35 protein-coding genes are annotated in these 57,671 nt (G+C 33.0%); 33 read left to right on the forward strand and 2 right to left on the reverse strand.

Annotation, left to right across the window (positions count from 1 at the left end):
• Nucleotides 1–106 precede the first annotated feature (106 nt).
• The 18 genes from ABJM36_RS02065 (at nucleotide 107) to ABJM36_RS02150 (ending at nucleotide 25,623) form a co-directional block, all read left to right on the forward strand.
• The gene (locus ABJM36_RS02065) at nucleotides 107–1,312 is read left to right on the forward strand and encodes a site-specific integrase (protein ID WP_348448660.1); all 1,206 of its coding nucleotides are present in this window, start codon (nucleotides 107–109) and stop codon (nucleotides 1,310–1,312) included.
• A gap of 132 nt (nucleotides 1,313–1,444) precedes the next feature.
• Entirely contained in the window at nucleotides 1,445–1,882 is a 438-nt protein-coding gene (locus tag ABJM36_RS02070) for a hypothetical protein (RefSeq protein WP_348448662.1), read from the forward strand.
• Between the two features lie 94 nt (nucleotides 1,883–1,976).
• Nucleotides 1,977–2,414 carry a hypothetical protein gene (locus ABJM36_RS02075; protein WP_348448664.1) on the forward strand — a complete coding sequence of 146 codons (438 nt, stop codon included), beginning with the start codon at nucleotides 1,977–1,979 and terminating at the stop codon, nucleotides 2,412–2,414.
• A gap of 280 nt (nucleotides 2,415–2,694) precedes the next feature.
• Nucleotides 2,695–3,063 (forward strand): hypothetical protein, encoded by a 369-nt coding sequence (locus ABJM36_RS02080; protein ID WP_348448666.1) that lies wholly within the window; start codon nucleotides 2,695–2,697, stop codon nucleotides 3,061–3,063.
• A gap of 88 nt (nucleotides 3,064–3,151) precedes the next feature.
• Nucleotides 3,152–4,060, forward strand: a complete 909-nt coding sequence (locus ABJM36_RS02085) for an AAA family ATPase (RefSeq protein ID WP_348448668.1) — start codon at nucleotides 3,152–3,154, stop codon at nucleotides 4,058–4,060.
• Nucleotides 4,038–5,015 (forward strand): DUF3871 family protein, encoded by a 978-nt coding sequence (locus ABJM36_RS02090; protein WP_348448670.1) that lies wholly within the window; start codon nucleotides 4,038–4,040, stop codon nucleotides 5,013–5,015. Before ABJM36_RS02085 ends, ABJM36_RS02090 begins: the two co-directional genes overlap by 23 nt.
• A 33-nt stretch (nucleotides 5,016–5,048) precedes the next feature.
• A complete protein-coding gene (locus tag ABJM36_RS02095; protein ID WP_348448672.1) occupies nucleotides 5,049–5,300 on the forward strand; it encodes a hypothetical protein in 252 nt (83 codons plus the stop codon).
• A gap of 293 nt (nucleotides 5,301–5,593) precedes the next feature.
• Entirely contained in the window at nucleotides 5,594–6,394 is an 801-nt protein-coding gene (locus ABJM36_RS02100) for a hypothetical protein (RefSeq protein WP_348448674.1), read from the forward strand.
• A gap of 173 nt (nucleotides 6,395–6,567) precedes the next feature.
• The gene (locus tag ABJM36_RS02105) at nucleotides 6,568–7,422 is read left to right on the forward strand and encodes a winged helix-turn-helix domain-containing protein (protein ID WP_348448676.1); all 855 of its coding nucleotides are present in this window, start codon (nucleotides 6,568–6,570) and stop codon (nucleotides 7,420–7,422) included.
• The gene (locus ABJM36_RS02110) at nucleotides 7,423–8,079 is read left to right on the forward strand and encodes a GIY-YIG nuclease family protein (RefSeq protein WP_348448678.1); all 657 of its coding nucleotides are present in this window, start codon (nucleotides 7,423–7,425) and stop codon (nucleotides 8,077–8,079) included. It abuts the gene before it with no gap.
• 106 nt (nucleotides 8,080–8,185) lie between these two features.
• The gene (locus ABJM36_RS02115; protein ID WP_348448680.1) at nucleotides 8,186–10,774 is read left to right on the forward strand and encodes an ATP-dependent helicase; all 2,589 of its coding nucleotides are present in this window, start codon (nucleotides 8,186–8,188) and stop codon (nucleotides 10,772–10,774) included.
• Nucleotides 10,771–11,661, forward strand: coding sequence for a PD-(D/E)XK nuclease family protein (locus ABJM36_RS02120; protein ID WP_348448682.1), 891 nt, complete (start codon nucleotides 10,771–10,773; stop codon nucleotides 11,659–11,661). Before ABJM36_RS02115 ends, ABJM36_RS02120 begins: the two co-directional genes overlap by 4 nt.
• 1 nt (nucleotide 11,662) lies before the next feature.
• Nucleotides 11,663–13,531: a DUF262 domain-containing protein gene (locus ABJM36_RS02125; protein ID WP_348448684.1), complete on the forward strand. Its 1,869-nt coding sequence runs from the start codon at nucleotides 11,663–11,665 to the stop codon at nucleotides 13,529–13,531.
• A gap of 4 nt (nucleotides 13,532–13,535) precedes the next feature.
• A complete protein-coding gene (locus ABJM36_RS02130; protein ID WP_348448686.1) occupies nucleotides 13,536–15,428 on the forward strand; it encodes a site-specific DNA-methyltransferase in 1,893 nt (630 codons plus the stop codon).
• Nucleotides 15,429–15,432: 4 nt separating this feature from the next.
• A complete protein-coding gene (locus tag ABJM36_RS02135) occupies nucleotides 15,433–18,453 on the forward strand; it encodes a DEAD/DEAH box helicase family protein (protein WP_348448688.1) in 3,021 nt (1,006 codons plus the stop codon).
• 14 nt (nucleotides 18,454–18,467) lie between these two features.
• The gene (locus tag ABJM36_RS02140) at nucleotides 18,468–19,391 is read left to right on the forward strand and encodes an RES domain-containing protein (RefSeq protein ID WP_348448690.1); all 924 of its coding nucleotides are present in this window, start codon (nucleotides 18,468–18,470) and stop codon (nucleotides 19,389–19,391) included.
• A 1,224-nt stretch (nucleotides 19,392–20,615) separates the two neighbouring features.
• On the forward strand, nucleotides 20,616–24,416 hold the full coding sequence (locus tag ABJM36_RS02145; RefSeq protein ID WP_348448692.1) for a M4 family metallopeptidase: 3,801 nt from the start codon (nucleotides 20,616–20,618) through the stop codon (nucleotides 24,414–24,416).
• A 730-nt stretch (nucleotides 24,417–25,146) separates the two neighbouring features.
• Nucleotides 25,147–25,623, forward strand: coding sequence for an Hsp20/alpha crystallin family protein (locus ABJM36_RS02150; protein WP_348448694.1), 477 nt, complete (start codon nucleotides 25,147–25,149; stop codon nucleotides 25,621–25,623).
• Nucleotides 25,624–25,717: 94 nt separating this feature from the next.
• On the opposite strand, the gene ABJM36_RS02155 is transcribed toward ABJM36_RS02150, so the two are convergent.
• Nucleotides 25,718–29,794, reverse strand: coding sequence for a two-component regulator propeller domain-containing protein (locus ABJM36_RS02155; protein ID WP_348448696.1), 4,077 nt, complete (start codon nucleotides 29,792–29,794; stop codon nucleotides 25,718–25,720).
• A gap of 229 nt (nucleotides 29,795–30,023) precedes the next feature.
• On the opposite strand from ABJM36_RS02155, the gene ABJM36_RS02160 reads away from it, so the two are divergent.
• The 15 genes from ABJM36_RS02160 to ABJM36_RS02230 all read left to right on the forward strand — a co-directional run bounded on the left by ABJM36_RS02160 (nucleotide 30,024) and on the right by ABJM36_RS02230 (nucleotide 56,497).
• Nucleotides 30,024–31,214, forward strand: coding sequence for a glycoside hydrolase family 88 protein (locus ABJM36_RS02160; protein WP_348448698.1), 1,191 nt, complete (start codon nucleotides 30,024–30,026; stop codon nucleotides 31,212–31,214).
• Between the two features lie 33 nt (nucleotides 31,215–31,247).
• Nucleotides 31,248–31,631: a hypothetical protein gene (locus tag ABJM36_RS02165; RefSeq protein ID WP_348448700.1), complete on the forward strand. Its 384-nt coding sequence runs from the start codon at nucleotides 31,248–31,250 to the stop codon at nucleotides 31,629–31,631.
• A 233-nt stretch (nucleotides 31,632–31,864) separates the two neighbouring features.
• Entirely contained in the window at nucleotides 31,865–34,309 is a 2,445-nt protein-coding gene (locus ABJM36_RS02170; RefSeq protein ID WP_348448702.1) for a DNRLRE domain-containing protein, read from the forward strand.
• A 579-nt stretch (nucleotides 34,310–34,888) separates the two neighbouring features.
• On the forward strand, nucleotides 34,889–37,831 hold the full coding sequence (locus ABJM36_RS02175; protein ID WP_348448704.1) for a TonB-dependent receptor: 2,943 nt from the start codon (nucleotides 34,889–34,891) through the stop codon (nucleotides 37,829–37,831).
• A gap of 22 nt (nucleotides 37,832–37,853) precedes the next feature.
• Nucleotides 37,854–39,494, forward strand: a complete 1,641-nt coding sequence (locus tag ABJM36_RS02180; RefSeq protein ID WP_348448706.1) for a RagB/SusD family nutrient uptake outer membrane protein — start codon at nucleotides 37,854–37,856, stop codon at nucleotides 39,492–39,494.
• Between the two features lie 88 nt (nucleotides 39,495–39,582).
• Nucleotides 39,583–41,007, forward strand: a complete 1,425-nt coding sequence (locus ABJM36_RS02185) for a sulfatase-like hydrolase/transferase (protein WP_348448708.1) — start codon at nucleotides 39,583–39,585, stop codon at nucleotides 41,005–41,007.
• 21 nt (nucleotides 41,008–41,028) lie between these two features.
• Nucleotides 41,029–42,474, forward strand: a complete 1,446-nt coding sequence (locus ABJM36_RS02190; RefSeq protein WP_348448710.1) for a hypothetical protein — start codon at nucleotides 41,029–41,031, stop codon at nucleotides 42,472–42,474.
• Entirely contained in the window at nucleotides 42,464–43,438 is a 975-nt protein-coding gene (locus tag ABJM36_RS02195; protein ID WP_348448712.1) for a hypothetical protein, read from the forward strand. Before ABJM36_RS02190 ends, ABJM36_RS02195 begins: the two co-directional genes overlap by 11 nt.
• Before the next feature lie 32 nt (nucleotides 43,439–43,470).
• A complete protein-coding gene (locus ABJM36_RS02200; RefSeq protein WP_348448714.1) occupies nucleotides 43,471–45,072 on the forward strand; it encodes a sulfatase in 1,602 nt (533 codons plus the stop codon).
• Between the two features lie 108 nt (nucleotides 45,073–45,180).
• Nucleotides 45,181–46,542 (forward strand): sulfatase, encoded by a 1,362-nt coding sequence (locus tag ABJM36_RS02205; RefSeq protein WP_348448716.1) that lies wholly within the window; start codon nucleotides 45,181–45,183, stop codon nucleotides 46,540–46,542.
• Between the two features lie 124 nt (nucleotides 46,543–46,666).
• Nucleotides 46,667–48,916 (forward strand): hypothetical protein, encoded by a 2,250-nt coding sequence (locus ABJM36_RS02210; RefSeq protein WP_348448718.1) that lies wholly within the window; start codon nucleotides 46,667–46,669, stop codon nucleotides 48,914–48,916.
• A gap of 51 nt (nucleotides 48,917–48,967) precedes the next feature.
• A complete protein-coding gene (locus tag ABJM36_RS02215; RefSeq protein WP_348448720.1) occupies nucleotides 48,968–49,744 on the forward strand; it encodes a sialate O-acetylesterase in 777 nt (258 codons plus the stop codon).
• A gap of 25 nt (nucleotides 49,745–49,769) precedes the next feature.
• Nucleotides 49,770–51,395, forward strand: coding sequence for a right-handed parallel beta-helix repeat-containing protein (locus ABJM36_RS02220; RefSeq protein WP_348448722.1), 1,626 nt, complete (start codon nucleotides 49,770–49,772; stop codon nucleotides 51,393–51,395).
• Nucleotides 51,396–51,416: 21 nt separating this feature from the next.
• Nucleotides 51,417–54,110: a glycoside hydrolase family 2 TIM barrel-domain containing protein gene (locus ABJM36_RS02225; RefSeq protein WP_348448724.1), complete on the forward strand. Its 2,694-nt coding sequence runs from the start codon at nucleotides 51,417–51,419 to the stop codon at nucleotides 54,108–54,110.
• A gap of 170 nt (nucleotides 54,111–54,280) precedes the next feature.
• Complete coding sequence (locus tag ABJM36_RS02230) at nucleotides 54,281–56,497, forward strand: FUSC family membrane protein (protein ID WP_348448726.1); 2,217 nt, start codon at nucleotides 54,281–54,283, stop codon at nucleotides 56,495–56,497.
• 33 nt (nucleotides 56,498–56,530) lie between these two features.
• Here the strand turns inward: ABJM36_RS02230 and ABJM36_RS02235 are convergent, their stop codons facing one another.
• Nucleotides 56,531–57,556, reverse strand: a complete 1,026-nt coding sequence (locus ABJM36_RS02235) for a LacI family DNA-binding transcriptional regulator (protein WP_348448728.1) — start codon at nucleotides 57,554–57,556, stop codon at nucleotides 56,531–56,533.
• Nucleotides 57,557–57,671 lie beyond the last annotated feature (115 nt).

Here is a 57,671-nt window from a genome sequence, read left to right on the forward strand (position 1 = left end):
TCTTCAAATTTCAAATTACTATAATCAACAATTTCAACTTAAAAAAGGTATCAAAAAAGACACCCTTTTATTAAAATCGACACCCATAATTTAAAAATGTAACACTATGAATATTAATAAAATAAGTGTTTTGTTCTATACTGATAAAGCAAAACTAAATAAGCAGAATAAGACGCCTATTAAATGTAGATTGACATTTTTGGGTAAGAGAAAAACATTTTCAACAGGTCTTTTTATTAATCTAGGCCATTGGCACAGTAAACAACAAAAAGCAAAACCACCAAACCCTGATAATAATTATATCAACACACAATTAAGCCTTATTAGTCAAAAGATTAATGAGGCTTTTTTGTTTCTGCAAGTGAGCAATAACATATTTGATGTTGAGGACATTTATTTTAAGTATAAAGGCGAGAACATAAAGACTCATAAAACCCTTTTAGAAGTATTTAAATTGCATAATGACCAAATGAATAAGTTAATAGGAATAGAGTATGCAAACTCTACTTACAGAAAGTTTCTAGAGGCTAGAAAGCATACAAGTAACTTTATAAATTTCCAGTTTGGAAAGAGTGATATATTACTTGAATCTATCAAAAGTAACTTTCTACAAGATTTTGACTTCTATTTAAAATCAGAGTTAGGTCATAAACAGATAACTATAAATAAGAGTATTCAAAGAGTACGTAAGATTATTAAACTTGCTTTGGCTGAGGGATATTTGCAAAAAGATCCATTTATTTTATTCAAGCCAAAAAGAGTAAGTAATGTAATTGTCTTCTTAAATTCAGAAGAGCTTTATGCGTTGGAAAACTATCAATTTGCACAAAAGAGATTAAGCTTTATTCAAGACTTATTTGTTTTTAGTTGCTACACAGGACTTCCATATAAAGAATTAATGAATTTGAAACATAACAATATCATTAAAGGGTTTGATGATAATCTTTGGATAAGAATGAAAAGAGAGAAGACTAATAAAAATCTATCAATTCCATTGCTTCCAAAGGCAAGGGGAATCATGAAAAAATATAAGAATGAAAATTATATTTTTCCTAAGATTAGTAATCAAAAATATAATTCCTATTTAAAAGAAATTGGAATTATTATCGGAATAGAAAAGAAGTTTACGACTCATACAGCTAGGAAAACTTTTGCGAGTACGGTATTGCTTTACAATGATGTACCTATGGAAATAGTAAGTGAATTACTTGGTCATAGTAATATGAAAATAACACAAGATAGTTATGGCAAAGTAGTGCAGAAAAAAATTAGCAATCAAATAAAAGAGCTTAAAAAAAAATTAAAAGACTAATAGTTTTTTTTGTGGTCTTATATTACTTTTTTAAGTTACATTTAATTTATAGTATTACGGCTACCCGTAATATTCTCTCCCTCATTATTTATAGCATTGTAAATGTATTTTCTAATTTAAAAAAAAAGACAAATGATTAAGCAAGTTATTACTCTATTTCTTTTAACTTTCACTTTGGTAAGTTACGCTTGTAGTTGCAAAAATTATATTGGAATGGCAGATCATATTTCTAACTCTGAAATTATTTTATCAGGCACTGTAACAAGTGCTCAAAACTGTCAGTTAGAGACTGAAGACAACAAGAATATAAAAAATGTTCAGTCATATAGATTTACAATATTAAATGCTTTTAAAGGTATTAATGGTAAGTCAATAGACATTATTACAGGTCGTGGCTTTGGTGATTGTGGAGACCATTTTACCATTGGAAAAGAGTATCTCATATTTGCTTATGATAATGGCTACACCAAAAAAAACGATGGATTATACGAGACTAGTATATGTAATTGGAATGGATTGGTTATAGAAAAAGAGGGGGTATATAGAAATGTTAACAAGAATGAAATCTGATGGGGCATTTAATTAGTGATTCAATATAATGCCATTTGAAAGTCTTAATCATTTTATAATAACACTAAATCAATATGACTAAAATTTATATAATATGAAAAAACTATTAATTGTTATTGCCTTAATACTTATATCTTCTAATATTTATTGTCAAAATCTTAAAGGCAGTTTGAAATATGGTGGAGAATATCAAAATGGAGAGCCTTTCAAGATAATTTACCAACGAGCATCCTCGGGCAAAGTTGATAGGGAATCTTATATTGCTGATAAAGAGAATTTTGGGGATTATATAGTTTTCTTTAATTATAATAATGAAAATGAAATACAAATTTTCTTTCCAGATGGACGTCATAATATTATTTACAATATAAATAACATAGAAAAACACGACTATGGGCAAGAAGCAGAAGGGGGTAATCAGGATGGTCCTCCATATAATAACATGACTATTACTTTAGACACCCTTAATGATAGACTTATTATTATTCATAATAAATCAAAAAAAATGCTGATGTTGGCTATGCCAAAATAATTTTTTAATTTTTTTTTAAAAGTCGTACACGAAATAATCTATAAAAGTGCCCCTCCCCAATTTTAATTTTGGTGTTTGGGGTACTTCTTTTTAGAGGAGAATCTTACCAGTTCAACTTTACTATGTTGAGTCCTTTCTAAAATCTCATTCAAACCCCAACTCAAATTTTCATCCTTAACTGTTACTGTTTGTAATCCCCTTCGGGAAATTAAACTTTAGTACCCTTTTTATATTCTGGGAGATAGGGTTGGCTTATCTCATAACTAAAACCATAGAAATTATGACTGAGTACAAGGAAATTATCAATGAGGAAACTGGAAACAGACAGTTTCTTTTTAATGCTAAACTTCTTAAAATAGGAGAAAAGACGTTGGAGAATTCTAACGGGAAAGAGTACAAAATAGTAACACTAAAATTTAACTTACCAACTGGTGAAGAAGTGGAGCGTTCAGCAATGTGTTATGCTTCAAACTATAATTATGGCATTGAAGAAGGAAGAGATTATTTATGTAATCTTAGCTTCACAGAAGAAGGAAATCCTCAAATTAACATGTCGCATTTAACCAATGCAGAACGGGCTAGTACAGATGATTTTGCAGGCTTAATTCAAGTGCAAAATCAACTGATAGAAGATGATTTAGTTATGTAACCTAAACAATATATTACTCGAATCAAGGACTTATACAATCTATGTATAGGTCCTTTTTTATTTACTAATATTTAAAACACGAATTATAATGAATTTACAAAAAGCTCAAAAACAACGAGTAAAATTAAGAATAGGAATATCAAGTCCAAGTGGATTTGGTAAAACATATAGTGCCCTTCTTATGGCATTTGGAATGACACAAGACTGGAGTAAAATAGCAGTCATTGATACTGAAAATGGATCAGCTAATCTTTACGCTGAATTGGGCCAATACAATACTCTAAATTTAGAAGCACCTTATACTCCGGAAAGATATATTGAGGCTCTTAAAACTTGTGAAAAAGCTTTGATGGAAGTGGTAATTATAGACTCCATAACCCATGAATGGAATGGTAAAGGAGGATGTCTTCAAATACATGAACAACTGGGAGGGAGGTTTCAGGACTGGTCTAAAGTCACACCTAGACATCAAGCATTTATAGATGCAATTTTAGCATCAGCTTGTCATGTTATCACTACTGTCAGAAAGAAAATAGACTACTCAATGGATAAAGATACTAATGGCAGAACTAAAGTTGTTAAGGTAGGCTTGAAGGATATTACTCGTGAAGGTTTAGATTTCGAGATGACAGCTTGTTTTGAAATAATTAATGATAACCACCTTGTAATTGCCTCAAAGGATAGAACCAACTTATTTTCAAATAAGCCTGAATTTAAGATTACAAGCGGAACAGGTAATCTACTTGTGAAATGGTGTAATAATGATAAGACAGAGCAGGAGGTGCTTGCAACCATTGCAAAAGAGATTATTGCATGTACGTCTGTTGAAGGGCTTAGACACATTTACGCTAAGTATCCCATATACCAAACTAAAATCAAGGATACTGTTCTTTTGAGGAAAACTGCTATTGAAAATGCAGACTCTCAAATCATACCAAATAACCAAATAATTCAACAATCTAAAAATCAAGAAAATGGAATTGATACAAATAAATAATACTATTGATAATCAGGTTATATCAGAAGATGATGTTACCATATCACAAGGAAATTTTATTGAAGCAAACACAGAAAAGGTGTCATTATCCCATTTAAAAAGGGAGTGCATAATTCCTGTATATTCTGATAATGAATCTACTATTTCTCATGCTCAATTTATTGATGCTACTAATGAAGTTGTTCAAGCCAATTTTACAGAAACTAAAATATTGCAACCAAATATTAGGGTGTCTCATGTTATTAAAGGCAGGATTCCTAGTGCCATTGGTAAACCTGTTAAAGAACTTAGACCAGAAGAGAAGACAATCTATTATCAACGAACAGCCTTTATGATTGAGGTACCAAGTTTGACAGAGAATGTGAATAATAATAAGTTGTCCCTTACAATTGGTGGCGTTCGAGCGTTGAATCAGGAGAATTTATATAGCAAAAGAAACTTGGAGAAATTCAAGGTGTTCATTGGATTTAAAAATTTAGTTTGCACGAACCTTTGTATAAGTACCGATGGACTAAATGCAGATATTAGAGTGAGTAGTGTTGCAGAACTTAAAGAAAAAATTAATGAGTTAATACAACAATTTGATAAAGAAAGATTTCTTGGTAATATGGAACGTATGAGTAAATTTCATTTAAATGAATTACAATTTGCACATACCATTGGTAAAATGCGAATGCACCAGCATCTTAATAAAGAGGAGAAAAAAGGCAAGTTCGCACTTGCTTTGAATGATAATCAAATAGGAACTGTTGTAAAAAACTACTATAAGGATACTAATTTCTCAAGAAGTAATAATAGAGATATTAATCTTTGGAGTTTTTACAATTTGTTGACTGAAGCAAACAAATCCTCTTACATAGATTCCAACCTAGAAAGAAATGCAAATGCCTTTGAGTTTGCTACTAGTTTGGCTAATTCTATGCAAAGTAAAACAGCCAACTGGTTCTTAAATTAATTATAGCTATTTCGTTAAACTTTAAACAATGAAATGGATAAAAATGAACTAGCTGAACAGCTTAAGTATAGTAGTTCAGAATGGCTTTATGTGGTAACGTGGAACAACTTGCTTAAACAACTTTTTTGCCCCTTTGAAGTAGCTGTATTGGATTCAGTGGGACCACTAAAAAAAGGTCAGATTGCACAGGTGCAACAAGTGAAAGTAACAATGGAATTAAAAACTGTATTTGTAATAGACGGCAGAGCTTACTATTATTATCATTTTCAAATTATAGTAGATTAGAAGTGCTGCCAGAGGAGTTATGCTGTATTTTGTATAATCAAACTTTTGAGACGGTTTCTCCTATATCAATAAAGCCCCTGAAAATGTATTCTGCAGATTGGAGAAGTAGAGAAAGAGTTAATTATTTATTTATTCAAAACTCTTTCTTCTACTAACCCGCGAACCCCTCTTTTTGACTAAAAATTGGAGTGTCAAACTTTTTTCACATAATTATAAAATAGCTAAAACGTTCTAATTATATTGCTAGCTGTAACAATAACTGCATTGTAATTAAATGATCAAGCCTAACTTTAATGGAAAATAGACGTTTATTAATAGAATTTAATCGTGGGATTCCTAAAATCCAAAAAGAATTAGATATTATAAAAAAGGACTTTCTTATAAATGATATAATGCATAAGGATTTTTTAAGAAATGGTGAATATCCTGATTTAGATTTCAATAAGACTAAAATTCAAACAGAAGTGAGTGTTGGCAAATCAGTAAGAATTGTTCAAGATAAATTTGGGTTTGAGGAAGAAGAAATAGATTTAGAGTTAGATGTAATCGAGATAGATTTTTATGAAGAATTTGAAAGAGCTTTAGTGGCTCTTTTTGACAATTATTGCACTAAGTTCCTTAATGAGTTAGATAGAAAAGGGGTTTATACATTTGAAGGTATAGAAGAATATAAGCTCGTTAAATTAAAAAAGCTAAATAACTTAATTTCAGAATTGGACAAATGCTGTGATCTTCAAGAAGATATTAAAACACTTATTAGTGAGTTTTATAATAAAGTATATGACTTCATTTCAAATTTTAAGTTAGAAAATTACCAAATTAGTGATAAACTGCAGTTTAAACTTAATAAGAACCAGGTTGTCTGGCTATTTCTATCAATGTATGATAAAGGAGTTGTTAGTGGAATCACAGATTTAGATTTATATAGCTTTTTAGACGCTCATTGCAAGTACTTCGACAAAGATGAATATAAAGACATGTCTAATTCTAGAACCCAAGGAAATAAATTTATTAATGGACACGCTTCTCCTTCAGAATCAATTAGAGTTCTAAAGGAAAAATTTGATGAAGACTTCTTCAGTTCATCAACATAATTGAAAACACATAAAAATTAATAAGGGGCATAAAGCCTCTTTTTTTTTGCAACATACTGAATTCATTGATTTTGATATGGATACGATTTTTTGTATCCAAGTTTCGTGAGTTTTTGCCCTTATTTCGTGCTAGAAAAATCATCAAAGTGATGGTTTAATTTAAATTTTTTAGCATGAATAACAAATTAATGGATTCATTTATTGCTTCTAATAAAGTAATAAGACATGAGTTGGGAAGTACTGCAGCAGACATTTTAGCTGAATTAAATTCCAAATACACTTTTTGGGACAATAAGAATCAGCTTCTAAACAGAGGTGGGGCACTTTATTTCTTCACAAGCTTAAACGACCTAAGGTCTGAAACTGGTTATAGTAAAAATGTAATTTCAAAACATATCAAAATTTTGAAAGAACATGGATTGGTAAAATCAATACAACAAGGATTAAACAAGCCAAATCTTTATTCAATCAATAAAAATGAAATCAATTGTTTTATTACAAAACATGAAAATTCATTTAAGGATTGGCAAAGAATAGTAAGAGAAGTTAAGCTGTATTCATTAAGTAACATTAATAAAGGTGTTAATGATATTTCAGGAATCACTAATAAAGAGATTCAGGAATCGTCAAATAAGTGTACAACTAATAACTTATATACTAATAATAAATCTACTAAAAACTTTATTACTAACCGAGCAAGCTCGGTAAATGAATTTTATCTATCAAATAAGCTAGAAGACATTATAGATAATATAAGGTCGTGTACTGAAAAACAGAAGGAAAAAGGAACAACATCTCTATTTGAATTCTTGTGTAGTATAGTTCCATATTTTGAAGGTTTTATAATGTCTGAGAAAGACAAAGCATTACTTGTAGCAATAGTAGATTCTGAAATTGAAGTGCATAAGTTCTCTTCCAGAATAATAAGTAATGCTATCAACATAAATGAAAGGCAAAAGAATGCAAGATTCGGAAATCTATTTGTAGGGGTAAAAGAAATGGTTACTAATTATAATAATCTGTTTTAGATGAAAAATAAAGGAATCATATATAAAGTAACTCACAAACCTAGTGGGAAATCATACATAGGAGCTACAACAAAAAGTATTAATGAGCGTCGTATGGATCATATACAAAGGGCTAATAGAGGTGAAACAGGAAGATTTCAAGAAGCCATTGCAACCTATGGTCCGGAAGCTTTCTCTTGGGCACAAATTGATTCGGCAAATTCAGTCAACGAATTGGCTGATAAGGAGAAAAATTATATTTTTAAATACGATACTTTTAATAATGGATTTAATTTAGACGCTGGCGGTGGCATAAAAAAAACATTATATCAGTACTCAATTAAAGACGGTAGTTTAGTTGGTTGTTACGATTGCCTAACAAGTGCAGCTTTAGCTGTTAATGCAACTAAACAAAATATAAGTATGGCGTGTCTTGGTACAAATAAAACTTGCAAAGGCTACTATTGGTCTTATTCTTCTCATACTTCTCCCATAAAGTTTAAAGATAAAAGAAGGAAAACCGTAATACAAATAGAATTATTTGGGCGTACTTTGAATAAATTCGAATCCGTTGTTGAAGCTTCTAAAGCTACGGGAGTAAATATTTCTAGTATTACTAAAGTATGCAGGAAAGAAAGGAAGCAAGCTGGTGGTTATAAATGGGAATATGTTTATTAGTTGTCGATATGAAAAAGGGAGTAATTTTATTCCCTTTTCTTTTCTTGTAAAATATAATATCATTAGATTTATAATCTCTCTTTGACGTTAAAATATAATCGAATAAATGAGTAGTAACTTCTCTTTGGAAACATTATGGAATGAAGTGAGATTCCAACCAAATAAATCCCAAGAAAGGGCTATCAAACATATTGATGGAGCACTTTATCTTACAGCTGGTCCAGGTTCTGGAAAAACCAGAGTTCTTTTGTGGAGAACACTTAATTTAATTGTTTTTCAGGGCATAAAACCAGATGAAATAATGCTTGCCACTTTTACAGAAAAGGCAGCTCATCAGTTAAAAGAAGGACTTCAATCACTTTTAGGTTTAGCCAGTAATCATACAGGCAAGCAATATGATTTGGCTAGCATGTATATTGGCACAGTTCATTCTTCGTGTAATAGATTAATTGGAGATAGAAGGTTTTATTCGGATAGAAAAAGAAACAAGCCAGTTAAAACAATTGACCAGCTAGAACAATACTTTTTTATAAAAAAGCACTCTATCTGGAATAGACTTTTAATAGCGGGTGAATTAGAAACAATTGATGTTAATGCTTACTTCCAAAAGAAAACTCCTTCTTATCCAAACAAGCATAAAGCCATAATGGACATTATTGCTTTATTCAATAGATTTTCTGAAGAAAGACTTGATGTAGAAGATGCCTTAAGTAAAACTGATGAGGATGATACGCTTTATGCAATTCTTAATATGTATAAAGAATATCGATACATCCTTACGGAAGATGAGACCTATGAAAAATGTGATTTGTCATTATTACAAAATAAAGCCTTGGAGGTAATAGAAGGATTTAAGGACGCATCAAATATTTTCAAGTATTTAATCATTGATGAGTATCAAGACACAAATAGTATTCAAGAGCAACTATATTTCACGCTGGCTGGTAATAAGAATATTTGTGTAGTAGGTGATGATGACCAAGCACTTTATAGGTTTAGAGGAAGTACAGTTGAGAATTTTGTTGAGTTTCCTGTTAGAGTTAAGAACTACTTGGGGATTGAAACAACTAAAATTCCATTATCTATTAATTACAGGTCAAGAAAAAAAATTGTTGACTTCTTTACGGAGTTTATTGATAAGGAAGACTGGACAAAAAATGGTGACCCAAACAGTCAATATAGAGTTCATGATAAAGCAATTGTTGCTCATTCAACAGACAATAACACATCTGTAATATCTGTTGAAGACAACTGGATTGATCAAACAGCTCAATTTTGTACAGAACTTATCCAGAATGAAGTTGTGAGTGATGCCAATCAAATAGCTTTCCTTTTCCCTTCGCTAACCAATAGAGATGCACAAGCTACTATTCAAACACTTAGAGATAATGGCCTAAATGTTTATGCACCCAGAGCAGGAGTGTTTTTAGAAGGACAAGAAGCCACTGAGTTATTTGGGATTTTTGCAAATGTTTTTGGTTTGCCGGATTCATCCGATTTTTCAGGATTTGAATTTAATAAGTACAAGGAATGGATAAACAATGCTGAAAGTATCGGAAATGAAATTATTGAAGGCGATGCAGATTTAAAAAAGTTCGTTGATAATAAAAGAGTCGAATTAGAAATAATTTCCAAGGACTATGAGAGCTTGTTAAGAGTAGTTGATAAAAATAACTGGGAATTAGAAGATGAGTTTGACCTAGATTCAATGAGAAGAAAACTGGCTGAGGCCAATAACTTATCTGAGGACGCCAAGAATGCTATTCTAAGCCCATACTTAGCAAGAATAGTGAATGAAAGGAAGAATGATGATACATTGAAACTTTTCAATATTTCACAGATAATCAACAGAGCAACATCTTTAGACTGGAGTATTCTAGACTTGTTTTATCAAGTAACAGGTTTCAACCATTTCAAAAATTATTTTGATTTAGCACAAAATGAAGGTAATGAGGCTCCTATCTGCAACCTTTCAAAAATAACTGAATATATAGCAAAATTCATGGAGCTTTATTCCTCCATATTATCTGCAAGCTTTTTAAGAGAAGAAGGTTTTGTTAGACTTTTCTTTTCTTCTTATCTCTACACAATATACAGACTTGGTGAATCAGAGTATGAAAATGATGATGACCCATTTCCAAAAGGAAATATTCAAGTTCTTACTATACACCAATCTAAAGGGCTAGAATTTCCAGTTGTTTTTATGTACCCAAAAAGGAGGGAGTTTTTAGAAGCAGATAAAAAAGAGGTCATTATCAGAAACTTAAAGGAAGTAGAGGGAGAGCCTTTAGATAAAATTGGAAGATTTGATTTAATGAGAATATTTTATGTTGGCTTATCAAGAGCTGAGAAGCTTCTCATCTTACCAAGATTAAAACCAGTAAAGTCAAAAAAAGGGAGGGATATAGTCTCTTATATCAATAATACACTTCTTGAAACAAACGCATTAGATATGCAAAGTTTTGACAGTAATTCCCTTAAGATTGATGAGGTAAAAGAGTCTGCATTGAGCAAACCCTATTCATACACTGCTGACTATTTAGCTTACGAGAGATGCCCAAGGCAGTACATGATATTTAGGAAGTATGGATTTATTCCTTCCAGAAGTCAAACGATGTTTTTTGGATCCTTAGTCCACAACACCATCGAAGATTTACATCAGTTTTTAATTTCAAAAAGAGAGCAAGAAGCATGAAAGAGGAACTAAACTTATTGAAAAAAGGGAAAGCAAAGTTGCAAGAGCTTCAATATCTCATTGAAATGGAAGAATGGATAGCCCAAGAATATGAGGCTAATTATGAAAGATTGAGGTTAGAAGGAGGTCATGCCTTATCACCAGAAGTAAAAAGACAAGGTTTACTTCAAATAATCATGTACTTCAGAAAAATGAGAGAAGTGGCTGAAACTGTAACAGAAACAGAAGTAAAGCTGACACTTCCAGAACAGTCCTCTCCAAAAGGGAATAGATTCACAATTGAAGGTGTGGTTGATATTATTAGAGAAAAAGACTCTACTACCATGTATGATGTAAAAACTCATGATGCAGACTACGTAAAGGCCAATAAAGAGGATTATATTGACCAATTGAATGTTTATACACACATTTGGCAGAATTTAAGAAATGAAAAACTAAGTGGTACGGCAATTATAGCAACACAATTCCCAAAGAGTCTTAAAAGAGCGATAGATTCTGATGAGGAAGAGAAACTTCAAAGAGAATTAGAAAAGTGGGATCCAGTTATACCTATTCCTTTTTCTCAGGAAAAGGTAGAAGACACCATTACGAAATTTGCGTGTGTAGTAGATAAAATTGAAGGTAGAGACTTTCAGCCTCCAAGTGTAGAACAACTACAAAATAGAATTAAAGGTACAAGACAAAGATTTGCAAACAGAGTTTGTAGAAACTGTGATGCAAGATTTTCCTGTGATGCATTTAGAATATATGCCCAAAAGTCAAGCTCATTTAGTGGTGGTTTTGCTGAATATATTTGTGATTTGGGTAATACTGATGAAGTGGAGAACTTTACCAATACTAACGCTTTTGAAACACCACCACCATTAGATATAAACGATTTAATTTAAAATGAGTAACCAACAAGTAATTACTAATAAAATAGACGCTAATGATAGGTCCATTAGTGATATTTTAGACAAGAAAAAATATACAATTGACTATTTTCAAAGAGAATATAAGTGGGAACAAAAACATGTTATAGAATTACTCTCAGATTTAGAAACTTCTTTTTTTAATAGCTATAAAGAAGAAGATGAAAGGTCAGAAGTAGAAAATTATAATTCATATTATTTAGGGCCAGTTGTATTTAGTGCACTAGGTAGTTCAAAATCTATAATTGATGGGCAACAAAGGATTACCTCACTTACATTACTTCTAATTTATTTAAATCATCTACAAAATGAATTAGAAACTGATGCAGTCGAAATTGCTTCATTGGTATATTCAGAAAAGTATGGCTCAAGAACATTTAATATGGTAGATGAAAAAAGGAAGGAATGTTTAGAGTCTTTGAGAGAGAGTGGACACTATATTCCAACTGAGGATGATGACGAGACAGTACTTAACCTAGTAAATAGATATGATGACATTAAGGAGTTTTTCCCTGAAGAATTAAAAGGCAGGCCATTACCGTTCTTTATTGACTGGCTTAAAGACAATGTGGTATTAGTTGAAATTATAGCTTATTCTGAAGACAATGCTTATACCATTTTTGAAACAATGAATGATAGAGGTTTAAGCCTATCAGCAACTGAAATGCTTAAAGGGTATATTCTCTCAAAAATTTCGAATGAGGAGCAGAGAATGGAAGTCAATGACTTGTGGAAAAAGCAAGTGCAAAAGCTAAATAATGAAATTGGAAAAGATGAAGACTTAAGGTTCTTCCAGTCATGGCTCAGAGGAAAATATGCAGAAACCATTAGGCAAGGTAAAGTAGGTTCAACCAATGAAGATTTTGAAAAAATAGGAACAAGATTTCATACTTGGGTAAAAGACTCTCAAAAGAAAATAGGAATCAGTACCTCAAAACAATTTTATGATTTTGTCAATGAAGATTTTAAGTTTTTTTCTAAGTTGTATTTAAAAATTTATAAGGCAAAAAATGACTTCAATGAGGATTTGCCTTATCTATATTATGTAAATAGGTATTCAATTGCCAATTCACTTTTTGACCCTTTATTGTTGGCACCAATAAAAAAGGAAGATTCTTGTGAGGTTATAAACCAAAAACTAAACATGGTGGCTAGATTCGTAGAGACATTTGTGGTTAGTAGATCTATCAATTTTAAAAAGTTCTCTCAAAGCAGTATCAGATATACTATGTACACCCTTGTGAAAGAGATAAGAGATAAGTCAATAAGTGAGCTTGGAGAAATTCTAAAATCAAAAATTGATGCTTTTGATTATACGTTAGCAGGTGGTATGCCCAATTTCAGACTTCATGGTATGAATTATAAATTCGTCAAATATTTGTTGTGCAGAATTACTGGGTATGTAGAACAGCAAGTTGGCCTCGATTCATCATTTAAAAAGTTTTTCCATCCAGAAGGCAAGAAGTTTGAGGTAGAACATATCTGGGCCGATAAGTTTGAGGAACACAAAGATGAATTTGACCAATTACATGAGTTTAATGAAATAAGAAATAGGCTTGGAGATTTAGTTTTATTGCCTAATGGAACTAATCAATCTTACAATGCAATGCCATATAAGGACAAATATGAGCACTATATTAAAGAAAACACACTAGTGCAAACATTGCATCCTAAATACTATGAGAATAATCCAAACTTCTTAAATAACCCAAAATTACAGGGTATGAACTTCAAGCCCTACACATCTTTTAAAAAAGAAGATATTGAAGAAAGACAAAACTTATATCTAGATATTTGCGAAGAAATTTGGAACACAGATTACTTTTTAACCCAACAAAACAGTTAAAACAATGCCAGAAGAATTTAAACCTTCATATACATTCACAGATGATAGGCTTAATGAGCTAAAACAACTCTTTCCTGAAGCTTTTGAAGATGGAGTGTTCAATGTAGATACATTAACAGAATTAATAGGAGAACACAGTACAAGCAACAGAGCAAAAGAACATTTTGGCCTAAATTGGGTTGGTAAGCAGGACGCAAGGAAAATTGCGACCAAGCCACCCACAGGTACTTTAAAACCTTGTGAAGGTGAAGGCGTAAATGAAGATACCACTGAAAATATTTTTATTGAAGGAGAGAATTTGGAGGTACTCAAAATTTTGAGAAAGTCTTATATGGGTAAAATCAAGATGATTTATATAGATCCACCTTATAATACAGGTGATGATTTTATTTATAGTGATTCTTTTGCAGATAGTACAGAAGATTATTTAAGAAAATCGGGGGTGAAAACAGACGAAGGGCTTTTAGTATCAAATCCAAATTCTTCAGGTAGATACCATGCAAATTGGCTCTCTTTTATGTATCCTAGGTTAAAATTAGCTAAGGATTTATTGAAAGAAGATGGAATAATTTTCATTTCAATAGCAGACCAAGAAATACATAATTTAAAAAGTCTCTGCAATGAAATTTTTGGAGAAGAAAACTTTATTGAAAAGTTAATTTGGAAAAATGGAAGAACAGCTGCATCTTACTTTGCAAGAGAGCATGAATATATACTCTGTTACGGTAAAGATATTAATAAATTAAAGCTTTTTAAATATTGGGGTGATGATAGAATTTCAGATAGGGCTATAAAAAGACCTTCTGAAAAAAACCCTACATCAATTATAAAATTCCCTAAGGGTATAGAGTTTAATTCTTCAGATAAAGTATTTCCTAATCAATTTGGGGAAGGAGAACCAGTTAAAGTAATTTCTGGAACTTTTGAATGCAAAAATAATGTATTAGTTAATGATGTTGAATTAGAAGCTGCTTGGACAATGAAAGACCAAATTGAAAATTGGATTTCAGGAAAAGAAGTTGTGGATCAAAAGGGACAAATTTTGGAAAAATTTTTTTTCAAGAGCAATGGTGTATTACAATATCAAAAAATAAAAGGCACTAATCATCCTAAAAGTATCATTACAGATATTTCAACAAAAAAGGGTTCAAATGAGATTCTTAAACTTTTTGGTTCAAGTGTATTTGACTTTCCTAAACCTTCAGAATTATTAAAGCATTTAATTGATGCAACTACTGAAGAGAATGATATGATATTAGATTTTTTTGCTGGCTCAGCAAGTACTTTTCAAGGTTTTATTTCATCAGAGAATTTAAGATCGATTAACAGAAAAATTATTATAATACAAATAGATGAAGAACTAAACCCCAAGAAAGAAACTGGTAAAAATGCTATTAAGTATTTATCTAAAAAGAATAAAAGGTTAGTTATATCCGAACTATCTAAAGAAAGATGCAGACTTGCTATACGAGAAGAATCTCCAGACATTGGCTTCAAAGTTTTTAAGCAAAACACGTCAACCATATACAAATGGCAAGAGTTTGTCCCAGACCAAGACGGAGCATTACCAGACTTATTTAATAATCTCGAATTAGCCTATAAAAACCCATTGCAACATGGCGTAACAACTCAAGATTTTATTACAGAAGTTATTCTACAAGAAGGATTTCCCTTAACAGCAAAGCAAGAAGAGGTTGTTAGTGGTTTTTTTAAAATAACTCATGAGTGGGTGCCTTACACTTTATATGCAACCATGTTATATAGTTTTAAAGACACAGACTTTAGTAAGTTGCAATTACAAGGGACAGACCACTTTGTGTGTTTAGACAAAGCCTTTGAAGGAAATGATGCTTTAAAGCAAGAATTAGATAATCAATGTAAAATCTTTACTATCTAAGCTTATGAAACTAAAGTTTAATGCAAATCAAGAGTTTCAGTTAAAGGCCATCAAAAATGTGGTGGACTTATTTGATGGCATTGGTGAATATCACACACAGTTCTCTCTTGGCAGTGAAATTTCTCCAAACCTTCCAGAAGGAGAAGATTTAGATGAAGATTTCCTAAAAGACAACTTGCAGTTCGTGCAAGAAGAGTTTGATATGGAAATGGATGCCAGAGATACGCCTACAATGAAAATTGGTGTAAGTAATTCTTTGGAGAAAGAAAGAGGCCAAATGCTTGAAGGTGTAAGCAATGATATTTATGAGTATCCCAGTTTTTCAATTGAAATGGAAACAGGTACAGGAAAAACCTATGTATATCTTAGAACCATTCACGAGCTCAACCAAAAGTATGGCTTTAACAAATATGTAATTGTAGTGCCTTCAATTGCCATTTTCCAAGGTGTCAAGAAGAGCTGGGAAATCACTCAAAACCATTTTAAAACCATTTATGGAAATGACTATTGTGCTTTAAGAGCTTATGATTCAGGTAGAATCCAAGAAGTCAAAACATTTGCAACGGCCAAAAACATTGAGATTTTATTAATCACAATGGCCGCATTTAATTCTGTTTCAAATAATCTTTATAAACCAACAGACAAGCTGCCTGGAGAGTTATTACCTTATGAGTACATTCAACAAACAAGACCAATTGTTATATTGGATGAACCACAAAACATGAGTTCTCAAAAGTCAAAAGATGCTTTAAGAACTTTAAAACCATTACTCTCTTTAAGATACTCTGCAACACACAAAGAAACGCCTAACCTTGTGTATAGGCTTACGCCAGTAGAGGCCTTTAGAAGGAACTTGGTTAAGCGTATTCAAGTAGTTGGAGTAGAGCAAAGAGAATTGGGGGGCAAAATCCCTATTTCACTTAAAAAAGTATCTGGCACGGGAAGAAGTGCAAAAGTGACTTTAGCAACCTATACCAGCAAAAATGGAATCCAAAAGATAGAAGAGGTAATTCTTAAAACAGGAGATGATCTTTTTTCAAAAACTCATCTTGAGGAACATAGAGGAATGACAGTTCATAATATAGGTTCTGCCAAAGGAGAGGAATTTGTTGAGTTTGAAAATGGGACAGTTTTAAATGCTTTTGGTGGAGATGGAATTTCTAAACCGGATATTTTTAGGTACCAAATAAGAGAAACCCTTTCACAGCACATAGCTCATCAAAAAAGGGTAGAAAGACATGGCGTAAAAGTATTATCGCTTTTCTTTATTGATAAAGTAAAGAATTTTGTCGGTACAGCAGAGGGAGAAGGAATTATCAAGAAAATTTTCATTGAAGAATTTAATGCAGTCAAAGATAAGTTAGATAAATTCAAGGATAAAGATCCTGAAGAAGTTCAAGCTTCATATTTTGCCAGTTACAGAAACAAGCCCAAAGGAGGTGAAGAAGAAACAGTTTATATTGACAAAGAAGCCACAAATGATAAACAAAGAAAAGCTGAAAAGAGACAGTTTGAGCTCATTATGAAGAAAAAGGAGGAGTTACTTTCTTTTGATAATGAAGTATGCTTCATCTTCGCTCATTCTGCCTTAAAAGAGGGTTGGGATAATCCAAATGTGTTTCAGATTTGTACGCTCAATCAAACAGTGTCTGCCACAAAAAAGAGGCAGGAAATTGGTAGAGGATTAAGATTGGCAGTCAACCAAAAAGGAGAAAGATTGCATGACGATCAAGTGAACATTTTAACTGTAATTGCAAATGAAAGTTATGAATCGTTTGCAAACACATTACAGCAAGAGTACATAGAACAAGAAGGCGAAGCACCACCAAAGCCAAAGCCAAAAAGAGCTGCTGCAAAAAGACAGGATAAATTCTATACAAGTGAAGATTTTAAAGACTTCTGGAGCAAACTTACTCTTAAATCTAACTATAAGATTAATGTAGATTCGGACATATTGTTGGCAGAGATAAAAGAAAAATTTAAGGATAAGAAAAACAATACCTTTCCTGTTCCAAAAGTAGTCATCAGCAAAGGAAATTTTGTCATTACTACATTTACTTATAGGATTAAATCCTTTGAAGAAGATAATACTGCTATTGTCAGTATAGTAAAAGAGGATACTAAAGGTAACAGAATCAATTTAGGTGGAGACCTGTTTGATGGTGGGATGAAAATTTCAGAAGGCGATGATTTAGAAAGACTTTTAAAAGAGCCTAAACTTAGAGGCTTCAAAGTGAACTCAATTGAACCAAACAAATCAAATCCAGATATTGAATTTAAAAACGGATTCAAGGTTTCAAAGTTCAAGCCAGAAACTTATAATGTAAGTGATAACAGAGATGTTCAATCAAAAGATTCAAAATCAGGTTTAACAAAATTTCCAGTCTTCAATGTGGTCAACAAACTTGAAAAAGCAACATCACTTACCAAAGAAACATGTTTTAAAATTCTCAAGGCAGTACCACATGATGAGCAACCTAAATTATTCAGAAACCCTGAAGGTTTTACAAACAAGTTAATTGAAATAACCAAAAATGCTCTGGCCATTCATGTAGCTGAAAATATTGAATTTGAGTTATCTCAAGATATGAAACAGGATGATTTAGAGGAGCTTTTTCCTAAAAAAGTAAACTATGTTCAGACAGAGATAGTTGATTCAACTGAACATGGTCTTTATGATGCCACACAAAAAGACTCGGATATAGAAGAAGTATTTGTGAGTAGTAAGTTGGAAACTGACAACAATGTTGAATTCTTTTTTAAATTCCCATCAAAGTATAAAATTGACTTTCCTAAAATTATTGGAAATTATAATCCAGATTGGGGTGTCATTAGAAAAGATAATAACGGAGTGAAGGTTCAGTTAGTGAGAGAGACAAAAGGTACAAGAGAAATTGAAAACTTAAGATTCGTTCACGAAATTAACAAAGTTAAAGTTGCAATGAAACACTTCAAAGCTCTAGGAATTGATTATGATGTGATAAAAGGTGACGAGCCAAAGTGGTACACAAATAAGCAGCATTAAGTTTAGTAAAAAAGATGAAACTCAATTCTGTTCAAATAGGATATCAATTATACAAATTTTTTGGTATCAACACTTTATTTCTTTTCTCCTACTTCTCCGATATTGAGACATTGAAAAAAATTGTGGGTAAAGTCATGCTTGACGCAGAATATGAGAGTTCATATTTCACAAATTTGAAGTTTGAAGGATTTTTTAGAGGAAGGAGTCATAATCATTTGTTAGGTAGTCTTAAAAATGGAGAGTTAAATGAGTTCACCAATGAAAAGGACTTTAAAAATGCACCAGCAGAAGCTGTAAAAAGAGGGAGGTGTAATGATAATGGAGAAAGTTTATTTTATGCTTCTACCATGTTAAGCACTGCAATTATGGAGTCTCGTCCAACAGTAGGTCAATATGTAACAATTGCCTCTTTTGTAGGTATATTTGACGGAAAACAATTTGAGCATCGAATCAGTCCAATTGGTTATAGATATCTTAAACAAATACCTGGACTGGCTAAATCCATGAGAAAAATGGATGTTGAAAAAAGAAAGAAAAAGTTTGAGAGAACAGATGATTTTTTAGACAACTTATTTCACATAAAAACAAGAAGATATAATTTTCATTATAAATTAAGCAATGCAATCGCTCAATGCTTTTTCACAGAAACCATTAACCAAAATGGAGATAGATTTAGTAAGCATGGACTTGTTTATTCGAGTATAATAAGAGACAAAAAATCTTATAATTTAGTATTAAACCCCATTTACTTAAACTATTACAAAATTGATTTTATTCAAACATTTAAAATTTTATATTTATCAAATAGTAATTTAAAACTACAATTATTGAGACAAGGGTTTTTAAATGGTGAAAAGACACATCCGACAGAAATCTTTGATATTAACTGGCAAGAAATAGAGAAAACTCCAGAGTCAATTAGAGAGTATAAATTATAATAAAAAGGCATACTATTAGACACCCTTTTTAAGAACAATATCATAACATATTGAAGATAAGACTTTAATTGTCACTGGTTCGAGTCCAGTTCCCGCTACTAAGATGAGTATTTAAAAAAAGGTTTAGTATCTACTAAACCTTTTTTTTATGCCTAAAGGTGAATTTTACAAGGCAATTAATTATTCCTTGCATGGTTTCCTTTTTATCAATTTCGTTTTGTCATTTCATCTGCCGTTATATAACCATCCTTGTATTGATCTCTATTTTTGAAATTCTGCTTTAATTTTCCTTTAGCTTCAGGTTGTGATATTTTTTCAACCTTATTTTAGTCCATGTTTTTAAGCATATTTACGAAACTTGGGGTGTGTCGGTGTTTTTTATTGGCTTTTGTTTTGGTTTATTTTGTCTTAGTCCTTTTTGGTTGCTTGCCCATCCAATTTTAAAATCGTTGCTTGGTGTTCCGATAGGATATCTGCTAGGTAGAAGGAACTTTCGTTTGAAATGACAATGTAATACGTGTCGTTCTAGGAATTCTGGTGTTACTCCTGTTCTTTATGCACACTAAATCTTAACTTAATTAACCTCGCTATTGGATCAATAATTAGATGCTGCTCTTGTCAAAACACTGTTTGCACAATATCTTTTATGATATGAATTAGGTTGTTTTTTTAGATCTTATAGGTCAGACTTTTGGCAAGGTTTTTTTTATCGGACAGTTTACTTGTTTAAACATAATAATTTCGAATTTTATATTGTCCTGTTTTAAGAAAAGACGACACTTTTAAAGAAACAAAAAAACCGTCTATAATTAAAGATGTTAACAGCTGGTTGCATTAACTAAATAGTTTTGCTCTACCTGTATAAAAGGTGGGTTGAATACTTCCAGGCAAAAGAAAGCCTTTATTAGTAGTTATATTCATTAGCCTTCAATACTGGAATAGTAACCTAAATGTATTATGCAATTCCACCAAAACCTTATAAAAATTATATCCATGCTCAATTAAGACATATGAGTCAAAAGGTTAATGAGTTTTTTAACAGGAAGAACTTATGCAATGGTTTATGGATAAGGGTATTTATGCCGTTTGTTGAAGTAAAAAGCCTAGAAGGAAACATTTTTTTAAAAAAAGGTAGGGTAAATAATTAGTGGGTTGTCTTATAGATGATTGCCATGAAAACTTTAAAAGAAATTAATTTTTACTAACCCTTAAATTTATTACATTATGAGTAAACCATTACCGAAAAAAATGATTCTTGGAGCTGCTTTATGCCTTCAGGGATTATTTATGTCTAATGCTCAAACGTCCGTTCAGGATATAACGGCCAACTTATCTCAGGATTCCAGGGTAAGTAAGTTTTCAATGGAACCAAATCGGGGTACACCTTCACTCATTAAATTAAATAGTACAGGCGAAACCCTGGCTTTAGGTGCTACCACCAATTTTCTTCGATCCGCTTTAGGAGTAGGGGTGGAAACTACTTTTGAAATTACGTCCTCTACCGTATCAAACGGGATACAAATTGATAAATTCCAACAATATACCAACGGCATAAAAGTGGAACATGGGGTTTTTAAAGCCATGTCTAAAAAAGGAATTGTATTCGCATTAACTGCAGAATATTATAATTTGCCTGCTTCAACCAATGCAGTGGCATCATTGTCAGAAAGTGCGGCTCTTCAAAAAGCATTAGATCATGTTGGTGCAACTACTTATGCCTGGGACTATATTCAAAGTTTAGGTACGAGTCCAGAAATTACTGCGGCATATAATGAGGTGTTTCCAAAAGGGGAGCTTGTTTATGTCGATAATTATTTAACAGATCTAGTCGATCTTACCTTGGCATACAAATTCAATATCTATGCTGCCGAACCATTATCACGTGCCGATATTTATGTAGATGCCGTATCAGGAAATATCTTGTTATTAGATGCTATCATCAAACATGCAGATGCCAATCATAGCAAAGAAGATATCAAAAAGGAAATTAAACCAGCTAATAAAACAACCTATGGTTCTATGATGCTAACTGCTGGGAGCGGTCAAACGCGTTACGCTGGTATTAGAACCTTCGATACGTCTATGGACGACAATGGAAATTGGGTGTTAAAAGGTGTGACGCCTTCAGGGGTAGAAAACGAAACGCTTTCTTATGAAGGTCTCGGCGGACTTCCTATTAGTGCTCCAATTTCAGATTTTGCTGTACCAATTGCAGATGGTGATGGGGATGCACTGCACCCTGAAACAGCCGATAATAATTGGACTGCAGAAGAACACCGAAAAGATGATTTTTCCTTACCATATGGACCCGCAATACCTGTTGATGGTGCACCTTCTGCAGGGCACAATGAAGCCCATAACGACGATGTAGCACTAGATGCACATTGGGGAGCTGAAGTTGTATTGGATTATTGGAAAGCAATTCATAACAGATCTAGTTATGATAATTTAGGTACTAAGGTTACCAACTACGTGCATTATGGTGATGCTTACGACAATGCATTTTGGAATGGAACGGCTATGACTTATGGCGATGGTAGTTACCAAGGCGGTCAACATCCAGATGGCTCGTTTGCTCCTTTAACATCTATGGATGTGTGTGCTCACGAAATCGGACATGGTGTTTGTGAGTTTACAGCCGATTTGGTTTACCAAAGAGAGTCTGGAGCTATGAATGAAGGGTTTTCAGATATTTGGGCGGCTTCCGTTGAGGCTTATGTATTATCGGAAATAGACAACTCTTTAAACTACGATCCGTGGGGAATTGGAGAACAGATAGATGAGCGCGATGGCGGATTACAACCAGGAGAAGAAGGTTCTAGAGCGTTGCGTTGGATGGATGACCCTAAGGCAGCTGGAGATCCAGATTGTTATGGTGGAGCAAATTGGATAGAACCAGAATGTGGTACACCTACTTTAGCAAACGATCAATGTGGTGTGCATACTAATAGTGGTGTGTTAAATAAATGGTACTACTTGTTGGTGGCTGGTAGCGGGCAGTCGCTTTCTGCTGGTTACAGCAAAGCGACAACCGAAGATCAAATTACAGATGGCGGAAATCAATACAATGTTGAAGGCATAGGGTTTTTAAAAGCATCTAAAATTGCTTATTTAGGTGAAACAATGTTATCTCCAAATGCTAAGTTTATTGAAATGAGAGAGGCTTCTATTTTAGCTGCTCAAATTTTATATGGACCAGGTTCGAATGAAGAAGTACAAACTACAAATGCTTGGCATGGTGTAGATATTGGAGATGCTTATAATACTGGCGATCCAAACACCATAGCATTAAATGAAGGTAATGTTAGAATTTTTTCAGAAAGTAATGCAATCAGTGGCTGTAACGATTCCAATATTTTTCCAATATATTTTACGGCAGTCGATGTAGATCCATCTGCAACTATCACATTAAGTACAACTGGTAGTACAGCTACTTTAGGTCAGGATTTTGATTTGTCTTCAACATCTTTAACCTTTTCAGGATCTGAAATTCAGTCTTTGGATGTTGTGGTGTACGATGATGCTATTGTTGAAGATTCTGAAACAATCGTCTTGTCCTATATTTTTAATGGTGAATTTTTTAAACAAGAATTCTCCATTTCGGATAATGATTTTACTCCAAAAACGGGCAGTGAACCATTTGATTTGCTAACTACTGAAACCTTTTCTGTAGATGGCATTCCAGCCGGTTGGACTGCTATTTCTTTATCAGATGGTAACAACGTTTGGAAAGTGAATGGTGATGCGACTGCCGAAGGTAGAGCTTATATAAGTGACGGAATTACCGATCTGCCTATTTATGATACGAATTCTGAAACTAATGTTCTATTACGTTCTCCAATGATTAACGCTGGAGCTTCTAGCGATGTCACTGTGTCGTTTGATTGGGAAGTAGGAGGAGAAACGGATGCTGTTGATGGAACTATTTTCGATTATGGTGAATTTATGTACACCTTAGATGGTGCAAATTATGTGTCCATGCAGCAATTTGTGGGAGAAGGACCAGCTGCAGCTTTTGGTGCTAGCGGTACTTATAATGCCATTATACCAGCCCTAAATGGAAAAGCCTTTTTCTTGGCTTGGAGATGGTATAACGATACCAATGCAGGAACAGCATTTAGCTTTGCAATAGACAATGTAAATGTATCTGCAACCCCTGCAGGAATCGCCACACAAGTAGGTAAAACTGCCACGACTCAGGTGTACCAAGGCAACACCATTTACTTTATGAGTCACTCTGATAATTCCTTATTAGCAAAAATTGAAAATGCATCAGATGATTTAGGATGTGTAACCATGTCTATTATCGATCAGGGTTCTAGTTTTGAAATTTTCTCTAACATCAATACGGCAAGACCTTCAAAAGCTTTTGAAATTTCAACGTCTAATGAAGAAGCAACTTATGATGTAACGATGTACTTTACAGAAACGGAACTCAATGCCTTTGATGAAACTATTTCGTTAAAACCATTGATGGTTTTTTCAACCGACATGGATGATGCTATTGAAGATCCAAACAATATTCAATATAACGGGACTTTAACAGATGTAAATGAAACAGATGGTTATCGAGCTTATACAGCAACGTTTAAGGGTTCAGGAAGCATGAGTGTGGTAAAGGAGTTTAATTATAATCCAGTGGAGCGTACAGACACCACAGAAGATTCAGATACCATCGATGAAGATGAGAATAACGAAGATGAATGTGTGTGCACAAAACATGAAGGTAAACACAGTTGTGATGATAAAAACGAAAATCACTACGTAAAAGGGAGTAAAGGCAGCTATAAGGCTTTTGTAGTATCGCCAAACCCAGCGGAGTCTAATATCACGGTTACATCTGATGCTAATATTATGAGTTTGGTTGTTTTCGATCTTTACGGAATTGTTTTGAATACCGTTAATAATGTAGTTCCAGCTAACGATATGAGTTTACAGGTTAGTGGCTTTAACGATGGTTTGTATATTATTAAAGCGATTACAGATGATGGTGAAGTATTCGATTTAAAATTTATAAAAATGTAGGTTTAAAGTTTGTATTATTGAAAAAGGGGATGAAACTTAGTTTATCCCCTTTTTTTATTTTTAACGAAATTAGATTTGTTTATTGTTGTTTGCAATTTGTTTGCCCTCTGTAAACTCATACTATTTCTCTCTTCTGAAAAATTATGTCACAGAATCTAGAATCTTGTTTTAGACAATTTTGAGTTATCTGCATGAATCTACCTTTTTAAAGGATATTTCTAATGTGTTGATTTAGTTTGTTTTAATTCGAAATATTGACTCATTCAATTAAAAATCCATTGTGTTACAAGTTTTTAACCAATAGCATAAAGTAAATACTAGCTGAATTTATTTAAAAAAAGAAATTTTTTAAATTTTATCATTAATTAGGAATCTATAAAACTGATGTATAGTAGTTTAGGTTCTTGGTTGGATAAACAAATTACGGAGACGATATTCTATAAAAATTTGAATTTCTAACTACTGATTAAGCAATTCCTTATACCCGATTTGGTGTTAAATAGTCTTGTTCGCTATTTGCTTTAGTGATGTTTTGAAAATGTCAATTTGACATTTAATTAGACGAAATATTGGTAATTATTATGAAAAAATGGCAATAAAAGATCTGTATTGATAAAATATTGAGTTAAAAACGGAGGTTATTAGTTTTGGTATTTTTTTTGTTTTATAACAGTTGAAGTCAATAAGTATTTCAAGTTTGAAATAATGTTTAATTTAAAATTTTGTAATTATGAGCAATTTAGTTAATGTTCCTAAAAACGGAAGTTTAGTGAACAGCAATTCAAATCAAAACTTCCCTACTTTGTCAAATTGGTTAGATGATTTCTTTAATCGAGACCTACCGTCTGTATTTACATCAAATTTTAATACAGGAATTACTTTGCCTAAAGTAAATATTAAAGAAACCGCTGATGCCTTTATGGTAGAAATGGCAGTTCCAGGTTTAAAAAAATCAGATTTCCATATAGATATTGATAATCAAGCATTATCAATTTCTACGGAAACAAAAGAAGAAAAAGAACAGAAAGAAGAAAATTTTACACGTAGGGAATTTGGTTACTCCTCTTTTAAAAGAACCTTTACGCTGCCAGAAAGTGTAAATGATGAAAAAATTAATGCAAGCTATAATGAAGGCATTTTGAGTATTCTATTACCAAAAAAAGAAGAGGCAAAACAAAAGCCTGCCAGAAGTATTAAGATTTCATAATTGAAGTTTGAAGTATATTGAAGGAGACTGAGGTTTTGGTCTCCTTCTATACTTTTATAAATGTGTTTTTTATATCTAGTTTTAATTATCCTTTTTAACTAAAATTCTCCTTTATAAATTCAGAAGGTGATTTTCCATATTGTTTTTTAAAGGCTTTAGTAAAATAGTTATGCGAGTTAAATCCAACAGCATAGCCTATTTCGTTTATTTTATAGTTTCCTGTTTTCATTAGTTTTATGGCATGTTTTAACCTAATGTTTCTAATAAACTCTGTTGCAGATTGATCGGTAAGCGATTTTAATTTTCTATGCAAATGAGTACGGCTTAGGTGTAAACTTTTAGTTAAATCGTCTACAGAGAAGTCTGTATTTGTAATATTTTGCTCGATTATATGTATGGCTTTTAAAATAAGTTTTTTGTCGAGATTTGGAAGCTCTGTTTGTTCTTCTATTATTTCATGTTTTGAAGCAAAAGATTTTCTAAGATTTTTTCTTGAATTTAATAAATTATTAATTTGAACTATTAAGAGGTCTTCATTAAAGGGCTTAGGTAAATAGGCATCTGCACCAGAACCTATACCTTTAATTTTATCTTGAATGGTATCCAAAGCGGTTAGCAATATTACAGGAATATGACTAGTTGTAATATCTGTTTTTATTTTTGTACATAATTCTACACCATCAATTTCTGGCATCATAATATCAGAAATCACTAAATCTGGATACAAGGTATTTAGTTGTTCCATGGCTTCTTTACCATTTTTAGCCTTAGCAACCCTAAAGTGATTCTGTAAGGATTCGCCTAAAAAATCTAATAATTCTGGATTATCTTCTGCTATTAGTATTAGTGATTCTTGATTTTCATTAGCATCAGTAGGTTTATTTTCAAATTCAAGAGGAACGGTAGATTCCGATGAGAAATTAAAAGACGATAGGTCCGTGTTTTTTACAGTGTCTTCCTTAAAAGAGTCTAATTGGGTTTGAGGTAAACAAATACAAAAAATAGAACCTTCGTTTTCTGCACTACTTACTGTTAATTGCCCATTATGCATGGTAATGTAATTTGTAGATAATGAAAGTCCAATTCCTGTGCCTTTAGTTTGATTGCTTTCAATTTGGAAAAACCTTTCGAATATTTGTGGAAGTTCATTGCCTGATATGCCTTCTCCAGTATCAGAAATACTAATAGCAATAAAATTACCTTCAATGGGATCTCCAACGGTAAAACTATTCCAATTTGCCTTCATTTCGGGCATTCTGTTATGTTGTATTCGTAATGTAATTGTACCGTTATCTGGTGAATATTTAAAGGCGTTTGAAAGCATATTAACTAGGACTTTATCTAGTTTGTCTGTGTCAAAATCCATTTTAATATTCTGAGTGTCCGATATAAAGTTGAAATTAAAATGTCTATGATTGGCATGTTCTTCAAAACAATTAAAAACATTTTTGCTAAAGGAAACTATATCGGCATGTATAGGATTAAGTTTTAATTTACCATGGTCTACTCGTCTAAAATCAAGAAATTGATTAATTAATCGTAATAAGCGGTTTGTGTTATTTTTTATAAGCATTAATTGCTTATTAGAAGTTTCATTTTCAAGCCCTGTTTTTAATAAACGAACAACAGGACCGTGTATAAGTGTAAGTGGGGTTCTAAACTCATGTGAAATATTTGTAAAAAACTGAAGCTTTAATTGGTGTAACTCCTCTTCAGTTTCTCGCTGAATTTTTGCCATGTCTATTTCAGATTTTAGTCTTTGTCGATGTATAACTTGTTTTCTAAAAAAATAGATGGAAGTTAAAAAGGCTAAAACGTAAAGTAAATAGGCGTACCAAGTAAGCCAAATAGGCGGGGTTATCTTTATAAAAACCTGGGTTGGGTTGGTATTCCAAACCCCATCATTATTTGATGCCTTTACCTCAAAAATGTATTCACCTGGAGGTATATTGGTAAAATTAGCTTTTCCATTAAAATCGCTATTGCTCCATTGGCTATCAAATCCTTCTAGCCTATATTTAAATTTGTTTTTTTGTGGGTTTATATAGTTGTTTGAAATAAAATGAAAGCTAATAGAATTCTGTTTATGGTTTAGTTGTAGTGAATCCGTATTACCAATTATATCATTTAAAACGGTGGTGTTGCTAGCTGGCGATATCTCTTTATTGTGTATAAAAAAATGTGTAATCGTGGTTACCGGAGCAATTGGATTTGTTTTTATTTCATTTGGCAAAAAGCGAATTAAACCATTAGATCCGCCAAAATACAATTCATTATTTTGAGTTGCTAAAGCAGCTGTTGGATGAAAATGGTTGTGTTGTATACCGTTATTACTTATAAAAGATTGAATGTTATTTGTTTTTGGTTTGAATTTACATAGCGCGTTTTCTGTTGTAATCCATAAATTTTCGTCAGCATCTTGTAAAATGGAAAAGATCTCGTTTCCAGGAAGCCCCTCTTTTACAGTAAAATGTTCTGCTGTACCTGTGTTAGGGTCGTATTTATCTAAACCTTGGCCATTAGTTCCTATCCAAATAAACCCTTGGTTATCTTCATGAAGCACATAAATGTAATTAGTAGCAATACTCTTAGAATTATTTTCTTGATAAAACGAATGGATGAAATTTGAACTCCCCTTTTTCAAAAGATTAACTCCATTTTGAGTGGCAAACCATATATTGCCATTTTTGTCTTCAATAATATGCCGCACATTATTGTCTGATATGGTGTTAATGTTTAATGGATTATGCTGGTATCGTGTAAACGTTTTTGATTGGTAATTGTAAAAGTAAACACCCTTTGGGTAGTCGCTAACCCAGATACCATCATTAGTAGGTAAGATATCTAGAGTTTGAAACCCTAAGTCAAATTTAGGATTTAGTCGCTTAAATGTTTTTTTGTTTTTAGGCCGATATAAAAGGCCATGTCCATATGTTCCAACCCATAAGGTTTCAAATTTATCATAAGCCAGCGATTTTATATTTTTTATCCTTTGTCCATTTAAAATGACCGGCTCAATAGTAAAAATATTGGTTTCTGGATTAAATTTATTAAGCTCACCATCATCTGTTCCGATAAGAATTTCAGGTTGGTTAGGGATTTGCACAAAACAACTTACTATATTGTCACTCAATGACTTTTTTGAGGTGGATTGATTGTAATGCAAAAAGGAGTTGTTATGAGAACTATGAAAAGCTAATCCTCCCATCCAAGTACCCATCCAAATATTTTTATGTGAGTCCTCATATAAAGACCATATAGAATGATTAGGTAGTTCTGGGTATTTTTGTTGGTCTACTACTAGTTTAACTTCAAAATCTTTAATTATTCCAATCCCGTTAAAGGTAGCAACCCAAATTTGATTGTTTTCATCTTTTAATATGCTTCTTACTTCATTACTAGGTAATTCAAGATTTTCTTTGCTTTCTGATAAAAAGTGACGTTTAATATTTCCATTAAGATCTAAACATAGTAATCCTTTTGATTCATAGCCAATCCAAATTAAACCATCGTCAATTAAAACCGATCTAATCGGACTAGCTATTTCTTTAGAAAAAAACTGAAATGTATTAGAATCCTTAAGTTTAAAATATATTTCACCATCATTATAAAAAACCCAAATGCGTTTTTCGTCATCAATGGTAAGAAAGCTAATAGGACTTGTTTTGTTATTTATATTCTTATAGGAGGCTCGGTTAGTTTTTGGGTTTATGGTGCCAAATCCTTTTTCATCAGAAAACCAAAATGTGTTTTCATGATCTTGAAAAAACGACATGATGTCTTTGCCTATATTATTTTCAAACTGATCTTTTATAAGGCGTCTGTTAAAGTTGTTTTCCTTAGCATTATAAGTACATATTCCGCTTTCGGTAGCAATCCACATCTTTCCTTGGTGGTCTTTATAAAGGGAGTTTATTCTATTAGTTGGAAGAGTTGTTAGGTCATTTTGCAGGTGACTATGTCTTTCAATATGTATAGAATTATAAGAAAAAAGCCCATTGTTGGTGCTAAACCAAATAAGACCTTGGGTGTCTTCAATAATCGAGGTTACTTGAGAGTATGCTACACCGCCAGCCGGGGTTATCTTAGATAAAGAAATATGTGGGTCGTTTGCGGCAAATAGGAAGATGGAAAAAACACTAAATAGTGCGTTAAAAATCCAGTTTTTCATATATAAAATTTAATATTTCAAAGTACTGAATATTAAATTTAAGATAAAATCTAATATGAAATAAAAGTTAGCACGTATGTTGTTTTTTGAAACATATGTACTAAAATGGCACATTTAGGACTTAAAATGGGAACGATTGTGTAAGAAAAAACTAAAAGCATCCAATATTTTTGCTAGGACAATAAAATTCTAATAATAAATTATAATGAGGAGGCTGTGTGTTTTTGTAATGCTGTTAATTGTAGTGTGTTCTTGTAAATCAAAAAATGCATTAAAAGAAAGTAAGTTAGTTAAGGTTGAATTAATTGAGAAAATTGAAAACCAATTAAAATCTTCTCCTGTACTCCAGGACGATTTTGATTTTTCCAAAAGAAGCGTGTTTCCTAGAACATTAGATGAATCTGGAGATGTTGGTTTAGTAAGTAAGCGAGATTGGACTAGTGGGTTTTATCCAGGTGTTTTATGGTATTCCTATCTTTTGTCTGAAAAACCATACTGGAAAGAGAAAGCAACTGCTTTTACAGAGCTTTTGGAAAGCGAACAATTAAACGCCTCTAACCATGACATAGGATTTAAAATGATGTCAAGCTATGGTTTAGCGTATAAGGACACTAAAAATGAAGACTATAAACAAGTGTTGATTCAATCGGCAAAAACATTAATAACAAGGTTTGACGAAAACATAGGTTGTATCCGCTCTTGGGATCACCACAAAGACAAATGGGAGTTTCCAGTAATCATTGATAATTTAATGAATCTTGAGTTATTATACTGGGCATGGAAAGAAACAGGCGATGCTGTGTATTTAAACATTGCTAATACGCACGCAAAAACCACCTTGAAAAACCACTTTAGAAGCGATTATAGCACCTATCATGTGGTTAATTACGATACCATTACAGGAGTTGCCAAAGATAAAGTAACCCACCAAGGTTATGCCGATAATTCTTGTTGGGCAAGGGGTGAAGCTTGGGCATTATATGGCTATACTATGGCGTATAGAGAAACTCAAGATTCTGAGTTTTTAAAGCAAGCTGAATATGTAGCTAACTATATACTTAACGTCGCAAAGCTTCCTAATGATTTTGTTCCTACCTGGGATTTTAGTTTAAAAGATGTTGCTGAAGAACCTAAAGATGCTTCGGCGGCTGCAGTAATGGCATCAGCATTTTATGAGTTGAGTACGTTAACAACAAATTCAGAAAATAAAAAAGAGTATGTATCTGTGGCAGATAAAATGATTGCCTCATTATCAACAGATAATTATTTTAATGTTCCCGGAACTGGCCATGGATTTTTGTTAAAACATTCTACAGGTGCTAAGCCAGGGGGGGGCGAAATAGATGTGCCTTTAGTGTACGCCGATTATTATTACCTAGAAGCGCTTTACAGAAAAAAGGGCATTCTTACAACCAACTAAACTAAATTACTAACCAAAATTAAAACTAATTGAATGAAGCAGTCTCTATGCGCATTATTTAAAGTAATGCTATTTTTTAATTTGTTGTTACTAGTGCAACAACCCCTTTATGCCAAAAATAAAGGTGATAATAATTTAGATACACAAGATTTAATAATTGAAGGAACCGTTGTGGCTTCGGATAATGGTTTGCCTTTGGCAGGTGTAAATATTATGGTAAAAGGAGTAAAAAATGGAACCTCTACAGATAATGTTGAACAAGTTATTCAACTATCACTCGATAATTTGCAAACCTTATTAATTCCATTAGATGAAATTGATATTTCTAAAAACATACAATATAGAAGTGTTTATCAGGCTTTTGATAATTCTATAGATTTGTTTTATACCGATTATGCTGAGTTTGTAATAGAATAAAGAAATTAGAATTTCATAATAAGTTATTAAATAATTAAAAAAGTATTTTCTCGTAATTATGGTTTCTTTGTTTGTTATAAAACAGTGAATTAAAAACCGTTTTAACTAAAATCTTATTTGCATGATTCAAGTAAACTTCAGTTTTACTTGTTAGCTAGTAATGACCATAAAATTGAATTTTACAATCGGTTAAAGGTGTTATGAGAAGATACTTTTTGTTAAAAAAAACAAAAATGACAAAAAATACTCTTAATTTAAAAAAGGCTATAGTTATAGTCTTATTCATGTTCTGTTTAGGGATGTTTAAGGTTAATGCCACAGATTATTATATAGATGCAACTGGTGGTAATGATTCAAATAATGGAACTTCTACAACCAGTGCATGGAAAACCTTGGTTAATGTAAATACAACAGTATTTCAACCCGGAGATGCTATTTTATTCAAAGCAGGAGAGTCTTGGTACGGTACTATAAAACCACAAGGTTCTGGAGCTGCTAGTAACCCTATTGTTTTGGGTAAATATGGTACTGGTGCAAATCCGGCTATTCATGGCGATGGTACGGTAAATTGTTCGGTAGAGACCACTAAAATACGATATTGTACGCTATATTTAAATAATCAAGAATATTGGGAAATACGCGATTTAGAGCTAACAAATTTTGACAGCACCGAAGAGGGTGGGATGTCATTAGAACAATGGGAAATAAACAACACTAATAACTATGCTAATGTTTTAAAACCTGAGCAATATACAGGTGTCAACTCAAATAAAGTAGCTATTCTAGTAGAAGCAAAGAATATAGGTGCTGTGAATCAATTACACTTTATAAACCTTGAAATTCATGGTGTTAATGGAGATATTTCTGATAAAGATAACGGCGGTATTTTTTTAGAAATATATAAAGGAAATAATACGCCTACTTATTTCGATGATTTGTTATTTGATAACTGTTATATACACGATGTAGACAGAACAGGTTTATCAAATGTTTCGTATTTCGATACCCGTTTATTAGATTCTAATACCAATTGGACTCCAAGTTTAAATTATGTTGTACGTAATTGTACGTTTGAAAAATCTGGAGCTAATGCTTTAATATTTAGAGTGTCAGAAAGTCCTATAGTAGAGTATAATTTATTTACGTCTTGCTCTATAAAAGGATCAGGTAACGCAGCTTTTAATTTTAATACAGATAATGCTGTGTTTAGATTTAATGAAGCACGTTTTACCAAATATAATGTAGGCGATAATGATGCAGGAGGGTTAGATAGTGATTACCGTACAAATAACACCACCTTAGAATATAATTATATACATGACAATGATTTTGGAATATTAATAACTGGTGGTCCAGGAACTGGAACTGGATTTAATGATAACACCATATTTAGATATAATATTTTAGAAAATGATGGTGTTTTAGAAACGGAAGGTTATGGTGCTTGGGCTTTTAAAATTTCAGGAAATGCTACCAATACCCAGGTTTATAATAATGTTATTTATGTTGGCGCATCTAAAAGTTACACCGATATTGTTTATCATAAAAATTGGAGTGGCGGGCAACCAGATAGTTCTTTTTACTATAATAATATATTTTATAATGAGGGATCAGATACTGCGTTTAATATAGCAAGCAGTTCTAATAATCACTTTTCAAATAATTTGTTTTACGGCAATACGATGTCTGGCGAACCGTCTGATATAAATAAAATAAATGCCGATCCAAAATTCGATAATCCGGGTGGCGGAGAAAACGGTTATACCTTAGCTACAGATTCTCCTGCTTTGGCAGGAGGGGTTAGGCAGCCAACAACACCTATGGTAGATTATTATCAAAACACCATTCCGTTAGATGCTTCTGTTGATGTAGGCGTGCACCAAATTACCCAAGAAAATATACCTTCAGCCTTAAATAATATTGTTGTTTTAGAAGATAGTTTTGTAAGAGGTGGTTCTTATGGTGATAATAACTTTGACGGAGAAACTTTAATAGTAAAAGAGAGTGCTACAAATACAGATTTTTCAAGGCAAACTTGGTTAAAATTTAATATCGGGGACTATACCAGTATCACTTCGGCTATATTACACGTTTCAGGAACACAATCTTCAGGAAATGCTTTTGATGTTACTGTTTATAAGGCAGAAGATAATTGGACTGAAGGTGCAATTACTTGGAACAACGCACCAGATAAATCTACAAGTATAGGTGCATTTACTACCAACGGTGATACCGACAATAACTACGAAGATTTTCAAATAGATGTTACAAATTATGTACAAGAACAACTTGCAGGAGATAAGATGGTTTCATTCAATTTGGCTGATGCAGCTTTTACTGGTGATCAGTTTAAAATCCATCATAAAGAGGATACTTCGGGGGTTGCAGCGTATTTAAGAATAGAAGGTTCTACAACTTTAGGTATTGAAGATGTCGTTGCCTCTAAATTTGCTATGTATCCTAACCCAACGCAAGATGCATTTGTAATTCAAACTTCAAATTCAGAAATCAACAATGTGAAAATATTTTCTATTAACGGAAATATGCTTTTTAATAATAATGATGTTAAATCTAAGTCATTAAAAATAGATTTAAGTGCATTTCAATCTGGCGTGTATTTGGTACAGGTTAAAGATGGACAAGGTTCTGTTAGTGTAAGGAAATTAATAAAAATCTAAACTTTAAAATAGTTGGGTGTTATTTAATCAATTCTCTTTTTAAGAGCAGAAACGGCACTTGCAACGCAGTCTTATAAATTTGTAATAGTAAACCTTAATCCAGTCAACAATTTTTTTAATTCCAATAAGTCGCCTAAAAAGTAATTTTTAGGCGACTTTATTTTTCTGTTATATAGGTCTAGAGATGTAATTTTAACCTTTTAAGAGAGTTGGTTTTAATTATTAAAGGGTCTTTTTGTAACAAAAGCTTTCCTTATAAAGATTTCGATTAGTTGAATAACAAATAGGGCTTTTGTAAGTAATTATGTAGGGAAAAGGCCTAGTTGTAGCGGTTTTCGAACATTCTTACCTTTTATTTTTTTATTATAAAACTAGTACTTATGTTGTTTTTTGAAACATATGTGCTAAAATGTCACATGAGTGTAGTTAAATGGGAACAATGGTTTTAGAAAAACATTATTGAATAAGATATTTTTGTTTAAAATATTTTTTCAATTTATATAATTGAATTAACGGTTATGCATTGGAAGTACATCCAAAAAATAACTAATAATAACAACTAAACTAAACCAAGAATTTATGAAGAAAAAACAATTATTTTTTAAACTGATTTTTTTGCTTTTTGTTTTGCTGTCCTTTAGCGGATATGCTCAAAGCATTACTGTTAAAGGAAATGTTACCAGTGATGATGGTATACCTCTTCCGGGTGTTTCTATATTAGTTAAAGAATCTAGTATTGGTACAATGACCGATTTTGATGGTAATTACGCTATTAATGTTCCTAATAAATCATCAAATCTAGTATTTAGCTTTATGGGAATGGAAACACAGGAAGTTGTAATTGGTACCAAATCAATTATTAATGTAATCATGAAAACAGATGAGTTAACTCTTGATGAAGTGGTTGTGGTTGGTTATGGTACACAAAAGAAAAGTGATGTTACCGGTTCTGTAATTTCGGTAAGTACAGAAACTTTAGAGGCTAGACCAAAAGCGAGTTTAGAGCAGATGTTACAAGGTACAGTAGCAGGGTTGAATATTAGTGTTAATGCTTCAAATGCAGAAGGCTCTACCAACGATATGTTAATTCGTGGACAAAATTCGATTTCGGCTTCAAACGGCCCCTTAATTATTTTTGATGGGGTGCCTTTTGCAGGAAATTTATCAGAAATAAACCCTAAGGATGTGGGGTCTCTTGAAGTTTTAAAGGATGCCTCAGCTTCGGCAATTTATGGTTCTAGAGGAGCGAATGGCGTTATATTAATTACCTCTAAAAAAGGTAAAGAAGGCCAAATGAAAGTGAATTACTCTGTATCTACAACATTTAACGAACCTATTAATATTCCTAGCTTAATGGATGGTAAAACGTTTTATGAAACCAAAGTTGAAAGAGGTTTAACCACATCACTTGTTGAAGATGAGGGTTACACCGAGGGCAGAAACACGGATTGGGTAGATTTAGCGACAAGAACAGGGCAAACCATACAACATGATCTGTCCTTTTTAGGAGGAACTGAAAGAACAAAATATTATGTATCCATGTCCTATTTAAATTCTGAAGGGGTTTCAGTAGGTGATGATTTTAAAAGGTATACTTTAAGATTAAATTTAGACCATAAACTTTTACCTTGGATGACCTTTAGTACTAGTACACAATATGGGTATTACGATAGAAGTGGAAATAATGCTAGTTTTTCAAGAGCATTTAGCATGAACCCTTTAGGTGTTCCTTTTAATGAAGATGGAACGCAAACTATTGAGACTTGGGATGATGGTGTTTATGTAGAAAACCCATTATCAGCACTTTTATATGATAATAAAGACATAACAAGACGATTCACTTCTAATAACAGTATTTTAATTGATGTCCCTTTTGTAAAAGGATTATCCTATAAGTTAAATACTGGATATGATTATAGATCTAGATTGGCTCAAACCTACAGGGGTAGAAATACTAGAGCTGGTTTGAGTGTTAATGGCTCTTTAGATATTGCAAACGAATATGATGAAGATTGGCTTATTGAGAATATAATTAGTTATAAAAACACGTTTGGAAAACATTCTATTTTTTTAACAGGACTTTATAGTGCACAAAGTGAGTGGTCTGAAGATCATGATGTTAGTGCAGAAGGCTTTCCTAATGATGTTATGACCTATTATCAAGCTAGTAAAGCAAACCTAATAGAGCCTTCAGATTCATATAATAAACAAACACATTTGTCTCAAATGCTAAGAGCTAATTATACATTTGATTCAAGATATTTATTAACATTAACAGCGCGTCGTGATGGGTATTCGGCCTTTGGGTCAGATACTAAATTTGGTATTTTTCCATCGGCAGCTTTTGGTTGGAATATTGCTAATGAGAAGTTTTTAGAAGATTCTAGCAATATAAATACCTTAAAATTAAGAATGTCTTACGGTAAAAGTGGAAACGAAGCCGTGGGTGCTTATTCTACATTGCCTACACTCTCATCTGTGGATTATGTAAATGAGAATGATGGAACATTATTTGGTTTCTACCCAAGTAGACTAGGAGACCCTTCCCTAGGTTGGGAAACTACAGTTTCGCTTAATGCAGGTCTTGATTTTGGGTTGTTTAAAAACAGAGTTCGAGGTTTAGTAGATGTATACTCATCAAAAACCACAGACCTTCTTTTAAGCAAATCTATTTCAAATGTTAATGGTACAGGATCTATTACCCAAAACATTGGTGAAACTTCTAACAAAGGAATTGAATTTCAAATAAGCACAGTTAATGTTAGAAATGATAATTTTGTATGGTCTACCAATTTTAACATTGCCCACTACGATACTAAAATTGTTAATGTTGGATTAACAGATGACCAAGGTAATTATATTGACGACATTGATAGTGAATGGTTTATTGGAGAGCCTATTGATGTTAATTTTGATTATGTGTTTGATGGCATATATCAAGAAGATACAGATGATACGCCACAAGGTGATGTGGATGCAGGGGATATTCGTTATTTAGATTCTGATGGAGATGGAACTATTACCCCGTCTGATAAACAAGTGATTGGGCGCCAAATTCCAGATTTTACAGCTGGATTAACTAATACTTTTGAGTATAAAAATTGGACTTTTAGTTTCTTTTTAAATATGGTTTCTGGTATTACTCAAGCTAACACATTACTGTACACCCAGGATCTTGATCTTAGAGAAAATAGGTATGATGTGGAATTTTGGACACCAGAGAACCAAAGTAATTCTTATCCAAGAAATGACAGAACAGCTAGTGTAAATCCTCGTAGTATGCAATTTTATCGTAGTACAGATTTTATTAGACTGCAAGATATTACACTTAATTATAAATTTAAGTCTGAGACATTAGAAAGGTTGAAAATTGATAATCTAGAAATATTTGCAAACATAAAGAACCTATATACAGCAACAGATTGGATTGGGCTAGATCCAGAATTTTCTAACACGTCATCTCAACAAACTGCAGTACCTCAAACTACTTCATTTTTAATGGGATTAAAAATTAGCTTATAATTAAAATAAATAAAATAATAACATGAGAAAAATACTAATATTAATAACAATTATTGGTTCCGTTTTTATGAGTTCTTGCAATGAGGAGACTTTTCTACTTGAAGAACCTAAAGATGATATTTTTGCCGAAAATCTTTTTCTTAATTATGATGGTTTTGAAAATGGATTAAATGCGCTTTACGCCTTGGTAAGAGAGGATAGATTATCTCAAAGCAATACAACCCGCGCTTCCTTGTGGCAAATGGGTACAGATAACGCTTTTGTAAATAATGGAGCGGGGCAAACCGATCCTTTTAATGACTATAGCGATTTAAATTCTGAGAATAGTTTGGTGGGAAGCAATTTTAATTTACTGTATAGAATTATCAATACAAGTAACTTAATTATCAACCGTGCAGAAAACACAACTGTTGATTGGATGGGGAGTAATGATGCTGCCAATTTAGTAAAGCAAAATAAAGTTATTGGGCAAGCAAGATTAATTCGTGCTTGGGCATATCGTCACCTTCGTTATGGTTGGGGTGCAGTTCCATTAAGTCTTGAAGAAATTGACGGTACCACTTATCGTAATGATTGGGAACGAAACTCTATAGAAGAGATCAACGCACAAATGGAAATTGATTTAACTTTTGCTAGAGATCATTTAGATATGAAAGAACAAACAGGTAAGGTTAACAGCGCAGTAGCAAGTACTATGTTAGCAGAACTTTACCTTGATATGGGTGAGGATTTAAAAGCAGAAACAGAAGCGCTTAGAGTTATAAATAGTCCGGAGTACGAACTTATGACATCACGATTTGGGGTTAATGCTACGCAACCTGGTAATGTGTTTTCTGATATTTTCGATAATATTAGACCAGAAGATGGAAATAATGAAGTGTTATGGGTGTTAAATAATGCTTACGCCGATATAGTTGGAAATGAATACATGTACATGAAAAATGCATGGACAAGTTATTATTCTAAAGATATTGTATTAAAAAAGCTAGATCTTGATACGCAATATACCTACAATGGCGGGAAAGGAGCTGGTCGTATTTCTGTGTCAGATTCTGCTTTTAGTTGGTATGAGTCTTTTGATGATAGATTTTCAGAACATTGTGTAAAGAAGTATTACGTATACCCTACAGACGATACTGCTACAGCTTTTGATGTGGTTCAATATACTAACATGGACTATGATGATCCAGACGATTTAGAAGAGCATTTTTTATGGCCATGGGTAAGAAAATGGGAGTATAATGATCCATTCTTTTTTGAGAATGCTTCAAATGCAGGATCCTATGATGATCAAATGTTTGTGCGATTGGCTGAAACCTATCTGCTTGCTGCAGAAGCACTAATGAAGAATAATAAGCACGAATTAGCAGCACAATATTTAAACGAATTAAGAAGAAGATCTAATGCTTCAGAAATAGATGCCTCTGATGTTACATTAGAGTTTATCCTTAAAGAACGTTCTAGAGAATTGGTAACCGAAGAATATAGAAAACACACACTAGTAAGAACGGGTAAATTTCTAGAGTGGACCATTAAATACAACCCCCGTTTAGATGCATCAAAAGTTTTTGATTATAATGAATACCTTCCTATACCGCAAGGAATTATAGATGCTAATACAGGTGCTGTTATGGAGCAAAATAGAGGTTACGATAATAACTAATTTAAAAAAAAACAGCCTTGTTTGTAATATAATGAGGCCGTTTTTCACTTTATTGAAAAATAAATCAATAAGTTAAATAAAATAAAGTATGAAAAAATTATGTTCTCGTAAGCTCATGTTGGCCATTGGGGTTTGTTTATTGGTGTCCAATGGATATGCTCAAAAAAATACAACGCTTCAAAAGAAACCCAATATCATTCTTATTATGGCAGATGATTTAGGTTATGGTGATGTAGGGTTTACTGGCAACACAAAAATTATAACGCCTCATTTGGATAATATGGCTAAAGAAGGTGTTACACTAACAAATTTTTATGCAGCAGCTCCCTTATGTTCACCAACACGCGCTAGTGTGTTAACCGGAAGAAGTCCTTTTCGTCAAGGTGTTTTTGCGGCACATACAGGAGGAATGAGACCTGCAGAAAAAACCATTCCGGAGTACCTAAAAAAAGAAGGCTATAAAACCGGATTTTTTGGTAAATGGCATTTAGGTTGGGTTGAGCCAGATAAAGTGGAGTCTAGAGGTATGTATTCACCACCATGGCATCATGGCTACGACGAAACTTTTGCAACAAAAAGTGCTGTTCCAACTTGGAATCCTACAAAAACACCTAAAGGTTGGACCAGTTGGGGTGCTATGGACGATGGGTCTTGGGGAGGTTCCATATACGTGCAAAATGGTGTTCCTGTTAACGATAATTTAGAGGGAGACGATAGCCGTATTATTATGGATAGAGCCATTCCTTTTATTGAAAAATCAATTTCAGAAGATAAACCATTTTTAGCTACAATTTGGTTTCATACCCCGCATGAACCAGTGGTTGCCGGTCCAGAATATTTAGCTAAATATCCTAACCTTCCTGAAGGGCAAAAACATTTATATGGCTGTATTACTGCTATGGACGACCAAATTGGACGTTTGCGAAACTTTTTAAAAGAAAAAAATGTAGCTGAAAACACTATCATTCTATTTACAAGTGATAATGGACCTTCCGGTCCAATTACTAGAAAAGGAATTGCCTCAGCAGGTCCGTTTAGGGGCCATAAACACCTAATGTATGAAGGTGGTTTACGTGTCCCATCGTTAGCGCTTTGGCCAAAACACACAAAATCAGGTTTGGTTTCAAACTTTCAGTCCTCAACGGTCGATTATTTGCCAACTATTTTAGATATACTACATATTAAAGCTAGCAAGAAAATTCCTTTAGATGGCGTTAGTTTAAAACCTGTACTATTAAATGGCTCTTCCGAAGAAAGAACCGCTCCTATCGCTTCAGGTTATCAGCGTTTGTATAATGGAACAGAACTTTATGCATTGGTTAGCGGACAATATAAAATTTGCATTCCGAGTAAAGGAGATAGCATGATGCTTTTCGATTTAAAAAGCGACCCTGGAGAAAAACACGATTTAGCTTCAGAAAAACCAGAAGTATTAAAAACCATGATGGCTGAATTAGAAAAGATTAAAGCATCTTGGAAAGATAGTCGAGAAGGAAAAGATTATCAGTGGTAAAATTGAATAAAAATTAAAGTCATGAAAAGGATATCCGTTATATTTTTAGCAAGTTTATTCGTTGGTTGCGTAATTACAAAACCAAAAGAAAAGCCTGCTACAAATGCTGATAAAGAGTTTGTAATTGTTGATGCTAAAGTAAAAGTATATCATAAGGATGGAACACGAAGTTATAAGGATTATCAACCTTTTAAAACAAGAACGGTAGAGCTACTTCCGGGATTTAATCCTTCAAGCAAGGTCGTTAAATTAAGTAAATATGGTGGGGTTTTAGAACATCCAACAAACGATGCTACTGGATTTTTTCATGTAAAAAAAATAGGAGATCGTTGGTGGGGTATTGATCCCTTAGGCTACCGCTATTTTAATATTGCATTAAATAGTATTAATACTGGTAAATCAAAACGCACTAAAGCAGCATTTTCTAAAAAGTTTCAAACTAAAGAAAATTGGATAAATGAAACCCTAAGTATGTTGCAAGATAATGGTTTTAATAGCGCCGGTTCTTGGAGCGATGTTAATGCCATTGTAGAAGCAAATAAAACCTTAGAAAAACCATTTGCGTATACAATAAATTGGAATTTTATGAGTAGCTACGGACGTAAACGTGGTGGCACACACCAACAACCCGGACATATTGGCTACCCAAAAGATGCCATTTTTGTATTCGACCCAGAGTTTGAAACTTTTTGTGATGAGCATGCCAAAAAACTACTGAAATATAAAGACGATCCTAATTTGTTTGGACATTTTTCAGATAACGAAATGCCATTCAAATTCAATGCCATCGATAATTATTTATCCTTGCCAAAAGACGATTATGGCTATAAAGCTGCCATACAATGGTTAAAAGAAAAAGGTATTAATAAAGATGAAATCACCAACCTACATAGAGAGCTATTTATGGCTTTTGTTGCCAACAAATACTTTTCAATAGTTTCTAAAGCCATTAAAAAATACGATCCCAATCACATGTATATAGGCTCTCGTTTTTATGCTAGCGAAAAAAATCATGAAGCATTCATGAAGGCAGCAGGAAAACATTTAGATGTTATATCAAATAATTATTATAACCATTGGACGCCAGACGCCGAACAAATAAGTAATTGGACTAAATGGTCTGGTAAGCCTTTTATAGTAACCGAATATTATGTAAAAGGTGAAGATTCTGGTATGGGAAACACTAGTGGAGCAGGCTGGATTGTACGCACTCAAGAAGATCGAGGACTTTTTTATCAAAATTACAATTTAGCATTATTAGAGTCTAAAAATTGCGTAGGATGGCACTATTTTAAGTATCAAGATAACGATCCAACTGCAAAAGGCGTAGATCCTTCCAATGTCGATGCAAACAAAGGTATTGTAAGTAACGAGTATGAAATTTGGAACCCTATGATGACTAAAATGAAAGGAATTAACACGAGGGTATATAATCTTATAGAGTATTTTGATAGCCATGAAAATTAAAAAATCATATTTAAAAGTAATATCCTTTAGTTGTTTTATAGTGTTATTTACTGCTGCATCATGTGTATCGGCAAAGGGCTTTATAGAATGGGGAGATTATACGTTTACTCGGTTTGAAAATAATCCAATTATTACCCCAGAAATGGAAGGTTTAGAGGGTAAGCTCGGTGGCAATATAAATGGTCCTTCCGTAATAAAAGTTCCCGATTGGATTGAAAATCCGTTAGGTAAATATTACATGTTCTTTGCACATCATCATGGTAAATACATTAGGTTAGCCTATGCCAATTCGCCTACAGGTCCATGGACAATTTACAAACCTGGTGTGCTTCATATAGATAAAACCGCAGCAGTTGGTCATATTGCATCACCAGATATTATTATAGATGAAGAAACAAAAACTATTAGAATGTATTTTCATGGATATAATCACGACAAATCCGGACAAAAAACCTTTTTTAGCACCTCTAAAAACGGATTGGATTTTATAGCTTCAGAAACCATTTTAGGTCCCTCTTATTTTCGGGTTTTTAAATACAAAACAGATTACTATGCTTTAGTTAAAGGTGCTTTTTATCGTTCTGAAGATGGTATGCAACCGTTTAAGAAAGGCGCGTTAATATTACCTAAAGCAAGGCACACAGCGGTAAGCTTAAATGGAGATAAACTTGTTGTATTTTATTCTCAAAAGGGAGATGCTCCAGAACGGATATTAAATTGTGAAGTAAATCTTGCTAAGGGTTCATGGGAAAGTTGGAAGGCAGGTACCCCCAATGAAATATTAAGACCTGAAAAGGATTATGAAGGTGTTAATCTACCTATTCTAGAGTCAGTAAAAGGGATTTCACGAAACCCAGTTCATGAACTTAGAGATCCTGCCATTTTAATTGATAATAACGAGGTGTTTCTCTATTATTCTATTTCCGGTGAATTTGGGATTGCAGTTGCAAAACTGAAAAAATAACCTAATAAATAACAGTCATAATAAACTTTATAATGAAACAAGTTTTCGTAGTATTTATAACTATTTTATGCTTAACAAGTTGTTCGTCAACTAAAAATAAAGAGGCTTTAACAGAAACACCTCCAAATGTGCTTTTTATTTCGGTGGATGATTTAAACGATTGGGAAGGTGCATTACTAGGTCATCCACAGGCTATTACACCTAATATGGATAGGTTATTTAATGAAGGTGTTTTGTTTACAAATGCCCATGCATCGCAACCTGTTTGTACGGCTTCTAGAAACTCAATTCTTAGCGGTATTCACCCAACGTCGTCTGGGTGGTATAGTTCTACGGCTAATATGAAAAAGAATTATGAATCCGTAATGGCGAATCATAAAATGCTACCAGAACATTTTAAAAACAATGGCTACAATACCTACGCTACAGGGAAAGTTTTCCACAGTGGTGAATCGGATTATAAAGATAAAACAGATGATTTTTGGACTGAATATTCGCCTCAATTTTGGAGAAATATGGAGCCGCATATAAAAGAAAATGGCTTTGGATATCGTGGTACTATGTTTTATCCTTTTCCAAAAAATGGTGGTCAGCTAGTGGAGTTGTACGGTGAAGAAAATATAATTAAAAATTATAAGGATACTAATAGGTTTTATTCATTATGCGGTGGACCTTTAGAAGAAGAAGACATTCCAGAAAAAGGCATGTATGATGAGCAAATTGCAAATTGGGCTATCGATAAGCTTAACCAAAAGCAAGATAAACCATTTTTTATGGCTGTTGGTTTTATTCGTCCGCATGTACCATATACGGCACCTAAAAAATATTTCGATTTATACCCTATCGAAGATATTGTTGTTCCCGAAATTCCTGATAATGAATTTGAAGATATTCCCATTATGGGAAAAGCCATTGCTTATGGTTACACGCCAAGAGGAGGATGGGGAGATGTTACTCAAAAAAAAGAAATTTTGCCAGAGTTAGTGCAATCGTATTTGGCGTGTGTCACCTTTGTAGATGAGCAAATTGGAAAGGTAATTAATGCTTTAGAGAAAAGCCCGAATGGAAAAAATACCATTATTGTTTTATGGTCCGATCATGGTCAGCATCTAGGTGAGAAAAGACATTTTAGAAAACAAGCCCTTTGGGAAGAAGCCACAAAAGTACCTTTGTTTTTTAAAGTGCCAAATAACACAAGTAATGGACAAAAAAGTAGTCAGGTGGTTAGCCTTTTAGATGTTTACCCTACATTAACAGAACTTTGTAATCTTCCTGAATTACCAAAATTAGAAGGCGAAAGTATGGTACCTTTAATTAATGCGCCAGAAACAAAAACAGAGCGGTCTATATTAACAACATGGTATTACAAAAACCATGCGATTAGAAGTAACGATTGGAGATACATTAGGTATCGTAATGGCGGTGAAGAATTATACAATCATAAAACCGATCCAGGGGAACATATTAATTTAGCTGGAAATCCTGAATATGCTGAGGTTATTGAAGCGCATAAAAAATGGCTTCCAAAACACGATGCTATTCCTGCGGGTTCAACCGAATGGGAAGGCGATAAATTAGATGGTATTGTAAAAGAATGGGAAGCTAATAAGGCTATTCCTAAATGGCTACAATAACTAAATGAACATAATTTTTTTAATAATAAAGAATAATACCCTATGAAACGAATCCTTCTCCTTTTTATAAGTTTAGTTTTTTTTGCAAGCTGTTCTTCATCTAAAAAAGTGAAAACAGAAAAGAAACCAAATGTACTTTTTATTGCAGTCGATGACCTAAATGACTGGGCAGGTTATATGGGCAATAACCAAACCATTACCCCAAATATGGATGCTTTAGCTTCTCAAGGCACATTTTTTAATTCAGCCCATTGTCAATATGCGGTTTGTGGACCTTCTCGAGCTAGCGTTATGTCAGGAATGTATTATCATAGTTTGGGCTTTGGAATGGGAGGCAGTATACAAAGGGAGGATGAAGAAGTTGTTGAGGCTGTTAAAGAGAAAGGTTCCTCATTAATTTATCAATATTTTTCGAATTATGGTTATAAGACGATGGCGGCTGGTAAGCTCCTTCATCATCACGTTCCCGAAGAAACGGTTGATGTATCCCATGGTCGCGGTTCATGGGACTTTAATTTAGATGAAAATGGAAAAAAGAAAAGACTAAACTGGTTCGGCTCAAAAGGACTTTTAGATTGGGGACCAATACACAAACCTGAAAATAAAATGAGTGATTATAAAGCAGCTGAGTGGGCTGTAGATCAACTCTCACAGGAACACGATAAACCGTTCTTCTTGATGACTGGTTTTATGCGTCCGCATACACCTTTGTATATTCAACAAAAGTATTTGGATATGTATCCGCTTGATAGCATCGAACTTCCGCCTTATAAAGCAGATGATTATGATGATATTCCTGAAGCGGCTAGAGCGGTTTGGAATTCTTATCCCGACGTACCTTGGGCGATTAAAAACAAACAGTGGCGTAAGATGCTTCAGGCTTATATGGCTTGTATAACCTTTACAGATACTCAGGTTGGAAAAATATTAGATGCCCTTGAAAAGAGTCCGTATAGAGATAATACCATTGTTGTTTTATGGTCGGATCATGGATTTCATATGGGAGAAAAAAGTAGGTTTCAAAAACACACCGCTTGGGATCGTTCAACTAAAGTGCCATTAATCATCAAGGATCCGAGATCGAGTTCAAAAAACGGTATTGCGAAACCAGTAGAATCAAACGTTCAACTTATTGACCTTTACCCAACATTATTAGAGTTATGCGGACTTCCTGAAAATAAATTAGTTGAAGGGCATAGCCTAGTGCCTTTATTAAAAAATCCAAGTCTAGAATGGGAGCACCCAGCTTATACGTTTAGAAGAGGAAAATATGCCACTGTGAAATATGGCTCTTACCGATTTACAGAATATTTTGATGGGTCTCAGGAGCTTTATAACCAGGAAAACGATCCAAATGAATGGAATAACCTAGTGCATTCAAATAAGGATAATTATAAAGCTATCATCGAAGATATGAAAGGATTGTTGCAAGAACCACATGCGGTATTGGGTTACGAGCAGTCCAAATAGCGTTTATGCTCTGGTTTTTAAAAAGCGAGAAAAAACGATTTAATATTATGTAGATATATGTGATATTGGAGTAATAGAGAATTTAAACGAATAGATAGCCGATAAATTAAATAGTAATAACCACATGAAAATAACTAATGGTCATACCAAATTAGTGTTAATCGTGTTTTTATGTACAGCGTTTATACCTCAACAAGGGTATTGCGGTAACATTATTGATACTAACGATTACGCGTACTGGAGAAAGCTTGCTTCAACTTCTAAATTGTTTGGAGCCATGAAAGCTAACGCTATTTATACAGCCAATTTAGGTGATGGTGAAACTCGAGATGTAATGGGGGCTAACGCGCTGGCGTATATTCTAGACCCAGCAAATAAAGATAAATATATTAGTGCTATTACAAGTAAATTCGAAACTAGAATTAAAACTATTGTTATTGGTAGCGGTGCAGCTACGTCTTCTGTACGCTCTCATGAATTGTTTTATGCGCTTTTGGCACTTGATGTTATCCGATATGATTTGGACGCTGAGGTTCTTTCTAAGTATGAAAATTGGCTTGAAAATAAAATAATGGCCTTGGTAATTGGTAAATGGGATCCTCATGGATGGGCCATGAGAATGATGTATTATAAATATATTGGAGATGATGCTAAATTTCAAAATGCAAAAAAGGAATTTGATATAGGATTATCAGAACACTATATGCCTAATGATGGTGTGTCGCCTGCAGGTAATGGCTACTGTGTACAACGATGGAATTCCATTGAACGTGCAGCTAAAAATACTATGTTAGATATCATGGAATATATGGGTTACAATGAGTACTACAGTAATCCTGGGATTGTTGGGTTAAAAGAATTTATATATGGGTATGCCACAGCGCCTTTCGGAAGGATTTTGCTTTATGGCGATTCGCGAAATACCGAAGTTCAAAAGCCATGGGATATAGAGGAAGGTAATATCATTTTGTCTCCACATATAGTTTCGGGGGCTCGGTTTTCTCCAGAAGCCTATAAATATGCTATGTGGGTATTACGTGAAGGTGCTGGCGTTTCAGAAGGTGTTTTAAAAGGGCATTTGTCCAATTACCTTATTATGGCAGGAACAGCTGCAATTAATAATCCATTAAATTTCAAAACGGACGATGCAGAATTAGCACCAAGTCGTTTATTTGAAAATTATGGCGCTTTAAAAAGCAAAGACCAATCTGTCAATGGTCTTTATTTGAGTATGCTAAATCTTAAAGGTAACATTGAATATCATACGCATTATGAGACTAACGCATTGGCATTGGCGGGATATGGTGAGATTTTAATGCGTAATGCTGGATACGATGGGCCTAATACCAACGCAACAATAAACGGGGTAACAGCTACTTTCGATTTTATGCATTCAAATTCAGAGGCGGCCAATACGTTAATGATAGGCGGGAAAAGGCATACCTCAAAAGTGGGAGATGGCATAATTGAAGGATTAGTAGGGCAGGATATAGAATATTTTAGAGGCTCTAGTGCTAAGGCTATAGCAGGAACTCATTTTAGAGATGTGGTTTTTATGCAACCTTCTAACAATGTTAACGGTTATTATGTTGTTATGGATCATGTTAGAACCGATAAACTAGAAGATAATGTAAATGTAGTGTGGCATCCTAATTCTGCAATTTTAAATACGGTAAAGAATGCCACCGAGTATTTTTCTGAAATTAAAATAGAAAAAGGAAATGCAGGACCTCGTTTGTATTCTGATAACAAGGCTACATTAACTACCTTTTTAGGTACAGAACCAGCATCGGTAGAACTAAAAAAGACAGCTAATCAAGATCGTTCAGGGTACGCCTTTGCTTCAGATTATATGTTTGTTAATTACAATACATACAATAAACAAGCCGATATTTTAACCGTTCTTTTTCCTGGTGATAAAACTCATAAAGCTGGAGATTTAAATAGAATTACAACTGGCAGTTATTCAGGGAGTGAAATTACCCAAGGTCAGGTTATAGATATCGCACTTACCTCAAATGGCCATGTAATAGGCAAACGTGGTTTAGAATCTTTTCAAGGAGAAAATATAGTTTACAGAAAACTAGGAGGGAAGTTGATTTCTTATTTTGTTAAGGGATCATCATTTAAATCAGGGCAGCAAACGCTAATAGGGTTTAAATCTGATGCTCCAGTAGCACTATCTATGAATACTAGGGTTGGCAGAAAAGAAGCAACCGGAAAGATGGTTTCTTCCGGAGCTCAAGTAACCTTTTATGCTACAGGTGTTTCATCGGTAAAAATAGATGGTATAAAAATTCCTGTAGAAGAATCTAAACCCAATAGTGTTACGGTTAACATTCCAAAAGGCACTTTTAAGGTTGAATTATTATAATGGCTTTTTGAAAAAAAAGGATATAAAATTAATTGAAAATATAATTATTAAATGAATAAATTTAGAATACTTTTATTGGTATGCGTTGGTTTTTTGTACCAATGTAAATCAACAACTAGTTTAGAAAAAAGCAATACCCGTACCATGGATCTTTACCTATGTATTGGGCAATCTAATATGGCGGGGCGAGCTCCAATCGAATTGCAAGATCAGGATAGCATTCCAAACGTATTTCTATTTACTGGAACTGAAAATAAACCATGGGAAAAAGCAGCAAATCCTTTAAATAAATATTCTACGATTAGAAAGGATATAAAAATGCAAAAAATAGGTCCTAGCTATGGTTTTGCAAAAGAAATGGCTCAAGCCATGCCAAACCAAAAAATAGGATTGATTGTTAATGCCAAAGGTGGAACGTCTATTGAAGAATGGGAACCTGGAAAAACCTTTTATAATGAAGCCATAAGTCAGGCGAAAAAAGCCATGAAGGATGGAGTTTTAAAAGGTGTTATTTGGCATCAAGGTGAAGCAAATTCGAGAAAATATAAACAATATATGCCAAAAATAACAGTATTGATTGAGGCATTAAGAAAAGATTTGGACGCGCCTAATTTACCGTTTGTTGCTGGACAATTATCACCAGATAAACCACTGCGAAATAATTTTAATAGTATGATTCTGGAGTTGCCAAACACCATTGAAAATACAGCCGTCGTTACTACCGAAAACACATCAACCATAGATAAAACTCATTTTGATAGTGCAAGTCAGCGCCTTTTAGGTAAACGATATGCCACCGAAATGTTAAAACTAATTTCAGAAAATTAATAAAATCAAAACGCTTAAAATTGTAATGAGAGATAGAATTGTTTACATTTTTGTTTTTATGACTGCCTTGTTACAAGGGCAAACCACTTATTTTGTGGATGATGTAATTGGGCAAGACACAAACAGTGGAGTTAGTAAAGAAGCCCCATTTAAAAGTATAGAAAAAATTAATCAAATACTTTTAAAACCTGGTGATTCTATTCTTTTTAGAAGAGGAAGTGTTTGGAAAGGTAACTTTATGCCAAAGGGAAGTGGAGCTAAAAATAAACGCATAGTTTTTGGAGCTTATGGCGCAGGACCAATGCCTGTTTTAGATGCTGCTGGTCGAATTGCTAAGGGAGAAGTTGTATCCTATACCATTCGATTCTTTAATCAAGAATATTTAGAATTACGCGATTTAAAAATTAAAAATTACGCCGTTTCAGAAACGCCAAGGGAGTATCCGTTAAAAAATAATGTGACCTATGTGTATGCGCCTAAAATGGGAATTTATATAGAAGGAAAGGATTGCGGGACACTTCACGATATTCAATTAATTAATTTAGAAATTTGCCATGTAAATGGTGATATGAGCACCAAGAATAACGGTGGCGTTTTTGTTGAAATTACTAGAGATAAAAGCGTTGCAAAACAAAGAAAATCTAATTTCGATGGTTTGTATGTTGAAGGTTGCTACATACATAATGTAGATAGAACTGGTTGGTCTAACAGATCTATTTGGGACCGAAGGTCCTTTAATAGCAGTTGGGGAGAAACGCTAGAAAATGGTAAAATTCACAATTGGTATCCAAATACAAGCGTTATTTTTAGAAACAATAAATTCGAAAAAGCGGGTGCTAATGCTTTAATTGTTAGGGTGGCAAAATCGCCATTAGTAGAGCACTGTGTTTTTACTTATAACGGTATTAAAGGCAGTGGTAATGCCTCGTTTCCTTTTAATTGCGATGATGCCTTATTTCAATATAACGAAGCATCCTATACCTATTATAATACAGAAGCTGATAGTTGGGACCATAAAACAGATGTAGATGCAGGTGGTTTTGATAGTGATTGGAATTGTAAAAACACCATCATTCAGTACAATTATAGCCACCATAACGGTCATGGAGGTATCCTAATTTGTAACGATGGTGCCAGTAAAACTAGTTTTAATGATGGCACAATCATTAGGTATAATATTTTTGAAGACAATGCCCACCATATTGTAAGGAATTCTGGTACTACCACAAACACCAAAATTTATAACAATGTCTTTTTTGCTGGTAAAGCTCATGATGCAGTACAGCTAATATATCATAAAAGCTGGAACGGATATCCGGATAAAACGGAATATAAAAACAATATATTCTATTCCTTAGGTGAAGGGAATATGTTTGAATTCACCAAAAGTACCAATACTATATTTCAAGCCAACACCTTTTTTGGAAATATAAAAAATGAACCTGAAGATTCAGCTAAAAGTAAAATGAATCCGCAGTTTAAAAGTGCTATGGCTACAGGAACTAATTGGAAGTCTTATTTACGATTTTTATTAAAAGATGAATCTCCCGAAATTGACAGTGGGATCAAAATAAAAGGACATCCCATGAACGATTTTTTAGGAAACCCTATAAAAGGAAATCCTGATAGAGGAGCTTTTGAAAACCAATAACTAAAAATATTACTATTAAAAATGACGAATAGATTATATGTTTTTTTAATTGCGATTGCCACTATTTTTAGTGCAAATGCGCAAGCACGCCAAACATTTACAATTAACAATAACTGGGAGTTTTATAAAGGCGATTTAGATCTTTCCAATAGCTCAATATCTTTAAATAAAAATGATGCAAATTGGAAAACTATAAACATCCCGCATACTTGGAATAATATAGATGTTACAGACGATACACCGGGTTATTATAGAGGTGTTGGTTGGTATAAAAAAAGTGTTTTTATAGAAGCAGAGGAAAATAAAAATAATAAAACCTTTATCTATTTTGAAGGAGTAAATCAAGTTACCAATGTGTATGTAAACAATAAATGGGTTGGCCAACATAAAGGAGGCTATACTAGATTTCATTTTGATATTACATCGTTTTTAAAATACAATCAACAAAATACAATAGCTGTAAAAGTAGATAATAGTCACAATGTAGATATCCCACCTTTATCGGCAGATTTTACATTTTTTGGCGGTATTTATCGCGATGTATTTCTTGTAAAACTAAATGATGTTCATTTTTCAATGGACGATTATAGTTCATCAGGAATATACGTGACAACCCCCGAGGTTTCTAAAAAGCAAGCAAAAGTAAAGGTTAAAAGCTTATTAAAAAATGAGGCTAATGTAAGTAAAACAGTTAGCCTTGTTAATAGAATTATAGATAAGCAAGGCAAAACTATTTTAACCAATACTAAAAACGTTAAATTCACTAAAACCGAAAAAGATAAAACCATTTTAGAAGAATTTTCTATTGAAGCACCAGAGTTGTGGTCGCCAGATAATCCTTACTTGTATCAAGTTATTACCCAAATTAAAGATGCTAAAACAGGACTGCTTTTGGATGAGTCTGTTCAGCCATTAGGGCTAAGGTGGTTTAAATTTGATGCCGAAAAAGGATTTTTTCTTAATGGAGAATATATAAAATTAATAGGTACCAATCGACATCAAGATTATTTGAAAAAAGGGAATGCCCTAACCGATGAGATGCATGTGCGCGATATCCGTTTGCTTAAGGAAATGGGTGGTAATTTTTTACGAATTGCACATTATCCACAAGACCCAACCGTATTAGAAATGTGTGATCGTTTAGGGATTTTAGCTTCGGTAGAAATTCCTATTGTAAATGCCATTACCGAATCGGAAGCATTTACAGAAAATTGCCTTTTCATGGCCGAAGAAATGGTGAAACAAAATTTTAATCACCCATCATTAATTATTTGGGCTTATATGAATGAGGTGCTTTTAAGGTTGCCTTTTAATCAAAAAACAGAGAAAGCACGTTATGAGGTATATGCTAAAAATGTGACAAAATTAGGCGCTAAAATTGAAGCGAAAATAAGAGATTTAGATTCAAGTCGATATACTATGATTCCAAATCATGGGGCCATAAGTCGTTATAAAGATGCTGGTTTAACAGCTGTACCTATGATACTTGGCTGGAATTTATACCAGGGGTGGTATTCTGGAAAACTATCTAGTTTTGATAAAACACTAGATGAGCTTCATAGTCTTTTTCCAAATCAATCGCTTATTATCACCGAGTATGGTGCCGATGTGCATCCTCGATTACATTCATTTGAATCTGAAAGATTTGATTATACCGTTGAATATGGAAATAAATACCATGAACATTATCTAAAAGCCATAAATAGCCGCCCATTTATTGTGGGAGCAAATATTTGGAATTTAAATGATTTTTATTCAGAATCTAGAGGGTACGCATTGCCAAGAACCAACCTAAAAGGTATTACCACTTTAAATAGAGAAAAGAAAGATACATGGTGGTTATATAAAACGACACTTTCTAGCAAGCCTATTATTAAATTTGGGCAAAATCAATGGGGAATTAGAGGAGGTGTTGCAGAAGATGGAAAAGATTTTTGCATACAACCTGTAACCGTTTACTCCAATGGAAGTTCGGTAGAATTATGGCATAATGATGTCGTTTATAGTGCTAAAGTTGAAGATTATATCGCTAGGTTTTCTGTGCCTTTTATTAATGGGGAAAATAAGTTAGTAGCCAAAACAAATATCAATTCTAAGGATTATATTGATGTGTTAGACGTAGATTTTAGATTGGCGCCTAATAAGTTTTCAGAATTTAAAGATGAATTTTATCAATTAAATGTCCTCCTTGGTTCCAAACGAATTTATGAAGATAAAGTTAAAAGTCAGGTTTGGATTCCAGAACAAGAATATACTTCAGGGAGTTGGGGATATGAAGGAGGAGAACCTTTTAGACCTAAAACAAGGTTTGGAAGCCTTCCAAGTTCAGAATTAGATATTATAGATTCTGAAGATGATCCTATATATCAAACACAACGAGTAGGAATTCAAAAATTTAAACTTGATGTACCCGATGGGAAATATGTGGTGTCTTTGGTTTGGGCAGAATTAGAATCGGATAAAGAGCATGAAAAATTAGTTTATAATTTAGGGAACGATAAAATTTCAGAAACTGTTTCAGAGCGTGTTTTTAAAGTAAGTGTTAATGGCCATTATGTGGAGAAAAACTTAAATTTAACCAATGAGTTTGGAGCGGAAAAAGCTGTTGTAAGAAAGTATGAAATTCTAGTTTTAAATGGAGAAGGTATATCTATAGGTTTTGAAGCCGTTAAAGGAAAACCCGTATTAAATGCTTTTCAAATTAGAAAATTATAGATTTTTGGAATTGCTTTTTTAATACATTTTTGAGTGTTTTTATTAGTATTTATAAAATTTTATAGAAACTATTCTGTTAAAATTGATTTTGGTTTAATTTAAAGTTTTATTATCATGAATAGCTAGTGTTAGCTAAAAAGACTTCTTAAATTTGAATCATAATTTTATTTATGGTTAAAAATTTAATTAGGTACTTTAAGAGCATACATTTTACTAAGGCCATTTTAGTTGCTTTGGCCATGGTAACACCTGTTTTAATATCTTTTTACTTCCTTAATAGTTTTGAAATTGGATTTAGTATAGCCTTGGGGGCTATATTGTGTGCGCCATGTGATGTACCAGGAAGTTTAAAACATAAGTTTTATGGCATATTAACATCCATAGCTTTAGTGTTTGCTATAACCTTACTTATCGGTTATTTTAGTAGCTATCTAATAGTCGTTATACCCTTGTTAATCGTTTTGGTTTTTGCGGTTTCTTATATTTCGGTTTTTGGTTTTCGGGCATCGTTAATATCATTAGCAGGCTTGTTATCTTTTGTTCTTGCATTTGCTTATGAAAGTCATGAGGTTACGGTTTTAGGACATGCTGTGTATCTGGCTTTAGGAGGGGTTTGGTATCTGTTTTTAACGATTTTAACTCAATTGTCCTTACCGCAAGTTCAAACCGATTACTTATTTGTTGAACTACTAGATAAAACTTCAGAATTTATAAAAATTAGAGGAAAACTACTAGTAGAAACGACTAATAGAAGCACACTTTTAGAAGCGAATTTTAAACTTCAAATAGAAATAAATGAACTTCAAGAAACTTTAAGAGAGGTTATTTTAGAAAAAAGATTAAACTCTGGTTTTAGTAATAGAACAAGACGACAACAATTGTTTTTTTCTAGAGTCATGGAAATATATGAATTGGCTATTTCCAACACTATTGATTATGATAAGTTTGATGCCTTATTTAAAGATCATCCCGAAAAAATAGATGAGTTTAAAGTTTTAATTTTTGAAATTTCCGATAGACTAGCCTTTATCGCTAAGGTTGTTTTAAAAGAAGAGAAGCTTACGTTTAATGATAGTTTTAAGGTACTACTTAAAAAAATACAAAACCATATTGATATTTATAAAGTGAAGGTAGGTTTGCCCGATTCAAGAGAAGGTGCCATTCTTTTGTTAAACTTTAAATCGTATCAAGAAAGACAGATTAGTAATTTAAATGATATCGCTAGAATATTAGAAAGTTATTCTAAAAATAATAAAATTAGAGGGATTAAGGATGCCGAACAATTTATAACACCGCAGGATTATGATGTTAAAAAATTGAAAGCAAATTTTAGTTTTAAATCACCAATATTTAGGCATTCGTTAAGATTAACGCTTACTATGCTAATTGGTTTTTTAATTGGTTATGCTATGGAAATGCAGCAATCTTACTGGATTTTACTAACCATAGTTGTAATAATGAGACCCAGTTATGGCTTAACCAAACAACGAACCGTACAAAGGTTGGTGGGTACAATAATTGGTGCAGCAGTTGGCGTTGGGATTGTGTTTTTAACACAAAACCCCATAATTTATGCTGTTATTGCGTGTTTCTCATTAATAATTGGGTTTTCTATTTTAAAACAGAATTATAGAAATGGTGCCGCATTTATTACGTTATATGTTATTTTTATGTATGCCTTAATTCATCCAAATGTATTAATGGCTATTAAGTTTAGGGTTTTTGATACGCTTATTGGTGCAGTATTAGCCTATGCAGGTAATTATTTGTTTTGGCCGGCTTGGGAGTCTAAAAACATTAAAGAGTTTTTTGTTAATTCTATTAATGGAATTGCCGATTTTTTAAAGCAAATAGATTTTTTATACCATGAAAAAGGAGAGGTCTCTACGGCCTATAAATTAGCCAGAAAAGAGACGTTTTTACAGGTTGCGAATTTGAATGCCGCCTACCAAAGATTGGTTCAAGAACCTAAATCGAAGCAAGAAAATATTGTTGTTATTTACGATTTAATAACCATTTGTAACACCTATTTATCTTCGCTAGCATCCTTAGGGATCTATATAAGAACCAACAAAACGAGTAACGTGCCAAAGCAATTTGAAATTTATGTAACACATATTTTATCTAATCTGGAAAAAGCTATTGCTATTTTAGAAAATAAAGAATCTAATATTGCTTTAGCAAATGAAGATTTAGATAAGGCTACTAAAAATTATGAGGACGACTTTAAAAGTTTGGTATCGCAAAGAGGTGAAGAAATTGAAAAAGGAGTTCCAATTACCAACGAAATGCGGGCACAGTTGCATGAAACAAAATTAATATTTGAGCAGTTAAGTTGGTTGTTTAACCTATCGGAAAGTTTAGTAAAAAAAGTAAAACGTATTTAAAGCTATTGGTTTTATACTTTTGAAACTCCTTTTTTATTGATTTTTTGAAGATTCTCGTATTACCAATTTAGCATCTAAAATTATTTTATTCAGGGTTTGTTTTACTGTCTTTTTCTTGGTGTAACCTAAAAATGTTAAGGCCGCTTGTTTGCCAATTTCCGTACTGTGCTGGTTTATACTAGAAATGGATGGTGTAACATAAGCCGTAAAAGGTTCGTCACCAAAACCTACTAAGGCGATATCTTCTGGTACTTTTATTTTTTGTTCTTTTAAAGCCTGTAAAGCGCCTAATGCAGCATAATCACTGGCCACGTAAACAGCATCTGGTCTTTCTTTTAATAGGAGTAATTGTTCCATTTTTTCTTTGCCATCTTCAATAGTTAGGCTACTTTCAATTAAAAGCTCTGGCTCTAAAGGTAAATTATGCTTGTTAACGGCATCAATATAACCTCTAATTCTATTATTAAAAATACGAGTACGTTTATAGCCTCCAATATGTGCTATTCTTTCTCGACCTTGATTTACCAGATGTTCAATAATATCTTGACTGCTTTTGTAATCATTAATACCTATATAATCTACATTTAAGTCATTTTCACCACGATCAAATAAAATTAAAGGAATTCCTTTTGCTTTTACTTTTTCATAATAATCTAAATCTACAGTTTCATTGGCCATTGATGCAATTATGCCATCCACTTGGGTAAATAATAAGGTGTCAATGCTGTCGCATTCTTTTTTAAACGATTCGTTAGATTGTGTTATAATAATGTTATAACCTTCTTTATTTAATACTTCTTCAATATTTTGAATAACAGAAGAAAAAAAGTTGCTATTGGTTCTAGGGACAATAACGCCAACCAATTTGCTTTTTCCTTTTCTTAACGCACTAGCAAGATGATTTGGTTGATAATTAAGATTTTGGGCAACTTGTTTAACTGCTTTTTTAGTTTTTTTACTAATTCTGGAGTCGTCGTTAAGTGCTTTAGAAACCGCAGCAGCAGAGATATTTAAAACATTAGCAATATCTTTTATAGTAGTTTTCTTTTTGATATTCAATTTTTTTATATATTTGTTTAATCGATTAAGCAAATATATAGTTTTAACTGATTCAATCAAAATCTAACTGTAATTAAAGATTTTGATTTATTTTGAACTAATTGGTTAAACGTTT

Origin of the sequence: Algibacter sp. (assembly GCF_039977455.1) — a bacterium.
Classification (GTDB): domain Bacteria; phylum Bacteroidota; class Bacteroidia; order Flavobacteriales; family Flavobacteriaceae; genus Algibacter_B.

What these genes read in the sequence shown, in the direction of transcription:
- ABJM36_RS02070 (WP_348448662.1), top strand. Translation starts at nt 1,445, where the DNA reads ATGATTAAGCAAGTTATTACTCTATTTCTTTTAACTTTCACTTTGGTA.
- ABJM36_RS02125 (WP_348448684.1), top strand. Translation starts at nt 11,663, where the DNA reads ATGAGTAACCAACAAGTAATTACTAATAAAATAGACGCTAATGATAGG.
- ABJM36_RS02210 (WP_348448718.1), top strand. Translation starts at nt 46,667, where the DNA reads ATGAAAATAACTAATGGTCATACCAAATTAGTGTTAATCGTGTTTTTA.
- ABJM36_RS02215 (WP_348448720.1), top strand. Translation starts at nt 48,968, where the DNA reads ATGAATAAATTTAGAATACTTTTATTGGTATGCGTTGGTTTTTTGTAC.
- ABJM36_RS02230 (WP_348448726.1), top strand. Translation starts at nt 54,281, where the DNA reads ATGGTTAAAAATTTAATTAGGTACTTTAAGAGCATACATTTTACTAAG.
- ABJM36_RS02110 (WP_348448678.1), top strand. Translation starts at nt 7,423, where the DNA reads ATGAAAAATAAAGGAATCATATATAAAGTAACTCACAAACCTAGTGGG.
- ABJM36_RS02195 (WP_348448712.1), top strand. Translation starts at nt 42,464, where the DNA reads ATGAAAATTAAAAAATCATATTTAAAAGTAATATCCTTTAGTTGTTTT.
- ABJM36_RS02130 (WP_348448686.1), top strand. Translation starts at nt 13,536, where the DNA reads ATGCCAGAAGAATTTAAACCTTCATATACATTCACAGATGATAGGCTT.
- ABJM36_RS02165 (WP_348448700.1), top strand. Translation starts at nt 31,248, where the DNA reads ATGAAGCAGTCTCTATGCGCATTATTTAAAGTAATGCTATTTTTTAAT.
- ABJM36_RS02090 (WP_348448670.1), top strand. Translation starts at nt 4,038, where the DNA reads ATGGAATTGATACAAATAAATAATACTATTGATAATCAGGTTATATCA.
- ABJM36_RS02170 (WP_348448702.1), top strand. Translation starts at nt 31,865, where the DNA reads ATGACAAAAAATACTCTTAATTTAAAAAAGGCTATAGTTATAGTCTTA.
- ABJM36_RS02200 (WP_348448714.1), top strand. Translation starts at nt 43,471, where the DNA reads ATGAAACAAGTTTTCGTAGTATTTATAACTATTTTATGCTTAACAAGT.
- ABJM36_RS02150 (WP_348448694.1), top strand. Translation starts at nt 25,147, where the DNA reads ATGAGCAATTTAGTTAATGTTCCTAAAAACGGAAGTTTAGTGAACAGC.
- ABJM36_RS02190 (WP_348448710.1), top strand. Translation starts at nt 41,029, where the DNA reads ATGAAAAGGATATCCGTTATATTTTTAGCAAGTTTATTCGTTGGTTGC.
- ABJM36_RS02085 (WP_348448668.1), top strand. Translation starts at nt 3,152, where the DNA reads ATGAATTTACAAAAAGCTCAAAAACAACGAGTAAAATTAAGAATAGGA.
- ABJM36_RS02135 (WP_348448688.1), top strand. Translation starts at nt 15,433, where the DNA reads ATGAAACTAAAGTTTAATGCAAATCAAGAGTTTCAGTTAAAGGCCATC.
- ABJM36_RS02180 (WP_348448706.1), top strand. Translation starts at nt 37,854, where the DNA reads ATGAGAAAAATACTAATATTAATAACAATTATTGGTTCCGTTTTTATG.
- ABJM36_RS02080 (WP_348448666.1), top strand. Translation starts at nt 2,695, where the DNA reads ATGACTGAGTACAAGGAAATTATCAATGAGGAAACTGGAAACAGACAG.
- ABJM36_RS02185 (WP_348448708.1), top strand. Translation starts at nt 39,583, where the DNA reads ATGAAAAAATTATGTTCTCGTAAGCTCATGTTGGCCATTGGGGTTTGT.
- ABJM36_RS02100 (WP_348448674.1), top strand. Translation starts at nt 5,594, where the DNA reads ATGGAAAATAGACGTTTATTAATAGAATTTAATCGTGGGATTCCTAAA.
- ABJM36_RS02140 (WP_348448690.1), top strand. Translation starts at nt 18,468, where the DNA reads ATGAAACTCAATTCTGTTCAAATAGGATATCAATTATACAAATTTTTT.
- ABJM36_RS02105 (WP_348448676.1), top strand. Translation starts at nt 6,568, where the DNA reads ATGAATAACAAATTAATGGATTCATTTATTGCTTCTAATAAAGTAATA.
- ABJM36_RS02225 (WP_348448724.1), top strand. Translation starts at nt 51,417, where the DNA reads ATGACGAATAGATTATATGTTTTTTTAATTGCGATTGCCACTATTTTT.
- ABJM36_RS02160 (WP_348448698.1), top strand. Translation starts at nt 30,024, where the DNA reads ATGCTGTTAATTGTAGTGTGTTCTTGTAAATCAAAAAATGCATTAAAA.
- ABJM36_RS02145 (WP_348448692.1), top strand. Translation starts at nt 20,616, where the DNA reads ATGAGTAAACCATTACCGAAAAAAATGATTCTTGGAGCTGCTTTATGC.
- ABJM36_RS02095 (WP_348448672.1), top strand. Translation starts at nt 5,049, where the DNA reads ATGGATAAAAATGAACTAGCTGAACAGCTTAAGTATAGTAGTTCAGAA.
- ABJM36_RS02155 (WP_348448696.1), bottom strand. Translation starts at nt 29,794, where the DNA reads ATGAAAAACTGGATTTTTAACGCACTATTTAGTGTTTTTTCCATCTTC.
- ABJM36_RS02075 (WP_348448664.1), top strand. Translation starts at nt 1,977, where the DNA reads ATGAAAAAACTATTAATTGTTATTGCCTTAATACTTATATCTTCTAAT.
- ABJM36_RS02115 (WP_348448680.1), top strand. Translation starts at nt 8,186, where the DNA reads ATGAGTAGTAACTTCTCTTTGGAAACATTATGGAATGAAGTGAGATTC.
- ABJM36_RS02065 (WP_348448660.1), top strand. Translation starts at nt 107, where the DNA reads ATGAATATTAATAAAATAAGTGTTTTGTTCTATACTGATAAAGCAAAA.
- ABJM36_RS02175 (WP_348448704.1), top strand. Translation starts at nt 34,889, where the DNA reads ATGAAGAAAAAACAATTATTTTTTAAACTGATTTTTTTGCTTTTTGTT.
- ABJM36_RS02120 (WP_348448682.1), top strand. Translation starts at nt 10,771, where the DNA reads ATGAAAGAGGAACTAAACTTATTGAAAAAAGGGAAAGCAAAGTTGCAA.
- ABJM36_RS02220 (WP_348448722.1), top strand. Translation starts at nt 49,770, where the DNA reads ATGAGAGATAGAATTGTTTACATTTTTGTTTTTATGACTGCCTTGTTA.